This is a genomic window from Curtobacterium sp. APC 4022 (genome assembly GCF_030407555.1).
Classification (GTDB): domain Bacteria; phylum Actinomycetota; class Actinomycetes; order Actinomycetales; family Microbacteriaceae; genus Curtobacterium.
Genome location: NZ_JASDDD010000006.1, coordinates 1 through 54,924, shown reverse-complemented (window position 1 = coordinate 54,924; position 54,924 = coordinate 1). Strand labels below are relative to the sequence as shown.

Annotated in this window: 57 protein-coding genes and 1 tRNA gene (1 of these 58 only partly in view); 26 read left to right on the top strand and 32 right to left on the bottom strand. The window is 71.1% G+C overall.

The features are described from left to right. From QL987_RS03405 to QL987_RS03395, 3 genes are all read left to right on the top strand, one after another. Window positions 1-247, top strand: partial view of a hypothetical protein gene (locus tag QL987_RS03405; protein ID WP_290156266.1) — the 3' portion only. The gene continues 164 nt to the left of window position 1, outside the view; only the last 247 of its 411 coding nucleotides appear in the window; its start codon lies off the left edge, out of view; it ends in the stop codon at window positions 245-247. Then, complete coding sequence (gene mnhG, locus QL987_RS03400; RefSeq protein WP_111075178.1) at window positions 244-606, top strand: monovalent cation/H(+) antiporter subunit G; 363 nt, start codon at window positions 244-246, stop codon at window positions 604-606. The genes QL987_RS03405 and mnhG overlap by 4 nt, the downstream gene beginning before the upstream one ends. 73 nt (window positions 607-679) lie before the next feature. After that, window positions 680-1,897 (top strand): ATP-binding protein, encoded by a 1,218-nt coding sequence (locus tag QL987_RS03395; protein ID WP_290156263.1) that lies wholly within the window; start codon window positions 680-682, stop codon window positions 1,895-1,897. 12 nt (window positions 1,898-1,909) lie between these two features. Here QL987_RS03395 and QL987_RS03390 read toward each other — a convergent pair whose 3' ends face one another. Beyond that, the gene (locus QL987_RS03390; protein WP_290156262.1) at window positions 1,910-3,133 is read right to left on the bottom strand and encodes an MFS transporter; all 1,224 of its coding nucleotides are present in this window, start codon (window positions 3,131-3,133) and stop codon (window positions 1,910-1,912) included. A 167-nt stretch (window positions 3,134-3,300) separates the two neighbouring features. Next, window positions 3,301-4,344: an L-glyceraldehyde 3-phosphate reductase gene (mgrA, locus tag QL987_RS03385; RefSeq protein WP_290156261.1), complete on the bottom strand. Its 1,044-nt coding sequence runs from the start codon at window positions 4,342-4,344 to the stop codon at window positions 3,301-3,303. Window positions 4,345-4,398: 54 nt separating this feature from the next. Here mgrA and QL987_RS03380 point away from each other — a divergent pair, with 54 nt between their 5' ends. Continuing rightward, window positions 4,399-4,857 (top strand): DUF1801 domain-containing protein, encoded by a 459-nt coding sequence (locus QL987_RS03380; RefSeq protein WP_290156260.1) that lies wholly within the window; start codon window positions 4,399-4,401, stop codon window positions 4,855-4,857. On the opposite strand, the gene QL987_RS03375 is transcribed toward QL987_RS03380, so the two are convergent. The 7 genes from QL987_RS03375 to QL987_RS03345 all read right to left on the bottom strand — a co-directional run bounded on the left by QL987_RS03375 (window position 4,835) and on the right by QL987_RS03345 (window position 12,539). Further along, window positions 4,835-5,293 carry a MarR family winged helix-turn-helix transcriptional regulator gene (locus QL987_RS03375; protein WP_290156259.1) on the bottom strand — a complete coding sequence of 153 codons (459 nt, stop codon included), beginning with the start codon at window positions 5,291-5,293 and terminating at the stop codon, window positions 4,835-4,837. The two genes, QL987_RS03380 and QL987_RS03375, sit on opposite strands and share 23 nt — an antisense overlap. Window positions 5,294-5,356: 63 nt before the next feature. Further along, on the bottom strand, window positions 5,357-6,103 hold the full coding sequence (locus tag QL987_RS03370; RefSeq protein ID WP_290156258.1) for a phosphatase PAP2 family protein: 747 nt from the start codon (window positions 6,101-6,103) through the stop codon (window positions 5,357-5,359). An 82-nt stretch (window positions 6,104-6,185) separates the two neighbouring features. Then, window positions 6,186-7,103, bottom strand: coding sequence for an ROK family protein (locus tag QL987_RS03365; RefSeq protein WP_290156257.1), 918 nt, complete (start codon window positions 7,101-7,103; stop codon window positions 6,186-6,188). Further along, on the bottom strand, window positions 7,100-8,800 hold the full coding sequence (locus QL987_RS03360; RefSeq protein ID WP_290156256.1) for an ABC transporter ATP-binding protein: 1,701 nt from the start codon (window positions 8,798-8,800) through the stop codon (window positions 7,100-7,102). The genes QL987_RS03365 and QL987_RS03360 overlap by 4 nt, the downstream gene beginning before the upstream one ends. Next, a complete protein-coding gene (locus tag QL987_RS03355) occupies window positions 8,797-9,693 on the bottom strand; it encodes an ABC transporter permease (RefSeq protein ID WP_111075187.1) in 897 nt (298 codons plus the stop codon). The genes QL987_RS03360 and QL987_RS03355 overlap by 4 nt, the downstream gene beginning before the upstream one ends. After that, on the bottom strand, window positions 9,690-10,649 hold the full coding sequence (locus QL987_RS03350) for an ABC transporter permease (RefSeq protein WP_221849767.1): 960 nt from the start codon (window positions 10,647-10,649) through the stop codon (window positions 9,690-9,692). The genes QL987_RS03355 and QL987_RS03350 overlap by 4 nt, the downstream gene beginning before the upstream one ends. Window positions 10,650-10,742: 93 nt before the next feature. Beyond that, the gene (locus QL987_RS03345) at window positions 10,743-12,539 is read right to left on the bottom strand and encodes a peptide ABC transporter substrate-binding protein (protein WP_290156255.1); all 1,797 of its coding nucleotides are present in this window, start codon (window positions 12,537-12,539) and stop codon (window positions 10,743-10,745) included. A gap of 239 nt (window positions 12,540-12,778) precedes the next feature. Here QL987_RS03345 and QL987_RS03340 point away from each other — a divergent pair, with 239 nt between their 5' ends. From QL987_RS03340 to QL987_RS03330, 3 genes are read left to right on the top strand one after another with little or no spacing between them, the layout of a single operon-like run. Further along, the gene (locus QL987_RS03340; protein WP_111075190.1) at window positions 12,779-13,963 is read left to right on the top strand and encodes an ROK family protein; all 1,185 of its coding nucleotides are present in this window, start codon (window positions 12,779-12,781) and stop codon (window positions 13,961-13,963) included. Beyond that, window positions 13,956-15,494 (top strand): M81 family metallopeptidase, encoded by a 1,539-nt coding sequence (locus QL987_RS03335; RefSeq protein ID WP_290156253.1) that lies wholly within the window; start codon window positions 13,956-13,958, stop codon window positions 15,492-15,494. Before QL987_RS03340 ends, QL987_RS03335 begins: the two co-directional genes overlap by 8 nt. Beyond that, window positions 15,491-16,243, top strand: a complete 753-nt coding sequence (locus QL987_RS03330; protein ID WP_290156251.1) for a copper homeostasis protein CutC — start codon at window positions 15,491-15,493, stop codon at window positions 16,241-16,243. The genes QL987_RS03335 and QL987_RS03330 overlap by 4 nt, the downstream gene beginning before the upstream one ends. Window positions 16,244-16,319: 76 nt before the next feature. Here the strand turns inward: QL987_RS03330 and QL987_RS03325 are convergent, their stop codons facing one another. Next, window positions 16,320-17,276, bottom strand: a complete 957-nt coding sequence (locus QL987_RS03325) for an AraC family transcriptional regulator (protein WP_290156250.1) — start codon at window positions 17,274-17,276, stop codon at window positions 16,320-16,322. A gap of 126 nt (window positions 17,277-17,402) precedes the next feature. Here QL987_RS03325 and glgX point away from each other — a divergent pair, with 126 nt between their 5' ends. From glgX to QL987_RS03310, 3 genes are read left to right on the top strand one after another with little or no spacing between them, the layout of a single operon-like run. Beyond that, the gene (gene glgX, locus QL987_RS03320) at window positions 17,403-19,421 is read left to right on the top strand and encodes a glycogen debranching protein GlgX (RefSeq protein WP_290156249.1); all 2,019 of its coding nucleotides are present in this window, start codon (window positions 17,403-17,405) and stop codon (window positions 19,419-19,421) included. A gap of 40 nt (window positions 19,422-19,461) precedes the next feature. Continuing rightward, entirely contained in the window at window positions 19,462-20,349 is an 888-nt protein-coding gene (locus QL987_RS03315) for an SDR family oxidoreductase (protein ID WP_290156248.1), read from the top strand. A 40-nt stretch (window positions 20,350-20,389) separates the two neighbouring features. Next, window positions 20,390-20,572, top strand: a complete 183-nt coding sequence (locus tag QL987_RS03310) for a hypothetical protein (RefSeq protein ID WP_290156247.1) — start codon at window positions 20,390-20,392, stop codon at window positions 20,570-20,572. Between the two features lie 91 nt (window positions 20,573-20,663). Here QL987_RS03310 and QL987_RS03305 read toward each other — a convergent pair whose 3' ends face one another. The 3 genes from QL987_RS03305 to QL987_RS03295 are packed head-to-tail and all read right to left on the bottom strand — an operon-like array spanning window position 20,664 to window position 23,619. Continuing rightward, entirely contained in the window at window positions 20,664-21,152 is a 489-nt protein-coding gene (locus tag QL987_RS03305) for a DUF4396 domain-containing protein (RefSeq protein ID WP_253466256.1), read from the bottom strand. Then, window positions 21,149-23,386 (bottom strand): heavy metal translocating P-type ATPase, encoded by a 2,238-nt coding sequence (locus QL987_RS03300; protein WP_290156246.1) that lies wholly within the window; start codon window positions 23,384-23,386, stop codon window positions 21,149-21,151. Before QL987_RS03300 ends, QL987_RS03305 begins: the two co-directional genes overlap by 4 nt. A gap of 5 nt (window positions 23,387-23,391) precedes the next feature. Further along, window positions 23,392-23,619 carry a heavy-metal-associated domain-containing protein gene (locus QL987_RS03295; protein ID WP_111075197.1) on the bottom strand — a complete coding sequence of 76 codons (228 nt, stop codon included), beginning with the start codon at window positions 23,617-23,619 and terminating at the stop codon, window positions 23,392-23,394. A 96-nt stretch (window positions 23,620-23,715) separates the two neighbouring features. Between QL987_RS03295 and QL987_RS03290 the strand changes: the two genes are divergently transcribed. Together QL987_RS03290 and QL987_RS03285 are read left to right on the top strand one after the other, a co-directional pair. Next, window positions 23,716-24,042 (top strand): metal-sensitive transcriptional regulator, encoded by a 327-nt coding sequence (locus tag QL987_RS03290; protein WP_290156245.1) that lies wholly within the window; start codon window positions 23,716-23,718, stop codon window positions 24,040-24,042. Window positions 24,043-24,159: 117 nt separating this feature from the next. Beyond that, window positions 24,160-24,618, top strand: coding sequence for a DUF4383 domain-containing protein (locus QL987_RS03285; protein ID WP_111075199.1), 459 nt, complete (start codon window positions 24,160-24,162; stop codon window positions 24,616-24,618). A gap of 115 nt (window positions 24,619-24,733) precedes the next feature. Here the strand turns inward: QL987_RS03285 and QL987_RS03280 are convergent, their stop codons facing one another. Continuing rightward, window positions 24,734-25,090 (bottom strand): VOC family protein, encoded by a 357-nt coding sequence (locus QL987_RS03280; protein WP_110903888.1) that lies wholly within the window; start codon window positions 25,088-25,090, stop codon window positions 24,734-24,736. A gap of 153 nt (window positions 25,091-25,243) precedes the next feature. On the opposite strand from QL987_RS03280, the gene QL987_RS03275 reads away from it, so the two are divergent. After that, a complete protein-coding gene (locus QL987_RS03275) occupies window positions 25,244-25,543 on the top strand; it encodes a Dabb family protein (protein ID WP_111075201.1) in 300 nt (99 codons plus the stop codon). Between the two features lie 214 nt (window positions 25,544-25,757). After that, on the top strand, window positions 25,758-26,969 hold the full coding sequence (locus tag QL987_RS03270) for an NAD(P)/FAD-dependent oxidoreductase (RefSeq protein WP_290156244.1): 1,212 nt from the start codon (window positions 25,758-25,760) through the stop codon (window positions 26,967-26,969). 72 nt (window positions 26,970-27,041) lie between these two features. On the opposite strand, the gene QL987_RS03265 is transcribed toward QL987_RS03270, so the two are convergent. The 3 genes from QL987_RS03265 to QL987_RS03255 form a co-directional block, all read right to left on the bottom strand. Further along, window positions 27,042-27,503: a BLUF domain-containing protein gene (locus QL987_RS03265; RefSeq protein ID WP_290156243.1), complete on the bottom strand. Its 462-nt coding sequence runs from the start codon at window positions 27,501-27,503 to the stop codon at window positions 27,042-27,044. A gap of 124 nt (window positions 27,504-27,627) precedes the next feature. Continuing rightward, complete coding sequence (locus QL987_RS03260) at window positions 27,628-27,795, bottom strand: hypothetical protein (RefSeq protein WP_181439277.1); 168 nt, start codon at window positions 27,793-27,795, stop codon at window positions 27,628-27,630. Window positions 27,796-27,830: 35 nt separating this feature from the next. Beyond that, a complete protein-coding gene (locus tag QL987_RS03255) occupies window positions 27,831-29,558 on the bottom strand; it encodes an AMP-binding protein (RefSeq protein ID WP_290156242.1) in 1,728 nt (575 codons plus the stop codon). Window positions 29,559-29,714: 156 nt separating this feature from the next. Here QL987_RS03255 and QL987_RS03250 point away from each other — a divergent pair, with 156 nt between their 5' ends. Continuing rightward, window positions 29,715-30,707 carry a helix-turn-helix domain-containing protein gene (locus QL987_RS03250; RefSeq protein WP_290156241.1) on the top strand — a complete coding sequence of 331 codons (993 nt, stop codon included), beginning with the start codon at window positions 29,715-29,717 and terminating at the stop codon, window positions 30,705-30,707. A 9-nt stretch (window positions 30,708-30,716) separates the two neighbouring features. Here the strand turns inward: QL987_RS03250 and QL987_RS03245 are convergent, their stop codons facing one another. Beyond that, entirely contained in the window at window positions 30,717-31,055 is a 339-nt protein-coding gene (locus QL987_RS03245; RefSeq protein ID WP_290156240.1) for a hypothetical protein, read from the bottom strand. 130 nt (window positions 31,056-31,185) lie between these two features. On the opposite strand from QL987_RS03245, the gene msrA reads away from it, so the two are divergent. From msrA to QL987_RS03220, 5 genes are all read left to right on the top strand, one after another. Next, window positions 31,186-31,707 (top strand): peptide-methionine (S)-S-oxide reductase MsrA, encoded by a 522-nt coding sequence (msrA, locus tag QL987_RS03240; RefSeq protein WP_111075207.1) that lies wholly within the window; start codon window positions 31,186-31,188, stop codon window positions 31,705-31,707. A gap of 352 nt (window positions 31,708-32,059) precedes the next feature. Then, window positions 32,060-32,629, top strand: a complete 570-nt coding sequence (locus QL987_RS03235; protein ID WP_221849754.1) for an alternate-type signal peptide domain-containing protein — start codon at window positions 32,060-32,062, stop codon at window positions 32,627-32,629. A gap of 23 nt (window positions 32,630-32,652) precedes the next feature. Further along, window positions 32,653-33,201 (top strand): hypothetical protein, encoded by a 549-nt coding sequence (locus QL987_RS03230; protein WP_290156239.1) that lies wholly within the window; start codon window positions 32,653-32,655, stop codon window positions 33,199-33,201. Beyond that, complete coding sequence (locus QL987_RS03225) at window positions 33,198-34,487, top strand: RICIN domain-containing protein (RefSeq protein WP_290156237.1); 1,290 nt, start codon at window positions 33,198-33,200, stop codon at window positions 34,485-34,487. The genes QL987_RS03230 and QL987_RS03225 overlap by 4 nt, the downstream gene beginning before the upstream one ends. Next, entirely contained in the window at window positions 34,484-35,158 is a 675-nt protein-coding gene (locus tag QL987_RS03220) for a signal peptidase I (protein WP_290156236.1), read from the top strand. The genes QL987_RS03225 and QL987_RS03220 overlap by 4 nt, the downstream gene beginning before the upstream one ends. On the opposite strand, the gene QL987_RS03215 is transcribed toward QL987_RS03220, so the two are convergent. Beyond that, window positions 35,103-36,326, bottom strand: a complete 1,224-nt coding sequence (locus QL987_RS03215) for an acyl-CoA dehydrogenase family protein (protein WP_290156235.1) — start codon at window positions 36,324-36,326, stop codon at window positions 35,103-35,105. The two genes, QL987_RS03220 and QL987_RS03215, sit on opposite strands and share 56 nt — an antisense overlap. Before the next feature lie 32 nt (window positions 36,327-36,358). After that, the gene (locus tag QL987_RS03210) at window positions 36,359-37,036 is read right to left on the bottom strand and encodes an AmiS/UreI family transporter (protein WP_290156233.1); all 678 of its coding nucleotides are present in this window, start codon (window positions 37,034-37,036) and stop codon (window positions 36,359-36,361) included. Between the two features lie 122 nt (window positions 37,037-37,158). On the opposite strand from QL987_RS03210, the gene mtnN reads away from it, so the two are divergent. Continuing rightward, window positions 37,159-37,896 (top strand): 5'-methylthioadenosine/S-adenosylhomocysteine nucleosidase, encoded by a 738-nt coding sequence (mtnN, locus tag QL987_RS03205; RefSeq protein ID WP_290156231.1) that lies wholly within the window; start codon window positions 37,159-37,161, stop codon window positions 37,894-37,896. A gap of 131 nt (window positions 37,897-38,027) precedes the next feature. On the opposite strand, the gene QL987_RS03200 is transcribed toward mtnN, so the two are convergent. Next, window positions 38,028-39,869, bottom strand: a complete 1,842-nt coding sequence (locus QL987_RS03200; RefSeq protein WP_290156230.1) for a phosphatase PAP2 family protein — start codon at window positions 39,867-39,869, stop codon at window positions 38,028-38,030. A 198-nt stretch (window positions 39,870-40,067) separates the two neighbouring features. Then, window positions 40,068-40,157, bottom strand: a tRNA-Ser gene (locus QL987_RS03195). Between the two features lie 142 nt (window positions 40,158-40,299). Here QL987_RS03195 and QL987_RS03190 point away from each other — a divergent pair. Further along, complete coding sequence (locus QL987_RS03190; protein WP_290156229.1) at window positions 40,300-41,268, top strand: GDSL-type esterase/lipase family protein; 969 nt, start codon at window positions 40,300-40,302, stop codon at window positions 41,266-41,268. 9 nt (window positions 41,269-41,277) lie between these two features. Next, window positions 41,278-42,639 carry a DNA repair protein RadA gene (gene radA, locus QL987_RS03185; protein WP_204610204.1) on the top strand — a complete coding sequence of 454 codons (1,362 nt, stop codon included), beginning with the start codon at window positions 41,278-41,280 and terminating at the stop codon, window positions 42,637-42,639. Between the two features lie 113 nt (window positions 42,640-42,752). On the opposite strand, the gene QL987_RS03180 is transcribed toward radA, so the two are convergent. Both QL987_RS03180 and QL987_RS03175 read right to left on the bottom strand, forming a co-directional pair. Beyond that, a complete protein-coding gene (locus QL987_RS03180; RefSeq protein ID WP_253466217.1) occupies window positions 42,753-43,136 on the bottom strand; it encodes an SseB family protein in 384 nt (127 codons plus the stop codon). 71 nt (window positions 43,137-43,207) lie between these two features. Further along, a complete protein-coding gene (locus QL987_RS03175; RefSeq protein ID WP_111045024.1) occupies window positions 43,208-43,495 on the bottom strand; it encodes a hypothetical protein in 288 nt (95 codons plus the stop codon). 734 nt (window positions 43,496-44,229) lie between these two features. On the opposite strand from QL987_RS03175, the gene QL987_RS03170 reads away from it, so the two are divergent. After that, the gene (locus QL987_RS03170) at window positions 44,230-44,436 is read left to right on the top strand and encodes a cold-shock protein (RefSeq protein WP_065963953.1); all 207 of its coding nucleotides are present in this window, start codon (window positions 44,230-44,232) and stop codon (window positions 44,434-44,436) included. A gap of 231 nt (window positions 44,437-44,667) precedes the next feature. On the opposite strand, the gene QL987_RS03165 is transcribed toward QL987_RS03170, so the two are convergent. Continuing rightward, a complete protein-coding gene (locus tag QL987_RS03165; RefSeq protein WP_290156228.1) occupies window positions 44,668-45,357 on the bottom strand; it encodes a hypothetical protein in 690 nt (229 codons plus the stop codon). A gap of 64 nt (window positions 45,358-45,421) precedes the next feature. Then, entirely contained in the window at window positions 45,422-45,964 is a 543-nt protein-coding gene (locus tag QL987_RS03160; RefSeq protein ID WP_181439282.1) for an amino-acid N-acetyltransferase, read from the bottom strand. Between the two features lie 120 nt (window positions 45,965-46,084). Between QL987_RS03160 and QL987_RS03155 the strand changes: the two genes are divergently transcribed. Next, entirely contained in the window at window positions 46,085-46,537 is a 453-nt protein-coding gene (locus QL987_RS03155; protein WP_111075225.1) for an SRPBCC family protein, read from the top strand. 74 nt (window positions 46,538-46,611) lie between these two features. Here QL987_RS03155 and QL987_RS03150 read toward each other — a convergent pair whose 3' ends face one another. Continuing rightward, window positions 46,612-49,131 (bottom strand): ATP-dependent Clp protease ATP-binding subunit, encoded by a 2,520-nt coding sequence (locus QL987_RS03150; RefSeq protein WP_111075227.1) that lies wholly within the window; start codon window positions 49,129-49,131, stop codon window positions 46,612-46,614. 152 nt (window positions 49,132-49,283) lie between these two features. After that, the gene (locus QL987_RS03145) at window positions 49,284-49,757 is read right to left on the bottom strand and encodes a Clp protease N-terminal domain-containing protein (protein WP_290156227.1); all 474 of its coding nucleotides are present in this window, start codon (window positions 49,755-49,757) and stop codon (window positions 49,284-49,286) included. 87 nt (window positions 49,758-49,844) lie between these two features. Between QL987_RS03145 and QL987_RS03140 the strand changes: the two genes are divergently transcribed. Beyond that, a complete protein-coding gene (locus tag QL987_RS03140; protein ID WP_290156225.1) occupies window positions 49,845-50,777 on the top strand; it encodes an NAD(+)/NADH kinase in 933 nt (310 codons plus the stop codon). Between the two features lie 108 nt (window positions 50,778-50,885). On the opposite strand, the gene QL987_RS03135 is transcribed toward QL987_RS03140, so the two are convergent. The 4 genes from QL987_RS03135 to QL987_RS03120 form a co-directional block, all read right to left on the bottom strand. After that, window positions 50,886-51,938 (bottom strand): sigma-70 family RNA polymerase sigma factor, encoded by a 1,053-nt coding sequence (locus tag QL987_RS03135; protein WP_221849021.1) that lies wholly within the window; start codon window positions 51,936-51,938, stop codon window positions 50,886-50,888. 359 nt (window positions 51,939-52,297) lie between these two features. Then, the gene (locus QL987_RS03130; RefSeq protein WP_258366217.1) at window positions 52,298-52,429 is read right to left on the bottom strand and encodes a hypothetical protein; all 132 of its coding nucleotides are present in this window, start codon (window positions 52,427-52,429) and stop codon (window positions 52,298-52,300) included. Window positions 52,430-52,559: 130 nt separating this feature from the next. Further along, window positions 52,560-53,216 (bottom strand): GntR family transcriptional regulator, encoded by a 657-nt coding sequence (locus QL987_RS03125; protein ID WP_290156222.1) that lies wholly within the window; start codon window positions 53,214-53,216, stop codon window positions 52,560-52,562. Window positions 53,217-53,306: 90 nt separating this feature from the next. Then, window positions 53,307-54,896 carry an ABC transporter substrate-binding protein gene (locus QL987_RS03120; protein ID WP_290156221.1) on the bottom strand — a complete coding sequence of 530 codons (1,590 nt, stop codon included), beginning with the start codon at window positions 54,894-54,896 and terminating at the stop codon, window positions 53,307-53,309. Window positions 54,897-54,924: the final 28 nt, after the last annotated feature.

Here is a 54,924-nt window from a genome sequence, read left to right as displayed (position 1 = left end):
CGCCGCGATCGTCGTACGGCAGGACCCGAGCGCCGTGCCGGTCCTGGTCGTGATCGCCGCCACGAGCGTCTTCGCGACCGTCGCCGTCGCCCGTGCCGTCACCCCCTCGACCGACCCCGAGGACGAGGGCATGGACGCCACCACCCCCGAGCACGCCGCCGAGGCCGCCGACGAGGCCACGGTCGCCGGGCAGGCGGACGACGCGCACGCCACCGACGACGGCCACACCGCAGGAGGCCAGCGATGACCGAGATGACCGACATGCTGCAGGCGTTCCTCGACGACGCCGGCATCCGGGCGTGGATCGCGCTCGGCCTGCTGCTCGTCGGCGCCGGGCTGTCACTCGGTGCGGCGATCGGCATCGTCCGCTTCCCCGACCCGCTGGTCCGACTGCACGCGATGTCGAAGCCGCAGGTGCTCGGGCTGGCCTGCTGCCTGGCGGCCGTCGTCGTCGCGGTGTGGACCTGGTCCGTGCTGTGGATGGTGATCCCGGCGATGGTGTTCCAGCTCGCACTCGTGCCGGTGTCCACGCACATGATCGCCCGCGCCGGCCTGCGCTCGGGCGACTACCGGCATGAGGACCTGCTGGTCGACGACACCGAGTGACGCCGGTTTTGGCAGTTGTGATTGTTTTATGAGCCATAGATAAAGCGCTCTAAAGTCACTAACCTGGGTCGCGATGGACAGCATCAGGAACCCGTACACGCCGAACGCGGGAGCGACACCCGAGATCATCGCGGGACGAGCAGAGCAGACGAGGTCCTTCACCGTCCTCCTCGAGCGCCTCGCGCGCGGACGGACGGAACAGTCGATGATCATGACCGGCCTCCGAGGGGTCGGCAAGACAGTCCTGTTGAACGAGTTCGCAGACCTCGCCCGTCAGGCTCGTTGGGAAGTCGTGGAGATCGAAGCGAGCAAGCGGGATGACGATCGCTTCCGTCAGATGATCGCCTCCTCCCTGCGGTCGGCGCTTCTCCAGATCTCGCCGCGCAAGAGGTGGGGGGAACGAGCGCAGCGGGCAGCCGAGGTACTCACCGCGTTCTCCGTCAACGTCACGAACGAGGGGTCCTGGGCTCTGACGTGGGACGTCGAGGCTGCTGAGGGTCTCGGCGACCACGGGGACCTCGCACTCGACCTGACCGACGTGCTCGTCGCAGTCGGAGAAGCGGCCAGGGAGAAGGAACGAGGGGTCGCGATCCTCATCGACGAGGTCCAGTTCCTCAACCAGGCGCAGCTCGAGGCGCTCATCCAGGCCATGCACAAGACCGTGCAGCGCAAGCTCCCGGTGACGTTCGTCGGTGCAGGGCTCCCACAGATCGCCGAACTCGCAGGCGATGCGAAGTCCTACGCGGAACGGTTGTTCCGGTTCCCCATGATCGATTCCCTCGGCGACGACGACGCACGCGAGGCACTGATCGCCCCAGCCGAACGTGAAGGCGTGGCATTCGAACCGGCCGCTGTCGCCGAGGCGCTCGCCATCACGAAGGGCTACCCCTACTTCATCCAGGAGCTCGGATACCAGGCGTGGGAGATCGCGGAAGGCGGGAGCATCACCGCAGATGACGTCTCAACCGCCAAGGAGGCGTACCTGGCGAAGCTCGACTCGTCGTTCTTCCGCGTCCGCCTCGACCGAGCGACGCCACTGCAGACCGCTTACATGCGCGCAATGGCGGAGCTGGGTCCGGAGGCCCAGAAAGCATCTGAAGTCGCGCGCGTCATGCTCCGCGAGTCGACGCAGTTGGGCCCCACCCGGGCCGAACTGATCGACATGGGCCTGCTGTTCACACCGGAGCACGGGTACGCGGCCTTCACCGTCCCGGATTTCGACCAGTTCATGCTCCGCGCCATCCCGGATCTGATCGTTCCTGAGGTCCGTCGCCGCCCTCGGCCGAGCTGAACGAACCTCCCGTCAGCGCAGCGCGTCGCGACGGGACAGCACCAGGTTGACCGCACCCGCCAGCACGACGACGGCGGCCGAGAACGCCGGGAACGCCATCGCGGCCGGGGTGCCGGCACGCTCGGCGACCTCGCCGACGACCGCACTGGCGATCGACTGTCCGACGATGACCGCCGAACCGAGGATGGTCATCGTGGTCGCCGAGCGGCCCACCGGCGACCGGTCGGACCCCAGGCTGTACTGGGTGACGAGGGTGGGGCCGATGCCGATCCCCATCACGGCGAGGACGATCCCGACCGCCAGCACGGAGCTCGCGCTGGCGAAGACGATCGCCGACCCGAGCAGCACGACGCCGAAGAGCAGCCACCGCCAGCCGAGCCGGAAGGCCCGGGGGAACGCCGCCGAACCGAGCGCGAGCCCGGCCGAGCCGATGCCCATCAGGCCGTAGAGCAGCCCGGCCCGCGAGGACCCGCCGTGGTCCGCCATGAACGCGGTCAGCGCGGTCAGCGTCGAGCCGAAGAAGAACCCGATGCCGAGGATGCCCACGACCACGACGACCAGCCGGGGCCGCAGCAGCTGCCGGGCCGGCGCCGGACGCGGGTCGGACGCGTGCCCGAGGGCGAGCCGACCGGTCGGGTGCAGGGCGAACGCCGTGACGAAGACGAACGTCAGGACCGAGGCACCGGCGACCGCGACCCACGGCGCGATCGCGCTCGCCAGGACGCCGACCAGGAACGGTCCGACGATGAAGACGGTCTCGTCGGCGGCGGACTCGTACGCCATCGTGCCGCTGAGCACACGCTCGTGCCGCTTCGGTTCCATCCGGTTCCGGATGATGGCGACGAGCCGGGTCCGGGACATCGGTGCGACCTGCGGGGCACTCGCCCCGATGAGGAACGACATCGCCAGGACGGCCAGGTCGGGGGCGCTGCCCTGCCCGACGAACGGCAGCGCACCGAGCAGCACCGCGTTGGCCAGGCCGACGGGCACGAGCACGGCGCGCTGCCCGTACTTGTCCGCGGCGGCACCGACGAGCGGCCCGAACAGCGCGGAGCCGATGCCGACCGAGGCCGAGTTGATGCCACCGAGGGCGACCGAGTCACGTGCGGCGACGACGAGCGTCAGCACGCCGACGACCATCATCGCGAACGGCAGTCGCGCCACGAAGGCGATGGGGAAGTAGGACCGCCCGGCGAGGGCGATCAGGGAAGCGCCGGAGGAACGCGCCTGGAGCATGGTGGGGGTGTGCCTTCTCGGCCCACTCGTGTGGAGCGGACCCATCGGGTGCCGCCGCTGTCCGCCGGGGTGCCGGCGTCCGGTAGATACACGGTTGTTGCTGGATTGCGTGTCCAGGGTACCCGCCGGACGCACGGCGCATCCAGGGACCGGCGCCGGGCCTCCCGTCAGGAGACCTCGCCGGAGCGGGCACCCGCCCAGAGGTCGACGTCGGTGATCCCGATGCTGTGCTCGTCGATGGTGCGGAGCTCGTCGTCCGAGAACGACGTGTTCGCGAGCGCGGCGACGTTGTCCTCGAGCTGCTCCACCCGGGAGGCGCCGATCACCAGGGACGTGACGCGCTCGTCCCGCAGGGCCCACGCCAGGGCGAGCTGCGCCATCGTCTGTCCGCGGGACTCGGCGACGGCGTTGAGTGCGCGCAGGTGCTCGACGACCTCGGGGGTGATCGAGGACGGGTCGAGCGACTTCCCGGCCGCGGCGCGGGAACCCTCGGGCACGCCGTCCAGGTACTTGCCGGTGAGCAGGCCCTGCGCCAGGGCGGTGAACCCGATCACGCCGAAGCCCAGTTCGCCCGCCGCGTCGAGCAGCCCCTCGGTCTCGATCCAGCGGTTCAGCATCGAGTAGGACGGCTGGTGGATGAGGAGCGGTGTGCCGAGGTCGCGGAGGATCGCGGCGGCCTGGCGGGTGCGCTCGGCGTCGTAGGACGAGATCCCGACGTACAGCGCTTTGCCCTGCTGGACGGCGGTGTGCAGGGCGCCCATCGTCTCCTCGAGCGGGGTGGAGGAGTCGAGCCGGTGCGAGTAGAACACGTCGACGTAGTCCAGGCCGGTGCGGCGCAGCGACTGGTCGAGCGAGGCGAGGACGTACTTGCGGGAGCCGCCGCCCTGGCCGTAGGGGCCGGGCCACATGTCCCAGCCGGCCTTCGTCGAGACGATCATCTCGTCGCGGTAGGGCGCGAAGTCCTCGCGCATGAGCTTGCCGAAGTTCAGCTCGGCGGCACCGTAGGGCGGGCCGTAGTTGTTCGCCAGGTCGTGGTGGGTGATGCCGAGGTCGAACGCGCGGCGGCTCACCGCACGCTGGGTCTCGAACGGGACGTCGTCGCCGAAGTTGTGCCAGTAGCCGAGGGAGAGCAGCGGTAGGTCGAGGCCCGAGAGCCCGGTCCGCCGGTAGGTCATCGAGTCGTAGCGGTCGTCGGCCGCGGTGTAGGTCATGGACCCGAGCCTGCCACGGCGCTACCGTGGGTCGCACCGACGAGGGAGCCCACCATGGCAGCACGCGACGACGCGTCCGAGACCACGTTCACCGCCGAGGAGCGCGCCGCGATGCGCGAGCACGCGGCCGAGGTGAAGGCGAGCCGGAAGCGTGGGACGACGAAGGCCGAGAAGGCCGCGCTCGACGCCCAGGCCGTGGTCGACAAGATCGCCGCGATGCCCGAACCCGACCGGGGCCTGGCGGAGCGCATCCACCGCATCGCGCTCGAGGCCGCACCCGACCTGGCACCGAAGCTCTGGTACGGCATGCCCGCGTACGCGAAGGACGGCGCGGTCGTGTTCTTCTTCCAGGACGCCGCCAAGTTCAAGGCGCGCTACTCCACGCTCGGGTTCCAGGACCCGGCGACGCTGGACGACGGGTCGTTCTGGCCGACCTCGTTCGCGGTGACGCCGGAGTTCTCGGACACCGACGAGCAGACGGTCGCCGAGCTCATCCGTCGCGCGACGGCCTGAGCCCCTCCTCCAGCCGCTCGAGCAGGCCGACGGCGGACACCACGCCCGCAGCGTCGATGCCCTGCGCGTCGAGGGCGGTCCTGAGCGTCTCCGCCCACCGGGCCCGCAGCAGAGCGATGCTCTCGGCCGCGAGTGCCGTCGGGTACAGCTGTGCGGTCCGGGCGTCGTCCGGGTGCGCCCGTCGTTCGACCATGCCCTTCGCGACGAGCGATCCGAGCGCGACGCTGAGGTTGCTCCGCCGGAGTGCGGTCGCGTCCGCCGTGGCGCTCGGTGTCGTCCCCGGGTTCGTCTCGACCCAGCGCATCACCAGGACCTCGGTGCCGGTGAGGGGAACCACGTCGACGGCCCGCGGTCCGGTCGGGTCGAGCTCCCGCGCGACGCTGAGGACGGCGTCCGCCAGTCGGGCCAGCGCGTCGTCGGAGGTCGGAGAGGTCATCCCCGCACCGTAACCCCCGCTGGCGGGCAGCCCGCTCGGCCGGGCCGGGTCAGTGCTGCACCGTCAGTGCCGTGCGGTGCGCCGTGCGGTCAGTGCCGGGCGGCGCAGGACGGGGATGCGCGGCATCGCCCAGTCCACCCAGACCAGCCGGGCGGCCGGGGCGACCGCGAGCGCCCACACCACGGACGCGACGGTGTCGGTCGGGTAGTGCACGGCGTCGATGGTGAGCGAGAGCACGACCACCACGACGACCACGGTGCCGAGCGTCACCGCGAGGGTGTGCCACCGGGTGTCGCGGAGCACCCACGTCAGCGCGATGACGATGGCGACGATGAACACGGTGTGCCCGCTCGGGTACGACGGGTCGGGCTGTGTCGCGAACGGGTGCGGCAGCAGCGCGGTGTCCGGTCGGGGGCGCTGGACGAGTTCCTTGACGAGGTCCGAGGGCACCCAGGTGATCGCGACCGTCCCGGCGAACGCGGCGGCCGGGCGGATGTCACGGTGCACGGCCCAGAGCACCCCGGTGACGACGACGGTGATGCCGATCGCCGGCGCCGGGCTGATGACGTGGTAGACCGCCGTGGTGACCGCGCCGAGCGCCCCGGTGTGCAGGGAGTTCAGCGCGTGTGCGAGACCGAAGTCGACGTCGCCGAGGACGAACCCGACGATCGTGATGACGATCACGGTGCCGAGGGCGATCGCGATGGTCGCGAGCGGGTAGGGCGTCCGGACGAGGATGCCGGTCGGCGTGCGCTCCCGGCGGGCAGGCGACTCCCGGCGGGCAGGCGTCGGGGCGGGCGCGTCGGTCATCCGATGATCCTCTCAGGCTGTGTGCTGCTGGCGTGCCGGGAGTGCTGCCCGGCAGATCAGAGAGCGTTCAGCAGCGCGGGGCTCACACCGGGACGACGAGCCGCCGCACCTGCGCCGCCGCGCCGAGCGCCACGGCGTCCGGCCCGAGCGTGGAGGGTTCGACACGGATCGCCGCTCCGCTGACCGGCGGCTCGTCCGCGAGTGCCGACGCGATGGCCGGCGCGAGCAGGTCCCACGACCGGGCGACCCCGCCGCCGATGACGACCGTCGTCACGTCGAGGATCCCCGCGGTGAGCAGGACGGCCCGGGCGACGCCCCAGCCGGCGGTCGTGAACACGGCCTGGGCGTCCGGGTCGCCGGCACGTGCGGCCTCGGCGACCTGGTGGGTGCCCAGGTGTCGGCCGGTGCGCGCGGCGTAGCGGTCGGCCATCCCGCGGGCGCCGGCGACGGTCTCGAGGTGGCCGCGTTGCCCGCAGGTGCAGGGGGTGTCGCCGAACCCGGGGACGTGGCCGATCTCGCCGGCGGCACCGTGCGGGCCGCCGAACAGGGTGCCGCCGAGGACGAGCGCCCCGCCGACACCGGTGCCGAGGGTCATGCCGAGCACGTCGGACTCCCCCGCGACGGCGCCGGCCGCGACCTCGCCGAGGAGGAACGCGTTGACGTCGTTGTCGAGCGTCGCCGGGACCCCGAGCCGTGCGGTGACGGCGTCGGTGACGCCGTAGCCGGCCCAGCCGGTGAACGAGTTCGCGGTGACGAGCACCGTGCCCGTGGTCGGGTCGACGACACCGGCAGCGCCCACCCCGACACCCGCCAGGGAGGCCCGGTGCCGGTCGAGCAGGGAGCGCACCGCCGCCTCGGCCGCGTCGAGGATCGCGTCGCCGCCGTCGTGTGCGGGTGTCGGCAGGTCGATCCGGTCGAGGACCTCGAGGTCGGTGGTGGCGACGAGGACCTTCGTGTTCGTGCCCCCGACGTCGATGCCGGCGAGGACCTCCGCACTCACGGGGTCACCGCGGCGAGGGAGGCCAGGCGTTCCGTCCGACGCTGCCGTTGCACCACCGGGTCGGGCACGGGGACGGCGGCGAGCAGGCGTCGGGTGTAGTCGGTCGTCGGGTGCAGCAGGGTCTCGCCGGTCGGCCCCTGCTCCTCGACCGCACCGGCGCGCATGACGACGACCCGTTCGGCGAACTGCTGCACGACGGCGAGGTCGTGCGAGACGAACAGGCACGCGAAGCCCAGGTCGGCCTGCAGGTCGGTGAGGACCTCGAGGACGGCTTCCTGCACGCTGACGTCGAGGGCACTGGTCGGTTCGTCGGCGACGAGCAGCCGCGGGTCGAGCACGAGCGCCCGGGCCAGGCTGACGCGCTGCCGCTGCCCGCCGGAGAGCTCCCGGGGGGCGCGGGTGGCCAGGGCGCGGGGCAGGCGGACGGCGTCCAGGACCTCGTCCACCCGGCGACGACGGTCGGCGGCCGAGGTCCGTCGACGGTGGATGGCGAGCGGTTCGGCGATGCACTCGCCGACGGACATCCGCGGGTCGAGCGAGGCCACCGGGTCCTGCAGGACGACGCCGATGCCGGAGCGGAGGGCCAGGCGGTCCCGTCCCCGGGTGCGGCGGAGGTCGGAGCCGAACAGCCGGACGCTGCCGGCGGTGGGGCGGACCAGGCCGAGGGCGACGCGGGCGGCGGTGGACTTGCCGGAGCCGGACTCACCGACCAGGCCGACGGTCTCTCCGGCGTGCACGACGACGTCGATGCCCCGCAGGGCGTGCACCGCGCGGGCGCCGCGGCCGAAGGTGACCGACACGTCACGCAGGTCGACCACCGGGGTGGAGGCGGGCCTCCCGTCCGGTTCGTCGGCGGACGTCGGTCGGTCCGTCACCACGGGCCGCTCCGCCGGCGATGCGGCGGTCTGGAGGCGCGGCACCGCGGCCAGCAAGCGCTCGGTGTACTCGTGCTGCGGCCGGAGCAGGACGTCCTCGACGCCGCCGGTCTCGACGATCGAGCCCTGCAGCATCACGGCGACCCGGTCGGCGAAGTCCGCGACGACGCCCATGTTGTGGGTGACGAGCAGCACGCCGGTGCCGGTGTCGGCGGCGAGCGCCCGGAGCAGCTCGAGGATCTCGGCCTGCACCGTGACGTCGAGCGCGGTCGTCGGCTCGTCGGCGATGAGGAGCGCCGGCTCGTTGGCGATCGCCATCGCGATGACGACGCGCTGCCGCTGCCCGCCGGACAGCTGGAACGGGAAGGCCTTCGCGCGGTCCTCGGGCGACGGGATGCCGACGCGGCGGAGGAGCTCGACGGCCTCGGCGGCGGCGGCTGCGGCGGACACCGGCCGGTGGTTCCGGATGACCTCGGCGATCTGCTTCCCGACCCGGGTGAGCGGGTCGAGGGCGGTGGCGGGTTCCTGGAACACCATCGAGACGGTCCGGCCGCGGAGGGCACGGAGGGACGGTTCCGAGGCACCGACGACCTGGTGTCCGTCGACGACGGCGCTGCCGGTGACGGTGGCGTTGGCGGAGAGCAACCCCATCGCGGCGAGCGCCACGGTGGACTTGCCGGAGCCGGACTCCCCGACGAGCGCGAGGGTCTCGCCCGGTGCGACGGTCAGCGAGACGCCCTGGACGGCGTGCACGTCGCCGGACTCGGTGCTGAAGTGCACGCCGAGGTCGTCGACGGCGAGGATCGGTTCGGTGGCGGTCATCCGCGGCCCTTCACGTCGAATGCGTCCCGGAGCCCGTCGCCGACGGCGTTGAGCGCGCAGACGACGAGGATCACGGCGAGTCCCGGCGGCACGATCAGCCACCAGCGACCGGAGTAGGCGGCGGTGAGACCCGCCGAGAGCATGCCGCCCCAGTCAGTCGCCGGCGGCTGCACGCCGAGGCCCAGGTAGGAGACGTAGGCGACCAGGAGGATCGCGTCGGCCACCTGGAACGTCGCGGCGACGACGATGGTCGACACCGAGTTCGGCAGCAGGTGCCGGCCGATGGCGCGGGCGTGCGAGCCACCGATGGCGCGGAGGGTGAGCACGAAGTCGCGGTTCTTCAGCGTCAGGGTCTCGGCGCGGATGAGCCGGGAGGGCACCAGCCACGACACGAACCCGAGGATCACGATGAGCCCCCAGACGCCCGGGGTGGTGATCGCCGAGATGACGAGCAGGATGAACAGCGCCGGGATCGCGATGCCGGCGTCGACGATGCGCATCATCACCGCGTCGACCCAGCCGCCGACGTACCCGGCGACCGAGCCCCAGAGCGTGCCGACGACGGTCGCCAGGATCCCGGCGGCGATGCCGACCATGAGCGACACCTTGCCGCCGTACATCAGCCGGCCGAGGACGTCGTGGCCGACGGCGTCGGTGCCGAGCAGGTGGGCGCCGCCGGGGCTCTGGTTCGCCTGCTGGAGCATGGTGTGCGTCTGGTCGGTCGGGTACAGGAACGGGCCGACGAAGCAGAACAGCACGATGACGACGAGCACGACCAGGCCGATGACGGCGAGGGTGTTGTGCCGGAAGCGGCGGGCGGCCAGCCGGAAGCCGGTGGCGGCGACCGTGACCGGTGCGCCGGGCGTCTCGGGGGCGAGTTGGACGGTGGTCATGCGCGGCCTGCCTTCACTCGCGGGTCGATCAGGGACTGTGCCACGTCGGCGAGGAGCGTGCCGACGACGGTGGCGACGGAGATGACGAGCACGCAGCCGAGGAGCGTCGGGTAGTCCGACGTCTGCGCCGCGTTCCAGAAGAGCAGCCCCATGCCGGGGTAGTTGAACAGCTGCTCGGTGACGAGCGCACCGCCGAACAGCACCGGCAGGTAGTAGCCGAGCATCGCGACGACGGGCGTCAGCGAGTTCCGGAACACGTGCCGGCGGAGGATCGTCGCCGTCGACGAGCCCCCGGCGCGGGCGGTGCGGACGTAGTCCTCCTGGAGGTTCTCCAGCGTCGCCGCGCGCATGTACCGGCTGAAGACGGCGATCATCGCGAGGGCGCCGGTGAGCACCGGCAGGACGAGGCCGGCCGGCTGCTGGAACACCTCGGCGAGGGTGGTGCCGCTCGGTGCCTGCGACGGCAGCCACGGCAGCTGCTGGCTGAAGACGATGATGAGCACGAGGCCGAGGAAGAACGCGGGCGTCGAGTAGAAGACGAACGCCAGGGCGGTGGCGGCGTAGTCGATCGCGCCGTTGCGTCGCGCTGCCTGCCACATGCCGACCGGGATCGCGATGACGATCCCGAGCACGGCGGAGAGTCCGGTGAGGACGAGGGTCTTCGGGATGCGCTCCTGGATGAGCTGCGAGACGGGTTCGTTGAGCGTGTACGAGGTGCCGAGGTCGCCGGTGAGCAGCCGTCCGAGGAACCGCAGGTACTGCACAGGCAGCGCCTGGTCGAGGCCCTGCGCCTGGTTGAACGCGGCGATCTGGGCGGGGGTCGCGGAGACGCCGAGCACGCCGCGGGCGGGTCCGCCGGGCAGTGCGTGCAGCAGGCAGAACACGACGATCGTCACGATGAGGATCACCGCGAGCGCCTGCAGGACGCGGCGGGTGAGGTAGAGGGCAGTGGTCATGCTGCTTCCGATGGTCGGGTCCGGGACGTTGGGCGGACGGGAGGCGCGGTGCGCGTCGGACGCGCACCGCGCCTGCCGTCCGTGGTCACGGTGCTACTTGCTCCACTTCCACTGGGCGGGGTGGAAGTTCGCGAGCGAGTCCTGGTCGAACCCGGTCAGGCCGCTCTTCTTGACGGAGATCTGGTAGTCCGGGCTGGGCAGCCAGATCACGGGCAGGTCCTTCGCGACCGCGGCGCTGTAGTCCTGCACGGCGCTCGCGTCGGTGGAGGTGGTCGTCGCGTCGATGAGCGAGTCGACCTGCTTGTTCGAGTAGCTGCCGAAGTTCGCCGAACCACCGGTGGAGAACAGCGACTCACCGGTCGGGTAGGCCGGGAAGTACCAGCTGCCGGCGGTGCCGAAGAAGGACAGGTCCCAGTCGCAGCTGGACTCGTCGGCGGTGCAGGTCGGGGTCTGCGACAGGACACTCGACACCGGGGCCGTCTTGATCGAGAAGCCGATGCCGGTCTTCTCGAGCGACGACTGGATGGCGCTCATCATGTTGTCGGTGACGGTCGAGCCGGACTGCGAGAGCACCTTCATGGCGAACTTCGTGCCCGCCGCGACGCCCTCGCCGCACTGGCTGGACGAGGTGCCCGGGTCGGTGCAGACCATGGTGCCGCCCTGCTTCGTCCAACCGTGGCTCGTCAGCAGTGCCGCGGCCTTCTCCGTGCTGAACGGGTACGGGTTGTCCTTCTGCACGTCGGAGACGTAGTCGGACTCCTGCGCCTGCGGGATCGGGCCGTAAGTGGAGGTGGCGGTGCCGTTGAAGACGACCTTCGACAGCGACTTCTGGTCGATCGACATCTGCACGGCCTGGCGGGCGTACAGCTGCTTGAAGACGGCGCCCATGTCCGGGTTGTTGAAGTTGTACGGCATGTACGTGATCGCCCAGCCGGTCCAGGGGTCGACCTCGTAGCCCTTCGACGTGAAGGAGTCCTTCTGGTCGAGGTCGGTGGCGTTGATGTAGCCGTAGTCGACCGCACCGGAGCGCAGGGCGTTCGTCTCGGCGTCCGCGGTGGTGAAGGGCAGCAGGTTGACGGTCTTGATCGACGCCTTCTCACCGCCGTCGTACTTCGGGTTCGCGGTCAGCTGGACCTTGCCGGCGGTCGTGAACGACGACAGGCCGTAGGGGCCGGAGATCGTCTTCCACAGGTCGTCCGAGTCGTAGTCGGCGATCTTGCCCGCGGCGGTGTTGAGGTACTTCCAGACCTGCTTCGCCCCGGTCGTGGTGCGGTCGGCGTCGCTCACCTGGCCGGAGGCGCTGGTCTTGTCCCAGGCGTGCTGCGGCAGCGGGATGATGTAGCTCAGCTGGTTCGCGAGCATCCAGTCCTTGTTGTACGCCTTGTCGAACGTGATCGTGAAGTGCGTGTCGTCGACCGTCTTGAAGGACGTCCAGTTGTCCGGCGCCTTGCCCGCCGAGTACGAGCCCCAGTCCTTCGCGTTCGCCTTGATCAGGTTGAACCAGAACTCGACGTCACGGCTGGTGATCGGCTTGCCGTCGGACCAGTGCCGGTCGCCGAGCGTGATCGTGACGCTCTTGCTGTCGGACGCGAAGTCGGCCGCGGTGGCGACGGAGCCGGGCTTGTCCCACGCGATCTTGCCGGTCGACCCGTCGTAGGCGATGAGGCGCTCGTACAGCGACTGCGCGATCGAGCCGTTGTTGGTGTTGAGGTGCGCGGCGGTGCCGATCGGCAGGATCCAGTTCGGCGTGAAGTTCGCCGGCAGCGCGTAGTTGATCTCGTCGGACGACGAGCCGGTGGTGGCGGAACCGCCCCCGGAACAGCCGGCGAGCAGGGCGCTCACCGCGAGCGCGGCTCCGGTGAGGAGGGCCCAGCGACGGGGCTTGGTCATGCGTGACTCCTTGCGCGAGGACGCCATCGTCGGCGTGGTGGAGGGACGGGAGTGTGACCGGGACCAGGCCCCGGTGGCACGTGCACAGTCAATGGCCGAAGTCGTTGGAAAAACAAACGTTCTCGTGTAAATAGTCTGTTTCTGCGGAACGGCGGAAAGCGCGGACCGGTCCTTCTGCCCCGTAGGCTCGGTGACATCGGGCGGTCACCGCGCCCGGTTGACGCCGATTGGAGAAAGTCGTGCCGGACCTCAGTGCGCGCGTGCTCGAACTCATCGCCAGTGGCCAGGCCTCGAGCCGGACCGAGATCGCCCAGCTCCTCGGCGCCGCGCCGTCGACGGTGTCGCACGTCGTCGGACAGCTCCTCGGCCACGGCATCCTGGCCGAGGAGGGCACCGACGTCTCCACCGGCGGCCGGCCCCGCAAGGTCCTGCGGATCGGCGGCTCGGACGAGTACGCGGTCGCCGCGGACGTCGGTGGCGGTCACGTCCGGATCGGCATCGTCCTGCCGGGAGGCGCGCTCGAGTCCGTCTCGACCGTCCCGTTCGCGCTCGCCGACGGTCCGACGGCCGGCCTCGCCGCCCTGGCGGAGCTCCTCGACGCCCTGGTGACCGAACGCGGACGCGACGGTCTGCGCGGGGTCGGGTTGAGCCTCCCGGGTCCCGTCGACGTCGAGGCGGGCGTCGTCGACCTGCCGAGCCGGATGCCCGGCTGGAACGGGTTCCCGGTCGCCGCGTGGCTCACCGAGCACTTCGGGGTGCCGGCCGCGATCGACAACGACGCGAACTGCATGGCCGCGGGCGAGCAGACCGTGCAGCCGTCCACCCGACGCCAGGCGATCACGGTGAAGGCCGGATCGGCGATCGGTGCGGGCATCATCATCGACGGTCACCTGTACCGCGGGTCGACCGGAGCCGCCGGGGACATCACGCACGTGCGCATCGACGCGGCCGGCGACACCCCGTGCTCGTGCGGCAACACCGGCTGCCTCGAGACCGTGGCGTCCGGGGCGGCGCTCGTCCGGATCCTCCGCGAGGCCGGCGTCGACGTCAGCACCACCCAGGACGTGGTCCGGCTGGCGCTCGAAGCGCACCCGGAGACCACCCGCGCGGTCCGCCTGGCCGGGCGGTACCTCGGCGAGGTCCTGGCCGCCAACGTGAACTTCTTCAACCCGGACGCCGTCTCCCTCGGCGGCATCCTGTCCACCCTCGAGCCGTTCGTCGCCGCCGTGCGGAGCCAGCTCTACGAGAGCTGCCACCCGCTCGTGACGCAGCACCTCGTCATCGAGCGGGCCTCGCTCGGCGCCGACGCCGGACTGGTCGGAGCCGGCCAGTTCGCCCTGCAGCGCGGCCTGGCGGCATCGCTCGAGGAGCTGTCCACCCCCGTCCCGCTGCGCACCACCAGGAACAGGAGCACCCGTGTCTGACACCGGAACCACCGCCGAGGCCCGCCGCCCGGTCATCGCCATCGCCGGACTGGCCATCGAGACGTCGACGTTCACGCCGACCCGCACTCCGGCCGCCGCCTTCCACCCGGACCGTGGCGACGAGGTCGTCGCCCGGTACGACTTCCTCGGACCGCTCGCCGAGCGCGCCGACTTCCGGGGCGCCCTGATCGGCCACGCACTGCCCGGCGGGGTCGTCCTGCGCGAGGCCTTCGAGGAGCTCAGCGCCGAGATCACCGACCGGCTGTCCGCGATCGCCGCCGACACCACGATCGACGGGCTGTGGTTCGACATCCACGGCGCGATGGTGGTCGAGGGACTCGACGACGCCGAGACCACGCTGCTCGAACGCATCCGCGCGGTCATCGGCCCGGACGTCGTCGTCTCGGCGTCGATGGACCTGCACGGCAACGTCTCGCGCGGCCTCGCCCACCAGTGCGACCTCATCACCTGCTACCGGCTGGCCCCGCACGAGGACGCCCTCGAGACGAAGGAGCGCGCCGTCCGCAACCTGGTCGACGTGCTCACCACCCGACCGGTCGGGGCACAGCGCCCGGTGAAGGCCTGGATCCCGGTGCCGGTCCTGCTGCCCGGCGAGAAGACCTCGACCCGCATCGAGCCAGCCGCGTCCGTGTACGGGCAGGTCGCCGAGGTCGAGTCGACCGACGGCGTGCTCGACGCCGCGATCTGGGTCGGCTACGCCTGGGCCGACCAGCCGCGGAACCGCGCCGTCACGGTCGTCACCGGCTGGGACGAGGACGCGGTCCGTGCCGGTGCCGAACGCCTGGCCCGGTCGTTCTGGGAGGCCCGCGAGGACTTCGCCTTCGTCGCCCCGGCCGGCTCGTTCGACGAGTGCCTGGCCGCCGCCCTCGCCCCGGGTGCCGCACGCCCCTACTTCGTCTCGGACTCGGGCGACAACCCGACCGCCGGCGGCTCGGGTGACATGACCTGGGGCCTGACGCAGCTGCTCGCGCGCGACGAGTTCCGGAGCGCCGACGGCCCGGTCGTCCTCTACGCCAGCGTCCCCGGCCCCGCCGCGATCGCCGCGTGCGTCGCGGCCGGCGTCGGCGCGACCGTCACCGTGACCGCGGGTGCCGAGGTCGACGACCTGCACGCCGGACCGCTCACCATGACCGGACGCGTGCACGCGGTGAAGACCGGCGACCGCGACGCCCGGACCGAGGTCGTGCTGCAGGTCGGCAGCGTCTTCGCGATCCTCACCGAGCTGCGGAAGCCGTACCACCACGAGCACGACTTCACCGACCTGGACCTCGACCCGCGCAGCGCCGACCTGGTCGTCGTGAAGATCGGGTACCTCGAACCGGAGCTCTACGACATGGCCGCCGACTGGATGCTCGCGCTGACCCCGGGCGGCGTCGACCAGGACCTCGAACGCCTCGGCCACCACCGGATCGAACGGCCGGTGTACCCCTTCGACCGGACCTTCCCCGAGCCCGACCTGACAGCCCGGATCATCCCGGCGTCCGACCGACCCCTCGGAGCCCACGCATGACCGGAAGCAGCACCTCGCCGTCGCTCGAGGTCGCCGTCACCTCGGCGACCGGAGCCGCGACCGCCCTGGCCGGGGGCGCCGACCGCGTGGAACTCTGCAGCGCGCTCGAGCTCGGCGGCCTCACCCCGTCGCAGGGGCTCGTCGAGGCCGCCGTCGCCACCGGGCTGCCCGTGCACGTCCTGGTCCGCTGCCGTCCGGGCGGCTTCGTGCACGACCGGGACGAACTCGACCTGATGGAACGCGAGCTCGTCGCCGTGCTGCGCTCCGGGGCGACCGGTGTCGTGGTCGGAGCCCTCCGCCCCGACCGCACGCTCGACACCGACGCCCTGACCCGCTTCGTGGCCGCCGCCCGCACCGAGCGGTCCGACGCCGAGGTCACCCTGCACCGGGCGATCGACCACGCCGCCGACCCCGTCGCCGCCGCCGCCACGCTCGCCGACCTCGGGTTCACCCGCGTCCTGACCTCGGGCGGCGCCCCGACCGCCCTCGCCGGCGCCGACACCATCGCACGGATGGTCGCGGCCTCGGGGTCCGTCCAGGTGATGGCCGGCGCCGGCGTCACCCCCGCGGACGTGCCCGTGCTGCTCGGGACCGGGGCCGCCGCCGTGCACCTCTCGGCGAAGCGGCTGGCGGACACCGCGCACGGGGGCGTGCCGATGGGCGCCGGGGACTCCGGCACCGGGCACTTCGAGACCGACGCCGAGGTGGTGCGGGCAGCGCGGGCTGCGGTGGACGCGCACCGCGACTGACGGAGGCGGCGGGGCGGGGGTGATCCGGGCCTCCCGGCCGCGCCCTGCCGCACCCTGCCGCGCAGCGAGCCCGCGGTCAGTCCGCGTGCACGCCGCTCCGCAGCGTCGCGCTCGGCAGCTCGCCGAACCGCGTCCGGTACGCGCCGGAGAACCGGCCGAGGTGGGCGAAGCCCCACTCCCGGGCGACCTCGGCCACCGCGGCGGTCGACGGGTCGGCGGACCGGAGTGCCTCGTGCACGGCGTCGAGCCGGACGTTCCGCAGGTGCGCCAGCGGGGAGACCCCGACCGACCGGTTGAACGACTGCTGCAGCCCGCGCGGGCTCATCCCGGCGGCGGCGGCGATGTCCGCGAGCGTGACCACCCCGTGTGCGTGCTCCTGGATGTACGTCAGCGCGACCCGCAGTCGCTCGCTGCTCGTCGTCGCGGGGGCGTCCACCGGGAACGTGGCGACCACGGTCCGGGCGACGCGGGCGTTCAGTTCGGCGCGCTCGCGGCCGACGACCGACTCGTCCGTGATCGCTGCACCGAGCTCCTGCAGGACGGACCGCAGCGCGGCGAGGTCGGCGTCGGACTCGGTCCGGCGGAACCGCAGGGGGCCGGCGACCTGGATGCCCTCGGCGGCGAGCGCCGACCGCAGGAGCCGGTCCGACAGGTGCAGCATCGACACACGGCCGGTGGCGGCCTCGAACTCGTAGCGGAACGCGGCGGCGATGAGGAACGGCTGGCCGGGGCGGACCGTGGTGCGGACACCGTCCTGGTCGGTGATGACCGCGCTGCCGTCACCGATCCAGAAGACGATGTGGTCGGCGCGGGGCTCCATCGTGCCGGTCCGGCGGCCCTCGACCGCGGATCCGCGGAGGGACAGGTCGGCGTCACCGGCGCCGGTGTACCGGAACGCCGAGCGCTCGTCGCCGATGCCGCCGCCGGTACCGTACGTGTCGCTGAGACTCGCGGGTCGGGTCGCACTCGTCCCCGCCAACCGGACGGCACGGAAGCCGTCGGGGGTCCCCGAGCTCGGGCGCAGATGGGTCACGCCCTGATGTTCCCATGTCTGTCCGTCGTGCGCGAGCACCCGGTGCGTCGCGTCGGGCGGCACCCGGGGCGACCCCGGGGTACGCCGATCGGTGCCGGGCACAGTCGCCGACCGGTAGAAGGAGTCATGACCTCCTCCACGCGGAACCCCCTCGGCGTCACCCTCGTCGACGGCGGCGCCAACGTCGCCGTCTTCTCCAGCACCGCCGAGCGCATCGAGTTCTGCCGGTTCGACGACGACGGCACCGAGCACCGGACCGAGCTGACGAACCGCACCGGCTACACCTTCCACGACGTCGTGCCGGACGTCACCGTCGGCACCCGTTACGGCTTCCGCGTGCACGGCGGCTGGGACCCGGCGAACGGCCTGCGCCACAACCCGGCGAAGCTCCTGCTCGACCCCTACGCCACCGCGATCGACGGCGGGTACCAGTGGGGCCAGGAGCTGTTCGGCCACGACATGGACGAGCCGGAGCAGATGGACGAGTCCGACTCGGCCGCCGCCATGCCCCGCTCGGTCGTCGCCGACCGCTCGTTCGACTGGGACGGCGACACCCGCCTCGAGACCCCGCTGGCCGACACCGTCGTCTACGAGGTCCACGTGAAGGGCTTCACCAAGCAGCACCCCGACGTGCCCGAGGAGATCCGCGGCACCTACGCGGGCCTGGCGCACCCGGCCGCGATCAAGCACCTCACCGACCTCGGCATCACCGCGGTCGAGCTGCTGCCGATCCACCAGTTCGTGCAGGACTCCACGCTCGAGGACAAGGGCCTCCGCAACTACTGGGGCTACAACAGCATCGGCTTCTTCGCCCCGCACAACGAGTACGCAGCCTCGGGCACCGCCGGCCAGCAGGTCGCGGAGTTCAAGGAGATGGTCAAGGCGCTGCACGCCGCGGGCCTCGAGGTCATCCTGGACGTCGTCTACAACCACACCGCCGAGGGCAACCACATGGGCCCGACGCTGTCCTTCAAGGGCCTCGACAACCAGTCGTACTACCGGCTGGTCGAGGGCGACGAGGCGAACTACTTCGACACCACCGGCACGGGCAACAGCCTCAACGTGTCGCACCCGACGGCGCTCGGCCTCATCACGGACTCGCTCCGCTACTGGGTCGAGGAGATGCACGTCGACGGCTTCCGCTTCGACCTCGCCACGACCCTGACCCGTCAGGACGGCGAGGCCGAGAAGCACTCCGCGTTCCTCGACATCATCCACCAGGACCCGGTGCTCCGCGACGTCAAGATGATCGCCGAGCCCTGGGACACCGCCGGCTACCAGGTGGGTGGCTTCCCGGCCGACTGGTCCGAGTGGAACGGCAAGTACCGCGACGACCTCCGCTCGTTCTGGCGCGGTGACGAGGGCACCCTCGGTGACGCCGTGCAGCGCGTCCTCGGCTCCCCCGACGTCTACGAGGGCTCCCGCCGCTCGCCGCTCTGCTCGGTCGACTTCGTCACCGCGCACGACGGCTTCACGCTGGCCGACCTCACCATGTACGCCGAGAAGCACAACGAGGCGAACGGCGAGGACAACAACGACGGCGAGAGCAACAACACCTCGTTCAACGGCGGCATCGAGGGCCCGACCGACGACGGCGCGGTGAACGACTACCGCGACCGCCAGCGCCGGAACTTCCTCGGCACGCTGCTGCTGTCGGCCGGTGTCCCGATGATCCTCGGTGGTGACGAGATCGCCCGCTCGCAGGGCGGCAACAACAACGCCTACTGCCAGGACGACGAGATCTCGTGGTTCGACTGGGCCGCGGCGGACCAGGACCTGCTCGCCTTCACGACCGCGGCGATCGCGTTCCGCCAGCAGCACGTCGCGCTGCGCCCGGAGTGGTACCGCACCGCTCCCGGCGACTCGCCGTCGACCGTGTCGGTGCTCCGCGCCGACGCGAACGGCTTCGAGGACGGCGACTGGACCGACGGCGGCAACCGTGCCGTGATCCTGGTGCTCGCGCAGGGCGACGACAGCATCGCGCTGCTCCTCAACGCCTCCGAGACGACCGTCGAGTTCACGCTGCCGGAGCGTCCGGGCGGCGGTACCTGGTCCCTCGGCCTGTCGAGCGACCCGGACCAGGCCGTGGACGGCGACGCGACGACGCTGCTCGTCCGCGACGCCTCCTTCACGGCCCTGCAGTAGCCCGAGAGGCCTCCAGTCAGCCCGAGAGGACAGTGAGAGCATGAGCCAGTACGAGAAGCACGATCCGACCACGCTGTACCCGGTCCCGCCGTTCCCGAAGCAGGAGCAGTCGCTGCCCGGGGCCGCGTGGAAGATGGACCCGAAGCCGGACCACGGCGAGGAGAGCTACGTCGGCAAGGCCCGGCTGGAGGGGTTCCGCGGCATCGTCACGGGCGCCGACTCCGGCATCGGCCGGGCCGCCGCCATCGGTCTCGCCCGGGAGGGCGCCGACCTGGTGCTGTCCTACCTGCCCGACGAGCAGCAGGACGCGGAGGAGGTCCGCGACCTGCTCGCGGGCGAGGGCCGGAAGATCGTGCTGTTCCCCGGTGACATCTCGGACGAGCAGTACTGCATCGACCTGGTGCAGAAGGGCGTCGACGAGCTCGGCGGCCTGGACACCCTGGTGATGGTCGCCGGCCGGATGGACAGCAACGACGACATCCTGACCCTCGACACGTCGATGTTCGACTCCACGTTCAAGACGAACATCTACTCGCTGTTCTGGCTGACGAAGGCCGCGGTCCCGCACCTGGAGCCCGGCTCGACGATCGTCACGACGGGCTCGATCCAGGCGTCCACCCCGTCGCCGGACAAGATCGACTACGCCGTCTCGAAGGGTGCGATCAAGCTCTTCACCGAGGCGGTCGCCCAGCAGCTCGCGCCGAAGGGCATCCGCGTCAACTCGGTCGCCCCGGGTCCGGTGTGGACGCCGCTGCAGCCGGGTTCGGACGACGCCGAGACGGTGTCGACCTTCGGACAGCAGGCACCGTACGGCCGTCCGGGTCAGCCGGCCGAGCTGGCCGCGGCGTACGTCCACCTGGTCAGTCCAGAATCGAGCTACCAGTCCGGTTCCACGATCACGGTCGCCGGCGGCACGCCCGCCTTCTGAGCCCGATCCGAGTCCGGCCAGCACTGCGAAGGAGCACACGATGAGCAACGACACCACGGCGCACGACCCCGAGGGCACGCCGAAGCCGGACGGACTCGGCGACGACGGGACCGTCCCCAACGAGCCCGGCGGTGTGGCGGCCGGGTTCACCGGTGACGACTCGCACTTCAACCCGGAAGAGGACGCCGCCGACGGCGACACCGACGGCGACTCCGACGCCTGACCGGACGGCGCACACGCGCGGACCGCATGACGGGAGGCCCGGTACCAGCTGGTACCGGGCCTCCCGTCATGTCATCGGTGCGGTGGTGCGGTCAGTGGTGCCCGTGCACCTTCGCGTGCCCGAGCCCTCGGCGCATCAATGCGCGGTTGACCGGGGTCGTGACGACGAAGGCCAGGGCGAGGGACAGCGCGAGCGAGCCCCAGAACAACCACTGGTCGAGCTGCGCGTCGAGGGCGCCCGGGATCGCGACCACGACCGTGTTGTCGATGACCTCCATCACCGCGATCGACACGGTGTCGGCGGCGAGCGCGACCCGCAGTGCGGCGCCGAGCGACAGGCCGGAGCGGAGCACCCCGCGCATGGTCAGGGCGTAGCCGAAGACGAACGCCAGCACGATCGACAGCACCACGGTGCCGACGTTGTGCAGCCCGGTCGCGGTGCCGATCACCATGCCGAGGACCTCGCCGATCGCGCACCCGGTCAGGCAGTGCAGGGTGGCCTGGGCTGCCATCGACCACGTGGTGGTGCCGTGGCCGCTCATGTCGCCGTGGCCGCTCATGTCGTCGCTGTGCCCGCTCACCGGGCGCTCCCGTCGACGGAACGGAACCGGCGGAGGCGCAGGCTGTTGGTCAGCACGAAGACCGACGACAGCGCCATGGCGGCCCCGGCGATGACGGGGTTCATCAGCCCGGCCATGGCGAGCGGGATCGCGGCGACGTTGTAGGCGAAGGCCCAGAACAGGTTCGTCCGGATGGTGCGGAGGGTCCGGCGCGACAGCCGGACGGCATCCACCGCGGCCCTCAGGTCGGCACGCACCAGGGTGATGTCGGCGGCCTCGACGGCGGCGTCCGTCCCGGTGCCCATCGCGATGCCGAGGTCCGCGGCGGCGAGTGCGGCGGCGTCGTTCACGCCGTCGCCCACCATCGCGACGGTCCGGCCGGCGGCCTGCAGCTCGGTGACGATCCGGTACTTGTCCTCGGGTCGGACGCCGGCGGTGACCCGGTCGATGCCGACCTCGGCGGCGACGCGCTCCGCGACCCCGGCGGCGTCCCCGGTGAGGAGCATGGTGTCGAGGCCGAGCTCGTGCAGCCGACGGACGGCTTCGGCGGCTCCGGGCGCGACGGTGTCCTCGACGACGACGAGCCCGCGGACCCGGCCGTCCCAGGCGACGGCGACGGTGGTCCGTCCGGCGGTCTCGGCTTCGGTCGCCGCGGTGGACAGGGACTCGGGCATGGTGACCGACCAGGCGTCGCGGAGCCAGGACGGGCGGCCGACCAGGACCAGCATGCCGTCCACGAGCGCCTGGACACCGAGTCCGGCGGTGGATGCGAAGGACTCGGGACGGGCCTCGGAGCCATGGCGGTCGGTGCCCGCGGCGCCTGCGGTGACGACCGCGCGGGCGATCGGGTGCTCGGACCCGGATTCGGCGGCGGCCGCGGCACGGAGGACGGCGTCGGCGTCCTCGCCCGTGGCGGGCAGGACCTCGGTCACGCGCATGGTGCCGGTGGTGACCGTGCCGGTCTTGTCGAGCAGGACGGTGTCGATCCGGCGGGTGGCCTCGAGGACCTGCGGCCCGCGGATCAGGATGCCGAGCTGCGACCCACGACCGGTGCCGACCAGCAGCGCGGTCGGTGTCGCGAGCCCGAGCGCGCAGGGGCAGGCGATGACGAGGGTCGCAACCGCGGCGGTCATGGCGGCCTCGACGTCACCCGTGAGCACGAGCCACCCGACCAGGGTCAGGGCGGCGAGTCCGAGCACGACGGGGACGAAGACGCCGGAGACCCGGTCGGCAAGGCGCTGGACGTCGGCCTTGCCGGTCTGCGCCTGGGTCACGAGGGTGCCGATCCGGGCGAGCTCGGTGTCCGCGCCGACCCGGACGGCCTCGACGGTGAGCAGGCCGCCGACGTTGACGGTCGCACCGGTCACCGCGGTGCCCGGGCCGACCTCGACGGGGACGCTCTCCCCCGTCATGACGCTGGTGTCGACCGCGCTCGTGCCGTCGACGACCGTGCCGTCGGTGGCGATGCGCTCACCGGGGCGGACGACGAACCGCTCGCCGACGCGGAGGGACGCGGCCGGGACCTCGACCTCGCGGCCGTCACGGAGCACCCGGGCCGTGCTGGCACCGAGGGCGAGCAGGGCGCGGAGGGCGGCGCTCGACCGGGTCTTCGCGCGGCCCTCGGCGTACCGGCCGGCGAGCAGGAACACCGTCACGGCGGCCGCGACCTCGAGGTACGGCTCCGGGGCGGCACCGCGGGGGGCGGTGAACGCGAAGGTCATGTGCATGTCGGGTCCGCCGGCACCGCCGAACACCAGCGCCCAGAGGGACCAGAGCCCGGCGGCCACGATGCCCAGGCTGACGAGGGTGTCCATCGTCGCGGATCCGTGCCGGGCGTTCAGGGCGGCGGCGCGGTGGAAGGGCCAGGCCCCCCAGGTCGCCACCGGGGCGGCGAGCACGAGCGCGAGCCACTGCCACCACGGGAACTGGAACGCCGGCACCATCGACAGCGCGACGACCGGGACCGCCAGGACGGTGGAGACCACCAGGCGTCGGCGGAGCGGGGCGAGGGCGTCCACGTCGGGCTGCTCGGGCTCGGGGCGGCGGGCGCCGTAGCCGGCCTGCTCGACGGTGGCGATGGCGTCGTCGACCGCGGTGCCGTCGGGCAGCGAGACCGTCGCGGTCTCGGTGGCGTAGTTCACGGTCGCGGAGACGCCCGGCATCCGGTTGAGCTTGCGCTCGATGCGGTTCGCGCACGAGGCGCACGTCATGCCCTCGATCGCGAGCTCGACCGGAGCCGGGGTCGTCGTCGCCACCGGGCTCAGCGCTCCGCCAGGGTGTAGCCGGCCTCGTCCACCGCGGCGTCCACGGCGGTGTCGTCCAGCGGCTCGGTGCTCGTCACGGTCGCGGTGGAACGGCCGCCGGCGACCAGGTCGACCCGCACGTCGGTGACGCCCGGCAGCTCCCGGAAGGCTTCGTCGATGCTCATGACGCAGTGCTCGCACGTCATGCCGTCGATGCCGTAGGTCGCGGTCTGCTGGTCGGTCATCCGGTCCTCCTCGTCTCACCCGTCGGACGGGTACGCTGCTCGCATACCCTCAGGGGGTACCCCTACCGTAACGCCGACGAGGAGGATCTGTTCCCGATGAGCGAAGAGACAGCGCAGACCGAGCACCACGAGCCCGCGCACCACCACGGCTACATCTCCGCGAAGGACGACTACCGCAAGCGCCTGCGCCGGATCGAGGGCCAGGCGCGCGGACTGCAGCGCATGGTGGAGGACGAGGAGTACTGCATCGACATCCTCACCCAGGTGTCCGCGATGACGAAGGCGCTGCAGGCGGTGTCGATGGGGCTGCTCGAGGACCACCTGCGCCACTGCGTCACCGACGCGGTCGCCCGGGGCGGCGACGAGGCCGAGGCGAAGATCCAGGAAGCCACATTGGCCATCAAGCGCCTGGTCCGGTCCTGACACCCCTTCCTCGTGTACTGCTGGGTTCTCCCACCAAACCGACTGCTGGTCCACTCCGAATGTCCTGCGAGGCGCATGGCAACCGACCGCGTCGACTCCTGACGAAGGGTTCCCCTGATGACCACCAACGCATCCGCACGCTCCGGCTACGGCACCACGCTCACCCAGAAGGGCGCGCTGCTCTTCGGTGTCGTCTTCATCATCGTCGGCATCGCCGGCTTCATCCCCGGCCTGACGATGGACATGGGCACCATGTCGGTCGGCGGCAACGACTCGATGGCCAAGCTGCTCGGCATCTTCCAGGTGTCCGTCCTGCACAACATCGTCCACCTGCTGTTCGGCATCGTCGGCCTGCTCGCCGCCCGCTCGCACGGCTTCGCCCGCCAGTACCTGCTCATCGGCGGCATCGTCTACGCCGTGCTCTTCATCTACGGCCTGTTCACCGCCGGCATGGCCAGCGCCGCGAACTTCGTGCCGCTGAACGTCGCCGACAACGTGCTGCACCTGGTCCTCGCCGTCGCGATGATCCTGCTCGGCATCGTCCTGCCCCGCGCCGGAGCCCGCACCGCCCGCTGAGTGCGGTGACGGTCCGCGCACCGCGCTGACCACATGACGGGAGGCCCGTGACCAGCTGGTCACGGGCCTCCCGTCATGCGGTCCGACCGTGCGACGTCGCACGGCCGGTCCGTCGTCAGCCCTGCGGCGGCGAGTACAGCTGCAGGTCGTTGCCCTCGCTGTCCTTGAAGGGGATGATCTTGCCCCACGGGTGCTCGCTGATCTCGCCCTGGATGTCCGCGCCGCGCTCCTTGAGCGAGGCCACCTCGTCCTCGATGCTGCCGTCCGGCTGGAACGAGACGACCGCGCCGCCGTCACTCGACTGGCTGGCGGACTCGCGTCCGTTGAGGCCGATCATCAGCCCGCCGGCGTCGATCTCGCTCCAGTCGTCGGACTGATCCTTGACCGTGAGACCGAGCGTGTCGCGGTAGAACGCGACGGCGCGCTCCATGTCGCTGACCGGGACCCAGACTGCTGCGACTCCACTTGCCATGGTGTTTCCTCTCGTCGTGGTGTGCCCTGGACGCTAGGCCGCCGGGTGTCCGCGACGACCCAGCCCCGCACCGGTTCGGGGTACGCCCAGCACGGCGGCGGAGGCTCGGGGTGATCGCCGCCGTCGGTGCGCGACCCCGACGGGAGGACGACCATGACCGAGATCGTGCACGTGGTGCTCGTGGACTGGGACGGCGAGGACGGCACCGCGCCGGAACGCGCGAGCGCCCTGGTCGCCGAACACCTGCCGACCATCGACGGCGTCGTGTCCGTCACCTCGGGGCCGAGCGTCAGCCCCGAGGGGCTCGAGGGCGGGTTCGACTGGGCCCTCGTCGTCCGGTTCCGCGACGCCGCCGCCCGGGACGCCTACCTGCCCCACCCGGCGCACCAGCCGGTGGCGGACCACATCGGGGCGCGGAGTGCGCGGGTGGTCGTGTTCGACGTCGCGGGCTGACCAGGCAGACGGACAGGAGGCCCGTGGGGCGGTGTCGCCACGGGCCTCCCGTCTGACTGCCCGGCTTCTCAGTGCGGCTGGTCCCGCTTCGCCGTACGATCGTCTTGCCGGAACGTCCGCGTCACGCATCGAGCAGGTCGTGTGCAGGCCGCAGCGAGACGACGCGATCACGGCTGATCGACTGGTCCCTCACCGACACGAACGGGTTCACGGCATGCATGCAGTCATCGTCGGGGGCGGGATCGCCGGCTTCGCCGCCGCCATCGCCCTGCATCGAGCCGGGGCCGACCCGACCGTCCTGGAACGCACCGCCGGGTTCGCGGACGATGTCGGATCGTGGCTGCAGGTCGCCAGCAACGGAGTGGCAGCGTTGCGCGAACTCGGTCTCGGAGCAGCCGTGTCGGCGATCGGGGTCCCGACGCCGCGACTGCAGACGTTCGACCCGCGAGGGCGTCTGACCGCGGACCTCCCGCTCGGGCTGCAGGACGACGGAGTGACGACGCGTTCGCTGGACCGAGCCGATCTCTACCGACTGCTCCGCACGGAGGCGCAACGACGAGGCATCACGGTCATCACCGGAGCACGTGTGCTGAGCGCCGTCGACGAGGGGAACCGGGCGAGCGTGCTCACCGAGACGTCCGAGCGCTTCACGGCGGACGTCGTCATCGGTGCGGACGGTGTCGGCTCTGCCGTCCGACGCACCTTCGGAGGCCACGGGCCCGGGACGGACGACGCGACGTCGCGGGAGGTCCTGGCCCCGGTCGTCAGCATCGGGGGCCGGTACTCCGGCAGCGGACTCACCGAGAGCGAAGCCGGGACCACCGGAACGCTGCAGTTCCGGTTCGGCAGGGAGTGTTTCGTCAGCACGCTGCGGGTCGACGTGTCGACCGTCATGTGGTTCGCGAACCCACGCCTCAGCACGGTGGCCGGGGGCGTGCGCGTCGCCGTGGGCAGGAGCGGCCCGGAGTGGGTCGCGGAGCTCCCGCGTCTCGTCGGGCGGGACGTCCTGCCGCTCGCGGCACTGTCGGCGGGGTCTCGGAGCGTCGACGTGTGGGCGTCCCGGACCACCCCGCGTCCGGTGCGGTGGGGGCGCGGACGGGTGGTCCTGATCGGGGACGCGGCGCACGCGATCCCACCGACCGCCGGGCAAGGTGCTTCCCTGGCGCTCGAGGACGCCGTCGTCCTCGGTTCACTGGTCGCCGGTGGGACCCCGGCGACGACCCTCGCGGTCCGGATGCAGGAGCTGCGGAGTCGCCGCGTCGACGCCATCACACGGCAGGGGGAGCTGCTGGACAAGAGCAAGACACTCGGCGTGGTGGGGTCGGCGCTCCGCGATCGGCTGGTCCTGCCCGGCGCTGCGTTGGCGGCACGCCGAGCGCGCGTGGGACCGGCGGCGTGGATGTACCGGTTCGACCCAGCGACCTGACCCAGGACGCGGACGACTGACGGGAGGCCCGTGGCGGTGTCGCCACGGGCCTCCCGTCCGTCCGTGGCCGGGTCAGCCGGCGGTGCGGAACCGGTCCGGTCGCGCCTGGAACCACCGGATCAGCTCACGGAGTGCCGGTGAGGCGTTCGAGGGTACTGCGTCCGGGGCGGGGGTCTCGGCGGAGATCGACTCGACGTCGTCGAACGTGGAGCGGTAGCCGGGCACGTCCTGCAGGTCGGTCTCGGAGGTCGGCGCGAACGCCATCGTCCACTGCGGGAACTGCCGCTCCTCGATGACGTCCTCGAGCAGCATCGTCACCTTCGTGTGCCGCGGGTCGGTCTTGATCGTGGCCATCTTGGCGCGCACGGCTGCATCCGGGCCCTCGAGCAGCTGCAGGAAGTAGCCGTTGCGGAACAGCAGCATGCCGGTCACGTCGTTCTGCTCGTTGGCGGTGCGGCTCTGCGAGAGCAGGCCGGCGAGGTCGGCGTCGTCGAACGAGTCCGTCGCGACGCTGGAGTAGATCAGCGACAGCATCAGAGGGCACCGCTTCCGGTCGGGGAGGCCCGACACACCCGCGGAGGACGGGTGAGGAACCGGATGCCAGCGAACTCCGGCGCGGCTGGGAGCCGGGCGTCGCTGTCCGCTGAGCGGCGGCGGGTCAGCTCTGCTCGGGCTCCGCCGGCTCGCCGCCGGAGTCCACGTCGCTGTCCTGCTGGGGGTCCTCGGTGGCGTTGCCCGAGGCGGACCCGTCGGGGAGCTCCTCCGTGCGTCGTGCGTCTTCTTCGCTCACGCCGTCCGGGCCGGTTCCACTCAGTGCATCACTCATGACGGGGACGCTACGCCGACCCGGTGGACGCCCGGTCAGTCCTCGCGTCGGCCGGTGCGCAGGCCGTCGAACTGGTCGTCGCGCCACTCCCCCGCGACCGGCGGACCACCGGCGGCCTCCTGCTCGCGGGCGCGGAGCTCGACGCGGCGGATCTTGCCCGACACCGTCTTCGGCAGCGCGCCGAACTCCAGCCGGCGGACGCGCTGCCAGGCGGGCATCGCGGTGCGGGCATGGGCCAGGATGCTCCGCGCGGTCTCGGCCGTCGGTTCCCACCCGGCCGCGAGCGTGACGTACGCCTTGACGACGTTGAGCCGGGACTCGTGCGGAGCCGGGACGACCGCGGACTCGGCGACCGCGGGGTGCTGGAGCAGAGCGCTCTCCACCTCGAACGGCGACACCTTGTAGTCGGAGGACTTGAAGACGTCGTCGGTCCGGCCGACGAAGGTCAGCGAGCCGTCCTCGTGCCGGGTCGCGACGTCACCGGTGTGGAAGTACCCACCCCGCAGGGCGTCGTCGGTCCGCTCCGGGGCGCCGAGGTACCCGGCCATCAGGTTGACGGGGCGGGTCGTCAGGTCGAGGCAGACCTCGCCCTCGGTGACGCCGGCCTCGCCCGTGACCGGGTCGAGGAGCTCGATCGCGATGCCGGGCAGGCCGTGGCCCATCGCCCCCGGACGGACGGTGTCGCCCGGGGCGTTGCCCACGATCGCGGTGGTCTCGGTCTGCCCGTAGCCGTCACGGATGGTCCGACCCCAGGCCTCCTCGACCAGGCGGATCACCTCGGGGTTCAGGGGCTCGCCGGCGGAGACGACCTCACGGAGCGCACGCGGACGGGCGCCGAGGTCGGCCTGGATGAGCAGGCGCCACACGGTCGGCGGGGCACAGAACGAGGTGACCTCGGCCCGCTCCAGCTGGTGCAGCAGGGCGGCCGGGTCGAAGCGCTCCTGGTTGTGCACGAAGACGGTGGCCTCGGCGATCCACGGGGCGAAGAAGCAGCTCCACGCGTGCTTGCCCCAGCCGGGCGAACTGATCGCCAGGTGTACGTCGCCGGGCTGCAGACCGATCCAGTACATCGTCGTGAGGTGCCCGACCGGGTACGAGGTCTGCGTGTGCACGACCATCTTCGGCTTGTCGGTCGTCCCCGACGTGAAGTACACCAGGCAGGGGTCGTCGGACGCGGTGACGACCTCCGGACGCCATTCGTCAGCCGGTGCCGGTTCGCCGAGGTCGTCCGGGTAGGTCGTCCAGCCGTCCGCGCTGCCGCCGACGACGATGCGCGTGAAGTCGCCCGTGACGTCGGCGTACTTCGGGGTCTCGCGGAGCGTGGTCACCACGTGGGCCACCTGACCGCGGTCGACGCGGTCCTGCAGGTCCGCGGCGCCGAGCATGGTCGAGGTCGGCAGGATCACGGCGCCGACCTTCATCACGGCGAGCATCGACTCCCAGAGCTCGAGCTGGTTGTCGAGCATGAGCAGGACGTGGTCGCCCTTGCCGACGCCCAGGTCGTGCAACCGAGCCGCCAGCCGGTCCGATCGGGCGGACATCTCGGCGTAGGTGGTGTGCGACTCGCGGCCGTCCTCCTCGACGATCACGAGTGCCTCGCTGTCGTTGCCCTGCGCGATGACGTCGAACCAGTCGATCGCCCAGTTGAACGTCTCGCCGACGTCGGGCCAGCGGAAGTCACGCCGCGCGGCCGCACTGTCGGAGCGGGCGTGCAGCAGGACGTCTCGGGCGGCGCGGAAGGCGGAGGCGGGTTCGGTGCGCATCCTCTGACCTTGCCCCATCCCGCTCGTGATGCACAGCAGGACACCTCGGATAGCGCATCGGGACGTCGTGAGTCAACCCCTCGCGGACAGACCGTCGCCATCCGTACGGTCTCCGATGGCGTGCTCCGTCTGCACGCCCGGACGGAGAGGAAGCGGATGACCACGATCGACGACACCGCGCCCGACCGTGCGGCGGACGACGACCGCAGCACCGTCCGGCTCGAGGCCGCCGGCGGGTCCCCGGCCGCGGCCGTCGTGGACCTCAGCGGCTTGTACGCCGGGCGACACTGGGCAGCGCGCAGCACCGGCCGGCCCTTCTCGTACCGCTACACCGCCGTCGGCGACGCGGACGTCACGTTGCGGCGGTCGCAGATCTCCGGCTCGATCCGCGGCCTGATCCCGGTGTCCGACGACTACGTCGTGCAGTGGCTGACGGCCGGCAACGGGATCCCCGACGTCGTCCACGACCGCGTGCCGATGGTCGACGACGTCCCGATGCTCTTCCCGACCGCCCGCGAGTTCGTGTTCGCGTACGAGGACTACGACCAGCGTCTGGTGCACATGTCCCGCCGCCTGGTGCACGAGGTCGCCGACGAGCTCTTCCACACCGGTCCGGTCCCCGATCTCGGCATCGACCACCTGCGCACCCTCGACCCAGCCGCCGTGACGCGGTGGCGGAACAGTCTGTCGCTGCTCTCGCGTGAGTTGCGTGTCGGCGGTGTGGAGAGCCTCCTGTGGCACACGCTCACCCGTGAGACCGCCGCGGCGTTCCTCCGGATGTACCCGCCGACCGTGACCGCCCTGCCGCCGGCCGTGCTCCTGCCGAGGCGGGCGCGCCTCCGGGCCGCCGTCGAGCACGTGCACGCGCACGCGGCCGAACCCCTCACCGTCGCCGACGTCGCCGGGGCCGCGGGGCTCAGCGTCCGCGCCACCCAGGAGGCGTTCCAGCGCCACATCGGGATGACCCCGCTCCGCTACCTGCAGCACGTCCGTCTCGAGCGGGTCCGCCAGGAGCTGCTGCAGGCCGACCCGACCACCGTGTCCGTGCAGGCGATCGCACGGGCGTGGGGGTTCGCGCACCTCGGTCGGTTCTCGGCGGCCTACCGGAACGCGTACGGCGAGTACCCGCGGAACACCCTGCGCCGCTGACGAGCCGTCTCAGTCGAAGCCGTCGAGCCCCTCGGCCTGCAGGTCCGGGTCCTCGTGCACCGGCCGGACGGGTCCGGCCAGCACCGCCAGACGCCGTACCTGCGCGATGAAGCCCGCGTCGTCGACTCCCGCGTCGCGGTCGTCGTCGGTCGCCGGCCCGACGGTGATCAGGCTGGCCGGACCGAGCAGCAGCGTCTCGACGACGGGCCGGCCCTCGTCGTCGAAGGTCGGCACGTCGATGGTGTCGGTCTTCCCGTTCCCGCCCAGCACGGCGGCGTACCGGATGACGGCGTCGGCAGCACCGTCGGTGGTCCGGATCGCCCGGCCGGCGTAGTGGATGTCCTTCACCGGCCCAGTGAACGCAGCACCGGATGCGCTCGGTCCCAGACTCGGGCCGACCCATCGTGGAACACGCAGGGGTTCCTCGGTGTTGCACCCGGTACTGTCGCAGCCAGCGTCACGAACCACGGAGGTACCGATGACCACCACCGAGACCGCGATCCTCGCCGGCGGATGTTTCTGGGGAGCACAGCAGCTGCTCCGCCGACGCCCGGGCGTCATCAGCACACGCGTCGGCTACTCCGGCGGCGACGTCCCCAACGCCACCTACCGCAACCACGGCACGCACGCCGAGGCCGTCGAGATCGTCTTCGACCCCTCGGTGATCTCGTACCGCGAGCTGCTGGAGTTCTTCTTCCAGATCCACGACCCGTCCACCAAGGACCGGCAGGGCAACGACGTGGGCGTCAGCTACCGTTCGGCGATCTTCTTCGCCTCGGACGAGCAGCGTGACGTCGCCCTCGACACCATCGCCGACGTCGACGCCTCGGGCATCTGGCCCGGCAAGGTCGTCACCGAGGTCGCTCCGGTCGGCCCGTTCTGGGAGGCCGAGGAAGAGCACCAGGACTACCTCGAGAAGGACCCCTACGGGTACACGTGCCACTTCGTGCGCCCGAACTGGGTGCTCCCGAAGCGCAGCGAGACGGCCGCCACGGCCTGACGCCCAGCGCGAGCACGGACGAGACGGGAGGCCCGGTACCAGCTGGTACCGGGCCTCCCGTCCGTCGTCCTGCTCAGGGTGAAGCTGGCAGAGTGCCTGGCTGGCGGATGCAGTCCGCACAGAGGCGATTCCCATGTCATACTCAGCGAAGCAGCCCGATCGGCCGTCCGGCCGACCACTGCTCGCAGGGATTCGTCTCCTGCACTTGCCGCTCCCAGCAGGTCGAGCACCACGTCCACCGGTCGATGCGCCGGTCCCGCAACCACGGGACCAGGCTGCCGTCAGCTCCTCGAGCTGTCAGACACGGACGCGGTCGACGCAGATCGACGTTCGACGTCGTAGAGGGCACACCATGAAGAAGATCATCACCGCCACCGTCATCGGCGCCGCCGGCGTCGCACTCCTCCTGGGCGGCGCGGGCACCTTCGCGCTCTGGAACTCCAGCGCCGAGACCGCCGGGGGCACGATCGTCGCCGGTGCCCTCGCCATCAAGCCCACCGCCCAGGCGGCGTCGTGGACAGTGAACGGCGGCTCCCCGCTGTCGACGCTCGACGGGTACCCGATCGTCCCCGGCGACGTCGTCACCTACTCGCAGGACATGATCGTGTCGGCGAACGGCAAGGGGCTGACCGCGAAGCTCGCCGTCGACCCGGCCTCGGTCGAGGCGACCTCCACGAGCGCACCCGCCGACGTCGCCCTGGCGAAGTACCTGTCGACGAACGCCGTCCTCACGGCGACCGGTGACGGCGTCTCCGGGACGTCGGCGCCCTACACGGTGACCGGACAGACCGGCCACGAGCAGGACGTCCGCGTCGGCGTCACCATCACCTTCCCGAAGAGCGACACCGCCGGGGTCGAGGACGGCACCCAGAACGGTTCCGTCGACCTCGACGCCATCGCCGTCACCCTGACCCAGGCGTGAAGCGCGGGTGCCGAGGTGCCGCGATGACCAGCTGGCCGGTGGCGACCCTGCTCGCCGCCGGCGTGGTCGGGATCGCGGCCCTGGTCGCGGTCGCGAGCGACGGTGGGACCTTCGCACTCCTCAGCGCCCAGGCCTCGACCGATCCGGTGACCATCACCGCCGGGTCGGCCGACCTGTCCCTGAGCGACATCGCGCTGCCGACCACGGCGCTCTGGCCCGGCGACACCGAGTTCGGGGTGCTGACCGCGCGCAACACCGGGGACGTGCCGCTCGACCTGGGCATCGCGACCGCTCGCGGGACCGCGCCGGCGAGCGCGACCGCTGTGGCCGACCTGCGGGTCGCGATCGGGACGTCCACCTCGGCAGCCGCCTGCCGCTCCGGCGTCATGCACACCACGTGGACCGGCACCCTCGACTCGAACACCGCGACGACGGCGGGCATCTCCGTCCGCCCGGGCGCCGCCGTGGTCCTCTGCATCGGGCTCACGATGCCGTCGAGTGCTCCCGCATCCCAGCAGGGCCTCGGCACCGACTTCACCGCGACGATCACCGGGACGCAGGCGAGCTCATGACCGCACGCAGACACCGTGCCCCCACCGACCGTCGACGCCTGGTGCTCCTCGGCTCGACCGCCGTCGCGCTCCTCGCCCTCGGGATCGGCACCGCCGGCACCGCCCGGGCGTCGTGGACCGCTCCCGCCCAGACCGTCGGTGCGCACGCGTCGACCGGTTCGGTCGCCGTCACGATCACCGGCGTCCAGGACCTCGCGAGCACCTACACGTCGAGCGCCCTGGCCCACGCCGCGACGGTGACGATCGTCAACTCCGGGACGGTCCCCGCCGACGTCCGTCTCGCCCTGACCGCCTCCGTCGGCGCGTCCCTGTCCACCGCACAGCGCGTCGACGTGTGGCAGCCGACGGCCGGCAACCCCTGCACCGGCACCCCCTCCAGCACCGCCCGCTCGGGCTCCGGCTCGTCGATCCCCGACGTCACCGCGAGCCTGGCCGCCGGTGCGAGCACGACCTCCTGCGTCCGGACGTCCGTCACCCAGGGGCAGCGCTTCGACCTGTCGGGAGGCGCGACCACCCTCGACGCGCTCGTCACCGCGCGCCAGGGGTCCTGGACCGGCACCGCGCACGCCCAGGCGACCCAGGCCGTCGCCGCCACCGTGACACCGGGCATGCCCACGAAGACCAGCGAGACCGACAGCAGCATCGCGCTCACGTGGAACGCCCCCGCGGACACCAGCGGCATCGGCTCGTACGTGGTCACCCGCGACGGCGTCACGATCGCCACGCTGCCCGCGTCGACCCGCTCGTTCACCGACACCGGCCTGCAGGTCTCCACCTACTACGCGTACGCCGTCCGGGCCGTGCCGACCGGCCCCGCCGGACACTCCTCCCCCGTCTCGACGACCGTCCAGCACGCCACCGGCTGGTTCACCACCACCGGCCGCTACGCGCTGCGGAACCCCGCCACCGGGACGTGCGTGACGGCCGGCGGCACGACCTCCGGCAGCCCGATCACGACCGCCGGGTGCACCACGAGCACCGCGCAGACCTGGCAGTTCAGCGTCGACGGCGACTGGCTGCGCGTCACGTCGCCGGCGGCTCCGCAGCTCTACTGGGACGCACCGAGCGACCGCTCCGCGGTGCTGCGGACGCTCAACGACATCAGCGCGCAGAAGTGGTCCGCCGAGGCCGTCGGTGCCGGTTCCGGCCTGTTCCGACTGCACAACAAGAACGACCTGTGCCTGACGGCGGCAGCGTCGTCGTCCGCGTCCGCGAGCACCGCGATGAGCGTGGCCGACTGCAGCTCGTCCACGCTGCAGCTGTTCACCCTGCGGGCGACCTCGTGACGAAGGCGAGCACGGCCCCAGCCCACACGCGTGCCTCGGCGGTCGCCCGCCTGCTGGGGCAGACCGCCGCCGTCCTGGTGCTGCTCGCCGTGATCGCCGTCGCCGCGCTGGCGATCGTCGTCCCGAGGCTCACCGGGTCCGTCCCGCTGACCGTGCTCACCAGCTCGATGGAGCCCGGGATGCCGCCCGGCACCCTGGCCGTCGTCCGCCCGATCGACCCCGACGACATCGGCGTCGGCGACATCGTCACCTACCAGATCCGCGTCGACCGGCCGGGCGTCATCTCGCACCGCGTCATCGGGATCGCGGTCGGTGCCGACGGCCGACGCCTCTTCACCTTCAAGGGCGACAACAACACGGACGCCGATCCGGACCGTGTGGTCGCGGCACAGATCATGGGGCGCGTCTGGTACTCGATCCCCGGGCTCGGCTTCGTCAACACCTCCGTCGCGGGGCACGCGAAGACGTGGCTCGTGCCGACGCTGGGCATCGCCATGATCGGGTACGCCCTGCTGCTCGTGGTCCGTGCGCTGATCGGCGCGCGACGTGCGCGCGCGACGGACGGGAGGCACGGCACCAGCCGGCACCGCGCCTCCCGTCCGTCACCGGTCGCGTCTACCGCGTCCGCGTCGCCCCGATCGCCCACACACGTGGCGGCTGCGCGCCGTTGACGGCGTGGTCCCCGACGATCCGCGCCTTGAACACCCACGGGTTGTGACTGCCCGCGGTCCGGGCGTTCCGCCAATGCCGGTCCAGGTTCTTCGTCGTGCTGACGCCGGAGGCGGCGAGCGCGTCGAACAGGTGCGAGGTCGCCTGGGTCGCCAGTGACGTCAGCGCGACCTGCGCCTGCGCGGTCGCGAGTTCGGCCCGGTCGTTGCGGCGTTCGTCCTCGGCCTCGTCGAGGGCGGCCCCCTCGTACGCGGCCTGCAGCGCCTCGGCTGCCCGGTCGACGATCGCGGTGGCGGCGAAGCCGGCGGACGAGACCTCGCCGACGACCTGCAGGATCTGCGGATCGGCGGCGAAGGTGTCGGCGTTGCCGTGCGAGAAGACGCGGTTGCGGGTGCGGACGGCGAGCGCGACCTCCCGTTCGGCGGCCAGGACCGAGCCGGCCAGGACCGCCAGCAGCACCCCCTGGTAGAACGCGGTCTGGTACTTGAACCGGTCGTCGAACAGTGTCACCGCGTCCGCCTCGACGCGCGCGTCGACGAAGGTGCTCGTGCCGGAGCCGGTGGTCTGCTGGCCGAAGCCGTCCCAGTCGTCACCGTGCGTGACGCCGTCCTGGTGGGCGTCGACGATCGCGATCACCCGCTCGCCGGTGTCGGTGCGCTCGGCGTAGGTGTCGATCCAGTCCGCGAAGACGCTGCCCGTCGAGTAGTACTTCTGCCCGCTGATCCGGAACGTGCCGTCGGGCTGCGGGGTGACCTTCGTGATGACGTCACCGATCTGCACGGCGCCGACCTCGGTCCACGAGTTGCCGGCGATCTCGCCGCGGCCGAAGCGGTCGAGCCAGCGCGTCCGCTCCCCCGACCGGCCGACCAGGCGGTCCTCGACCAGGGCGAAGTGGCCGCGGAGGGCCTGCGGGATGTTGCTGTCGGCGGCGGCGAGCTCGGTCAGCAGCCGGAACAGCTGCGGCAGGGTCGCGCCGGCGCCGCCGTGCTCGACCGGCACCCGCAGGGCCCCGAAGCCGGCGTCGGCGAGTTCGCGGATCTCGGCGGCGGGGAGGGTGTGGGTGCGCTCACGCTCGGAGGCGCCGGCGGCGATCCGGTCGAAGAGCGGGCGGAAGCGGGCGGCGAGGGTCTCGTAGTCCGGTGCGGTGTGCGTGGCGGTGTTCGTCGTCATGGTGCGTCCGTTCTCGTGTGGCGGGCGGTCGGTCAGGAGGCTGTGGTCGCGGCGGGCGCGGGAGCGGCGGTGGGCGAGGTGGCTGCGGCGGGCGCGGGAGCGGCCGCGGGCGAGGTGGCCGGGTTCCGGCTGCTGCGGCGGGTCAGGGCGGCTGCGCCGCCGAACACGACCACCTCACCCAGCACCGCGATGGCGGCCGCGACCGGCCCGGTCGGCCAGTGGCCGGTGAGGGCGAGCAGCGCCGGCACGAGGGCGGTCAGCGGACTCGCCAGCACGAGCGCCCAGCCGGTGTAGGTGGCGATCGAGGTCCGACCGAGGGCCAGGAGGACGAAGAACAGCGACCAGAGCACCGCCCACCCGACCCACAGCACGGCGAGCACCGGGTCGTCCGCGACGTACACCCCGGCGAACACCACCGCGGTGACGGCGACCAGGCCGCAGAACCAGCCGAGACCGGCCGAACCCAGGCCGGCGAGCGCGTCCACCCCGACGGAGAGGTACGTCAGGCCGAACAGGAACGTCCCGGTGATCGCGAACAGCGCCGGCAGGGACCCGTCGGCCGAGATCGCGACGGCGGTGCAGAGCAGCAGTTGCAGCCCGCCGATGAGGACGTTGGAGACCCCGCTGTCACGTCCGGGGACGCGTCCGAGCAGGGTGAGGCCGTTGAGGAGCAGCGCGGCCGCGGACAGGATCAAGCAGATGGAGGCCATGCCGAGAAGGTGCCACGCAGCGTCGACGTGATGGGGAAGATGACCGCCCCTTACGGAATGCTGCGCTCCGTGACGGCGGACGGGACGCAGGATCCTGCACGCCACTGTGCGAAGATCGTCCGGTGGATGCCCCCCGACGACCCGTAGCCGTCGTCATCGCCGCCATGAGCGAAGAGGTCGCGGCGTTCACCGACCTGCTCGGTGGCGAGCCGGTCCTCGACGGGCCGACCGGCGGTCACGACGAGCACCATCTGCTCGACGTCGGTGGCTCCACGGTCGCCGTCCGCCGCAGCGGCATCGGCTTCACGAACGCCACCGCTGCCGTCGCCCACGCCTTCCACGACTTCGGCTCCGGCATCCCCGTCATCAGCGTCGGGACCGCGGGCGGACTCGCCCGGCACATCCAGCTCGGCGACGTCGTCATCGGCGACTGGTACGTCAACCTCAACGCCGACGCCACCGCCTTCGGCTACGCGCTCGGCCAGGTGCCGGGCATGCCCGCCGGGTTCACCGGTGACGTCGACCTGGTCCGCCGTGCGCAGGCGGTCCCGACCCTCGACGTGATCCGGCTCGAGCCGATCGGCTCGAGCGAGGTCTTCGTGACCGAGGGACGCGCCCGCGACTTCCGTCAGGCCTTCCCGACCGTCGCGGCGGTCGACATGGAGTCGGCGGCGATCGCCCAGTTCGCGCACGTGCACGCGATGCCGTTCGTGTCGGTCCGGGGCATCAGCGACCTGTGCGCGCCGGACGGGGACGAGTTCCGGCAGCACCTCGACGACGCGGCCGCTCGTGCTGCCCGGGTCGTGCACGGGCTCGTCGTGGGGTTGGCGACGGGGGCTGGTTCGCTGCCCGCTGCGTGAGCGGCTACTGCCGCTGCATCCGGGCACGGGTGCGGCGTCAGGACGGGTGGGCGGACCCGTTCACGTCCGTGCTGGTGTCTCGGCAAGCGGAACGCGGTTCGGCGAGCAGCACGTGACCGACCGCTCGTGCCTCAGGCGCCGTGGCCCCGGTGGTGCCCACGTCCCGTCGCGTCGGCGTTGACCAGGTGCAGTTCGTTGCCGTGGCGCTGGAGCACGGGCTTGTACCCGGCGGGCAGGCCGTCGACACGGACGGTGCGGAAGTCCGTCCCCTTGGCGATGCGGTCGGCCTTGATCAGGACGACGTCGTTCGCCAGCGCCGTGCCCTCGGTGACGTGCACCTGCAGCGTCCCGCCGAACGACGCGGTGCCGGCGACGCGCAGGGCTGGTTGCCGCCCGTCGACGCTCAGCGACAACGTGGCATGCGAGCGCTGCGTCAGGTCGCCGCCGATGCGGACCGTCCTCGTGCTCGCGTCGGCGAGTGTGCCGGAGACGGTCGTCACCGATCCCTTGCCGAGGGCGGCAGCGGAGTCAGCCGTCAGCGTTCCGTCGCGCACGGTGGTGCCACCGGTGAAGCGGTTCGTGCCGGCGAGCGCGAGGACGCCGGCGCCGCGCTTGGTCAGCGACCCGGTGCCGCCGATGTCGTTGCGCCAGGTGTCGGCGGCGTCCAGGCCCTTGTCAGCGGCATCCATCGAGACCGTCACCGGGCCGTCGAACGCTCCGTAGCCGGAAGCTGCCGAGAAGAGGTCGAGTCGCCCCCACCCTTCCGCGTCGTCCAGGAGCGGGTAGCCCGACGGCAGCGCGGTCGTCCGGAGCACCTCTCGGATCTGGTCGTCGCTGAGGTACGGCAGGCGGGTACGGAGGAGCGCCTCGGCGCCCTTCGGCACCGTGGCGGGGACGGTCTTCCCGCCGGACCGCGTGAACCCGTACGTCAACCGCTTGCGGTACTCCGCCTTGTCCGCCGCGTAGTCGGCGTGATCGACCGCGGTCGAGGCGGCGGCGAGCACCTTCTCGGCCTGCTGGTGGGCCTGCTGCTCGAGCTGCGTGTTGGCCGGGTCGTTCAGGACCGCTGCCGCCAGCGCGGTCGCGAGGACCCGCCCTCCCATGACGTCGAGGGGCGAGTGCATCCCCGCGACGATCCGGCTGTTGCCGATCTCCGAGCCCTCGGTGAGGAGCTCGGCGTACTTCTGCGGGTACGCGTACGCGAAGGCCAGGGACGACAGGTAGCCGGCGTTGGTGTGCCCGCTGGGGAATCCGCCGTCGGTCGCCGGGGTCGGCGACTCTTCCGGGACGAGCTGCGGGAGGACCTGCACATCGCCGCTCTGCCGGTACGGCCGCGCGTACTGGTAGTACTTCTTCGCGTTGCTCGCCGAGGAGTAGTCGCCGCGCAGCGTGTTCACCAGCTGCACGACGTCGCCGAGGTCCGAATCGGTGTCCGCCCACGCGCCGTTCGCGTTGCCCTGGTCGACGTACTGCTTCGTCGTGGCGTCCGCCGGGATCTCATCGGGGATCGTGGTGCCGGCGTTCGTCGCGGCCTTCACCCTGTCGGACAGGTCACCGAAACCCGCGATGGCCGAGTAGCTCTGGTTCCGTCGGTCGATCAGGTACGCCTCGTGCCCCTGCGCCTCCGTGCGGGTCCGCGTGGTCTTCGCTGCCTGCGCGATGTTCGAGTCCAGGATCCGCTGGGCTGCGGCATCGACGGCGACCCCGTTGTCCCACGACGATCCAGGGCGCCACAGTTTGCCGAACTGCGACAGCACGCCGATCGCGGCATTCCCCTCCGGTGTGGTGGCAGCCGGGGTGTTCGTCTTGTAGGTGTCGACGAAGTACCCGTAGGCGCCGGGCCGCGGCGCGGTCCGCGACGGCGCCGCCGACGCTCCCGCGGGAGCGATCAAGGACACGGCGCAGGCCACGGCCAGGACGCCCAGCACCGTGCGGGCTCGACGTCTCGGGACAGCGATCAGGAACGGGCGCATGGGTACCTCTCCGCTCGGAGCGTGGTCACACGGACCGGTGACACAGAGAGGAAGGGTTGCGGAGGCTCGTGAACCGGAGGTGGCACGGACGTGAACCGCTGCCGTACGCCCTACTGCGGGTCTCTCAGCCGAGACTTGCCCCAGGAAGCGGAAGAGCCCCGAATCCCTGCGTTTGCAGGGATCCGGGGCTCTTCGTCCTGGCGGTACCGGTGGGATTTGAACCCACGGTGGAGTTGCCCCCACACATGTTTTCGAGACATGATCCTTCGGCCGCTCGGACACGGTACCGGGAAAGAGTTTACACGATCCGGGAGGCCCCCGGCGACACCCAGCACACCTCCCCCTCCACAGGTGCGGACGTCCGGCGCTCCGTCCACAGAACGCCACGCGGGTGACCTCGATCCGAGGGTCCGCGCGTACCGTCTCCGGCATGAGAACGCGCACCCTCGTCGCCCTGCTGTCCTCCCTCGCCGGCGCCGCCGTCGTCAGCGGAGCAGCGGGCTTCGGCGCGCGGGCAGGGATCCGGGGTCAGCGGGCCGCGTCGCAACGGGTGGTCGACATGCTCCCGGTGCACGCCGACTGGTGGCGCGAGCGGCTGCACCACGAGGGCCAGCTCACGTACGTGGCGATCGGCGACTCGGCCGCGCAGGGTGTCGGCGCGACGGCTCCAGGGCGAGGGTACGTGGGGCTGCTCGCGCGTCGGATTCGACACCGCTCCCGGATGACCGTGCGGGTCGTGAACCTCAGCGTCTCCGGATCGACGACGTGGGGTGCGAAGAAGGACCAGCTGCCGAAGCTGCAGCACTTCACGCCGGACATCTGCACGGTGTCGATCGGGGCGAACGACATCGCCGACTTCCACCCGGACAAGTTCGAGCGGAACATCCGGGCGATCTACGGCGCGGTGCCCTCCCACGCGGTGGTCGCCGAGCTGCCGTGCATGTTCGTGCCCGACCGCGAGCGCAAGGTCGCCGTCGCGAACGAGATCGTGCACCGGGTCGCCGCCGAACTCGGGCTGACCGTGGCTCCGCTGCACGAGATCACGAAGCGCGTCGGGATCCGGCGGACCTTCTTCAACACGTACGGCGACCTCTTCCACCCGAACGACCGCGGGTACGAGATCTGGGCGAGCGCGTTCGAGCCGGCGGTCGACAACCGCGTGGACACCGTCGCCGCGATCCGGCGCTACCTCTCTGCGCGGGAAGCCGAGGACCTCGGACGCCAGGCCGGTGACGTCGCCCACGCCCGGGCAGAGCAGGACACCGAGGGTGCCGAGACGATCGACACCGCGAACCGCCCGAGCTCGCTCGACCGCCTGCGCCAGCGCGTCACCGGGTCGCTCCCGCTGCCCGGTCGGACCGACGACGGCGAGCCGACCGATGTCGGCGGAGCGGCCTAACCTCGTCCCATGGCCCGCCCCCAGTCGTCCTACCGCTGCTCCGAGTGCGGTTGGACCAGCATCAAGTGGGTCGGCCGCTGCGGTGAGTGCCAGTCCTGGGGAACGGTGGAGGACGCCTCCGCTGCGACGGCGAGCACCCGTGGCACCGCATCGATCGCCGTCACCGGCAACCGCATCGCCCGTCCGATCACCGAAGCCCGCAGCGGCTCCTTCCAGCGCTGGCAGACCGGAATCGGTGAGTTCGACCGTGTCCTCGGCGGCGGCATCGTCCCCGGCGCGGCCGTGCTGCTGAGCGGTGAGCCCGGGGTCGGCAAGTCCACCCTGTTGCTCGAGGTGGCCTCGCGGGCAGCCGCGATGGGCAAGCGGGTCCTCTACGTCAGCGCCGAAGAGTCGGTCGACCAGGTCCGGCTCCGCGCCGAGCGCACCGGGGCCATGCACGACGACCTGTACCTGGCGAGCGAGGTCGACCTCGGCGTCATCCTCGGCCAGATCGAGCAGGTGCAGCCGGACCTGCTCATCGCCGACTCGGTGCAGACCATCTCCTCCGCCTCGGTCGACGGCATCGCGGGCGGTACGTCACAGGTGCGCGAGGTCGCCTCGACGCTGATCCGGGTCGCCAAGCAGGCGGCACTGCCGGTCCTCATCGTCGGACACGTCACGAAGGACGGCACCATCGCCGGCCCACGCCTGCTCGAGCACCTGGTCGATGTCGTCTGTCACTTCGAGGGCGACCGGCAGACCGCCCTCCGCTTCGTCCGCGCCCTGAAGAACCGGTTCGGTCCCACCGATGAAGTCGGCTGCTTCGACATGGCCGGCGACGGCATCCACGAGGTCCCCGACCCCAGCGGCCTGTTCATGTCCCGCAACGGGGCGCCGGTGTCGGGCACCTGCATCACCGTGGCGATGGAGGGCCGCCGAGCCCTACCGGTGGAGATCCAGGCTCTCGTCGTCCCGAGCTCGGCACCGCAGCCGCGCCGGGTCGTCAACGGGGTCGACGCGTCGCGGGTGGCGATGCTCCTCGCGGTGCTGGAACGCCGTGCCGGCATCAAGCTGTCCGACGCCGACGTCTACGTGTCGACGGTCGGCGGCATGAAGCTCACCGAACCGGGCGCCGACCTGGCGATCGTGCTCGCCCTCGCCAGTGCCGCACGAGACCGGCCGTACCCGCACACCCTCGCCGCGATCGGGGAGATCAGTCTGGCGGGCGAGATCCGTGCGGCGACCGGGGCGAAGCAGCGGGCCAACGAAGCCGGACGTCTGGGGTTCACGACTGTCCTCGGCGCCGACGCCGAGCACCTGCGTGAAGCGCTGCGGGTCGCGTTCTCGATGACGAGGTCACCACGAGAGCGCGAGCTCGACGCCGCCTTCTGACGGAGGCACCGACACCCGGAGAACCGGACACAGCCTCCAGGCCGGTCAGCGCCGGTCAGCGCCGGTCAGTGTCCGCCAACGCCGGTCAGTGCCCGCCAGACCGTCCGTGCCGGTCAGGCGCGCAGCGCAGCCAGCAGGTCCGCCGGCTCCGACTGCATGGTGTGCGGCCCGGCGATGTCGAAGAACACACCCTCGAGCGAGTCCAGGTGCGCGGACAGGAACTCCTCCAGCCGCGCGGCGTCGTAGACCATCACCTGCCGGAGCTTCTCGCCCGGCACCATCGCCGTGTACGCGTCCGCCGACGAGAACAGCAGCAGGATGCGCTTGTCCGAGCCCTCACGGCCGAACACCCGGACCTGCATGTCCTTCTTCCCGGTGACGAGCCGCGGGACGATCACGATGTCGTTGCGCAGCGCGTAGGCCACTGCAGCGACGTCCTGCTTCGCGAGGGCTTCCTCGAGCTGCTCGCTCCGGAAGCGCTGTTCCTTGTCTGCCATCGCCCCTAGTCAAGCAGCACGCGCGTGCGTGCGGCTCCGGTCAGGTGACGAGACGGGAGGCACGGTGCCGGTCAGTGGACCCGGCCGGCCTGGACGGCGTGGGTGCGGATGCGGAGGTCGGCGGCGAACTGGGTGGTCTCCGGACCGAGCTCGTCGTCCGGAGCGGACTGCACCAGGACGCCGATCGCCGGGGCGAGGATGAAGCTCGACGTCGCGGCCATGCCGTAGTCGTCGACCGAGGGGACGTCCACGCGGTCAGCGAGTCCGGACTGTGCCAGTGCCGTTGCGTAGTCGAGCACGGCGTAGGCCGCTTCGTCGCTCGTCATGACCGAGGCGACCCCGTAGATGAGGTACTTCATGGCCCAGCCTTCCGTCGATGTCCGTGACGCTACGCCGCGGTCGCCGTGCCGGAGTCGCATGTCGTCCTGTAGACGCACTCAGCGGGCGCACCTCTGAGCGATGTCCCAGACAACGTCACCAGGGGTGACCGCGTGTGCGATCCGGTCGGTGCCGAGGGCCTCCGCGGGCTGCTCCACCGTCGCCGCCATGCCTCTGGGGCCGCGGTTCTGCCTTCCGCCCGGGCCGGACGGCGGCCGCGCCCGGCCCGTCCGGAGGCCCATCCGCACCCGCCGAAGCGGGGATTCCGAGCGTCATCGAGGGGGTCGAGACGGATTCGCCCTCGCGTCAGGGCCGATCTTCGCGTAGCATCGCTGGTGGCGTGTGGGTGGACCACCTGCTGGGCGGTCTCGACCACCAGGCAGATCTCCACCTGTTCCCGAGCATGGCGTGGCCAATCCTGCGTTGTGCGAAGGCCCTCGTGTGTGAGCATTGCGAACAACACGGGGTCCCGTACACGAAGACTCCAATCTTCCGCACCGACGGGATCGTCGCCTGGTTTCACAGCCGGGTCGATCTCGTAGCCTGCGACCCGTTCACCTGCCCGATGGTGAGTGCACTTCCGATTGCACTGAACCTCTGATCTCCGTCGCCCCGCTCGATGCCGGGTGCCGCACAAAGCTCGATGGCCATGCCGTCGAAACCCGCGGTGGTGGAATTCTCTCGCCGCGCACGTAAGAAAGTAAGGAACGCCGAAATGGCAACTGGGACTGTCAAGTGGTTCAACAACGAAAAGGGCTTCGGCTTCATTGCGCCGGACGACGGCAGCGCTGACGTCTTCGCCCACTTCTCCGCGATCGGTGGCAACGGCTACAAGTCGCTCGAGGAGAACCAGAAGGTCGAATTCGAGATCACCGAGGGCCGCAAGGGCCCGCAGGCGGAGAACATCACCGTCATCGGCTAACACCGGTCTTCGCGAGCGCCGGGTCTGAGGAGCAATCCTCGGCCCCGGCGCTTCGTCGTTCTTGCAGCAGCGGATGGCTGGTGGCTCAAGGTCCACCCCTGAGGCGCAGCACCACGGGTCGTAACGGTCGCCGAAAGCGAAGACCCCCGGACGAAGCCAGGGGTCGGACGCCGATCGGGCTTTCCCAATCCACTTGCGTCGATTTTATCCCGACGGCAGCACCGCCGTCCCTCAGCTCAGGACGAACTGTACCGACTCCGCCGACGTGATCTCCCCCACCGCGACCTGCAGGTGGTAGCTCGCGCCCCCAGCCGTCACCGAGGCGCGTGCGGCGTCGCACGTCGTCGCGGAGGACCGGGTGCGGTCCCAGGCGATGGCGGGCGTGGTGAGCTGCTGCCCGGCCTTCAGCGTGACGTCCTGGTCGGTGCCGCCGGTCTGGCAGTCCTTCGACGACCAGTACTGCTCCTTGCCGGACGTGATGGTCAGCACCTGCTGGGCGGACCCGAGGTCCATGTGGCAGGAGTTCGATCCGGTGTTCTTGATCGACATCGCGATCTTCGGGTCCTCGCCGGCGGCGTAGACGCGCTTGTCGAGGACCGGGGTCAGTGCGATCTGGTCCGCGGCGCAGGCCGCGCCGTCCTTGCGTGCGGCGGCCGACGGTGTGGGTGAGCTCGACGGCGCGCCCGAGGCAGACCCCGACGCGCCGGAGCTCGCAGACCCCGAACCAGCACCGGCATCGGCAGCTGCCGACGACGCCCCACCACCGGGAGTCGGACCGGCCGCAGGGGCGCCGTTGCCCCGTCCGACGACGATGAGCACGACGACGACCACGACGAGCAGGACCACCCCGAGCACCAGGGCTCGGCGGCGCCAGTAGGTCCTCGGACGCTCGGGGCCGACGGGATGGCGGAACGACGACATGCGCACAGGGTAGACACCCGCGCGGGACCGGCCGAGGTCCCTCGCCGGGCGGCCGGGCAACCCGTCAGAGGATCTTCAGCATGCGGGTGTTGCCGAGGGTGTTCGGCTTGACCCGGGCGAGGTCGAGGAACTCCGCGACCCCTTCGTCCGACGACCGCACAAGTTCGGCGTACACCTCGGGCGGGACGACGGTCTCCCCGATCTCGAGGTACCCGTGCTTGGCGAAGAAGTCGACCTCGAACGTCAGGCAGAAGATCCGGGCGACGCCGAGTTCGCGGGCGTCGTGCTCGAGGGCTTCGAGCATCCGGTGCCCGACGCGCTTGTGGATCCAGTCCTGGTCGAGTGCCAGGGTCCGGACCTCGGCGATGTCGTCCCAGAACACGGCGAGGGCGCCACAGCCGATCGGCGTCCCGTCCGGTCCTTCGGCGATCCGGAACTGCTGGATCGACCCGTACAGGACGACGTTCTCCTTGCCGAGCAAGATCCGCCGGTCGACGTACGGGGCGATGAGCCGCTGGATGTGCGGCACATCGGACGCCAGCGCCGGGCGCACCAGGATCCCGTGGTCGTCCCGTTCCGAGAAGGCGTGCCGTCCGTGCTCAGTCATCCGACCCAGCCTACGTCGCCACCGTCACACGGCGTCACGGGGGACATCAGCCAGGACACTGCACAGGCGCACCGGCCTACCGTCCGAGACACACCAGCACGACGAGCAGGAGGAGCAACCATGCCCCAGATCATCGAGACCGTCGACGTCAGCGTCCCCGTCCGCGCCGCCTACGACCAGTGGACTCGCTTCGAGGAGTTCCCCACGTTCCTCGACGAGGTCGAGAAGATCGTCCAGGTCGACGACACCACGACCGACTGGACCGTGAAGGTCGCCGGCCAGGAGCGTTCGTTCCGTGCCCTCATCACCGAGCAGCACCCGGACGAGCGTGTCGCGTGGACCGTCAAGGACGGCGACACCGAGCACGCCGGCGTGGTCACGTTCCACAAGCTCGCTGACGCGGAGACCCGTGTCACCGTGCAGATCGACTGGGAGCCCTCCGGCTTCCTCGAGAAGCTCGGTTCCGCGGTGGGCGTCGGCGGTCACGCGGTCAAGAAGGACCTGCAGAACTACAAGGAGCGCGTCGAGGCGGCCCCCACGGCCGACGGTTGGCGCGGTGACGTCCAGGCCTGATCCGCCTGAGCACACAGACGGGAGGCCCGGTACCAGCTGGTACCGGGCCTCCCGTCTGTGGTGTGGCTGGCTGACTAGCCCTCGATCTCGCCGGTGGGCGCCTCGGGCGCCTTCTCGAGCGAGGGAGCGCCGGTGAGGACCTCTTCGCGGCCCGGCTGACGCCCGGTCTCGAAGGTGAACGCACCGTCCACGAAGTCGACCTTCACGTGGTCGCCCGCGGTGAGCTCACCCTGCAGGATGTGCTCGGACAGCTGGTCTTCGACCTCGTGCTGCATCGCGCGGCGCAGCGGTCGAGCACCGAGGGACGGGTCGAACCCGACCTTGATGAGCTGCTCCTTGGCCGGCAGCGAAAGCTCGACGGTCATGTCGCGGTCGAGCAGACGGTCGGCCAGACGCTTCACGAACAGGTCCACGATCTGCAGCAGCTCGGGCTGCGACAGCTGCGGGAACACGATCGTGTCGTCGACGCGGTTCAGGAACTCGGGCTTGAAGTGCTTCTTCAGCTCCTCGTTGACCTTGCCGCGCATGCGGTCGTAGCCGACGGCCGAGTTGCCCTCGACCTGGAAGCCCACCGGGCCACCCGCGATGCCCTGCGAACCGAGGTTCGTGGTCATGATGATGACGGTGTTCTTGAAGTCGACCACGCGGCCCTGACCATCGGTCAGACGACCCTCTTCGAGGACCTGCAGCAGCGAGTTGAAGATGTCCGGGTGGGCCTTCTCGATCTCGTCGAACAGGACCACGGAGAACGGCTTGCGGCGCACCTTCTCGGTGAGCTGGCCGCCCTCTTCGAACCCGACGAACCCGGGAGGGGCACCGAACAGGCGCGAGACGGTGTGCTTCTCGCCGAACTCCGACATGTCGAGGGAGATCAGTGCGCCCTCGTCGTCGAACAGGAACTCGGCCAGGGCCTTGGCGAGCTCGGTCTTCCCGACGCCCGTGGGGCCGGCGAAGATGAACGAGCCGGAGGGACGGTTCGGGTCCTTCAGGCCGGCACGGGTGCGTCGGATGGTCTTGGAGAGGGCCGAGATGGCCTCTTCCTGACCGATGACGCGCTGGTGCAGCGCCTTCTCCATGAAGACGAGACGCGAGGTCTCCTCTTCGGTGAGCTTGAACACCGGGATGCCCGTGGCCTGGGCCAGGACCTCGGCGATGATGCCCTCGTCGACGGTGCCGGACGCGGCGACGTCACCGGCACGCCACTGCTTCTCGAGTCGGAGACGCTCGCCGAGGAGCTTCTTCTCCTCGTCGCGCAGGCTGGCGGCCTTCTCGAAGTCCTGCTCCTCGATGGCGGCTTCCTTCGACCCGCGAACGGTCGAGATCTTCTCGTCGAACTCGCGGAGCTCCGGCGGAGCGGACAGGATCGACAGACGCAGGCGGGCGCCGGCCTCGTCGATCAGGTCGATGGCCTTGTCGGGCAGGAAGCGGTCCTGCACGTAGCGGTCCGCCAGGTTCGCCGCGGAGACGATCGCCCCGTCGGTGATGGACACCTTGTGGAACGCCTCGTACTTGTCGCGGAGGCCCTTGAGGATGTTGATCGTGTGCGGCAGCGACGGCTCGTTGACCTGCACCGACTGGAAGCGACGCTCGAGGGCTGCGTCCTTCTCGAAGTGCTTGCGGTACTCGTCGAGCGTGGTGGCACCGATGGTCTGGAGCTCACCGCGGGCGAGGAGCGGCTTGAGGATCGAGGCCGCGTCGATCGCACCCTCGGCAGCGCCGGCACCGACGAGCGTGTGGATCTCGTCGATGAAGACGATGATGTCGCCGCGGGTGCGGATCTCCTTCGTGACCTTCTTGAGGCGCTCCTCGAAGTCACCGCGGTAGCGGGACCCGGCGATGAGCGACCCGAGGTCGAGGGAGTAGAGCTGCTTGTCCTTCAGCGTCTCGGGCACGTCGCCCTTGACGATCGCCTGGGCGAGGCCCTCGACGACGGCGGTCTTGCCGACGCCGGGCTCACCGATCAGGACGGGGTTGTTCTTGGAGCGACGGGAGAGGATCTGCATGACCCGCTCCATCTCCTTCTCGCGCCCGATGACGGGGTCGAGCTTGCCGTCGCGCGCTGCCTGGGTGAGGTTCCGACCGAACTGGTCGAGGACCTGCGAACCCTGCTGCGCGTTCTGCTGCTGCTCGCCGCCGACGGCGACCGCTTCCTTGCCCTGGTAGCCGGACAGGAGCTGGATGACCTGCTGGCGGACCCGGTTGAGGTCGGCGCCGAGCTTCACGAGGACCTGGGCTGCGACACCCTCGCCCTCGCGGATGAGGCCGAGCAGGATGTGCTCGGTCCCGATGTAGTTGTGGCCGAGCTGCAGCGCTTCGCGCAGGGACAGCTCGAGGACCTTCTTGGCGCGCGGCGTGAACGGGATGTGCCCGGTCGGCTGCTGCTGGCCCTGCCCGATGATGTCCTGCACCTGCTCGCGGACGGCATCGAGGGAGATACCGAGCGACTCCAGCGCCTTGGCGGCGACGCCCTCGCCCTCGTGGATGAGGCCGAGGAGGATGTGCTCCGTACCGATGTAGTTGTGGTTGAGCATCTTCGCTTCTTCTTGAGCGAGGACGACAACACGACGGGCCCGGTCGGTGAATCTCTCGAACATGTGCTCTCCCTTGGCCCCGAACGAACGGGGGCCGACAGCCGGACTCGTGTGAGTCCGGTCACGTACATCGAGACTAACCAGCGCTCCCCGTCAGGGCTGCCCCTGTTCGCCGTGGGCGTGACCTCGGGTCGTCCGGCGCACTGCGCGGATCGTCACGCCCGTCGCCCGGCCCGGCGGAGGGCTCGCCGGAGGCGGCGCGGGTCGGCTCCGACCGCCTCGAGCACCTCGTGGGCACCACCGAGCAGCGGGTCGTCGACACCGTCCAGGACGGCGAGCAGGACGTGGTGCGGTCGGACCCGTTCGTGGGGTCCGGCGATCTGGGCGGCGTGCGCGAGGATCCGGGCGACGGCGGGCGTGCAGCTGATCCGGTCCTCGTGACGGTCGCCCGGCGGCGGCCCGACGATCGCGCGTGCGGCACAGCGCACCGCGTCGACGGACAGCCCGTGGTCGGCCAGCACCGTGCCGAACCGCGGCATGCCGGCACACAGGGCGACGGCGGCGAGGAGCAGGTGCTCGGCGTCGACGAAGCCGTACCCGATGGCGCGGGCTTCGTGCTCGGCCAGCAGGGCGATCTCCCGTCCGCGTCGGAGTTCGGGCACGGCGACGGAGAGCACGGCAGTCTGCATCCATGCAGAATACGAGATATGAGTACGGAACGGAAGGGCGGCGGGGACATCCGCCGACGCCGAGGGGCCACCGGTACGATCCGGTGCATGGAGCAGCCCGTCGTCGGCCTCGTCGTCCACCCGTCGAAGAACGTGCAGGAGTCCGTCGAGGTCCTGGACCGTTGGAACGCGTCCGGTGCCGGCCGTCTGGTGGCCCGGCGGATCGATGCAGCACGCCTGGGCAGCGCGATCGACGCCGTGGACGACGACGAGTTCACCGACTCCGTCGACCTGGTCGTGGCGCTCGGCGGCGACGGCACGATGCTCGGCGCCATGCGACTCGTGGCCCGCCGCCCGGTGCCGGTGCTGGGGGTCAACTACGGCAACGTCGGCTTCCTGGTCGAGATCGAACCGCCCGAGCTCGAGTCCGCGCTCGAACGGCTCTCCGCCGGCGAGTACCAGCTCGAACCGCACCACGCACTGGAGGCCCGGCTCTCGTGGGGCGGGTCCCGCACGGACTACCTGGCCTTCAACGACATCACGATCGTCCGGCGCCCGGGTGCCGGGCAGGTCTCCGCCGACCTCAGCGTCGGCGGGTTCGGCTACGGCTACTACCGCGCGGACGCCATCGTCGCCTCGACCCCGGCGGGCTCCACCGCGTACAACTACGCCGCCGGCGGCCCGGTGCTCTCCCCCGCACTCTCCGGCTCGGTCGTGACCCCGGTCGCGCCGATGGCCGGGATCGACCGCTCCGTGGTCCTCGCCGCCCGGGAGCGCTACCGCTTCGACATCGCCGAGGGCACCCGCAGCGCTGCCCTCGAGGTCGACGGACTCGTCGTCGGCGAGGTCGCCACCGGCGCGCAGCTCGAGGTCCGGCTCCGGAAGGACGCCGGCAGCGTGGTCCGTCTCGACGCCGAACGCCACGGCCGGACCGGCCGCCTCAAGCTCGGCCTCCTGGACCTGCCGCTCCGTCCGGACCAGCTCATCGAGCTGATCCCGCACGACCTGCGGCAGAAGCTGCACCGCGAGACCGAGGACTGACGCGATCCGCGCCTCCCGTCCGACGCGTCGCGCGCACCGCCGGACGGGAGGCCCGTGGAACGACGGAAGGCCCGCCCGGTTCACACCGGACGGGCCCTCACATGTGACCTACTCGGTCAGGTACAGCTGCATGTCCTGCGAGACGGCCTTCGCGAACAGGCGGAGCTTCGCACGCGACTCGACGCGGCTGACGGCCTGACGCGTGGTGTGCACGATCTTCGAGATCTCGTCGAGCGTCATCGGCTTGTCGTCATCCAGGCCGTAGCGCATGCGGATCACGTTGGCTTCGTCGCTCGGCAGCTCGGCGACGATGGAGCGGATGTCGCGGTGCAGCAGCGTCGTCTCGGTGAGCTCGTTGGGGCTCGCGGCGTCCTCGTCCTCGATGAAGTCACCGAGTTCGCTGTCGTCCGAGTCGCCCACGACCGTGTGGATCGAGACCGGCTCGTGCGAGCGGCCCTTGAGGTCGACGAGTTCCTCGACGCTCATGCTCAGCTCGGCGGCCACTTCCTCCGGCATCGGCGCACGGCCGAGGTCGACGGTGAGGTCACGCTCGGTGCGCGAGATCTTGTTGATCAGCTCGACGGTGTGCACCGGGATGCGGATCGTGCGTGCCTTGTCCGCGAGACCACGCGAGATCGCCTGGCGGATCCACCAGGTGGCGTAGGTCGAGAACTTGTAGCCCTGGGTGAAGTCGAACTTCTCGACCGCACGGACCAGACCGAGGTTGCCCTCCTGGATGACGTCCATGAACGGCAGGCCGCGCTGGGAGTAGCGCTTGGCGATGCTCACGACCAAGCGGAGGTTCGAGGTGATCATGCGCTCCTTGGCACGCTCACCGTCGCGGACGAGCCAGCGGAGTTCGCGCTCGAGCGACTTCTCGAGGCCGGTCTCGGTGTGGAGCTTCTCCTCGGCGAACAGCCCGACCTCGATGCGGCGGGCGATGTCGGCCTCTTCCTCAGCCGTGAGGAGGGCGAGCCGGCCGATGTGACGGAGGTAGTCGCCGACCTGGTCGACGGACGCACCGCGGACACCGGCGAGCTGCTCGTCGGCCTCGACCTCGGCGACGGCGTCGAGCGTGGTGGCCTCGGCGGAGGTGGTCTTGGGCGCTGCCTTCTTGGTGCGGCGCGAGGTGGTGCTGGGTGCGGCCGTTGCGATCGCCATGGTGACTCTCCCTGCCTGTGACGGTGTTGTCCTTCGTGGGCTGAGACCGAGTTTGGCGGGCCGGGGGTGTACCCCACAAACCACCACGATCGATTCTCAGGCTTCTCCGTGCTTCGTCATCGGGGGACATCGGTGCGGGGTACAGCTCGCCCCGGCCGCTCTCGTGGTCGATCCGCGCTGTGCTGCCGATCGGCGAGGAATCACAACGGTGTGACTCCTGCTCGGTACCGAGGGGGACACGTGTACCCCGGGGTGCAACGCGTTCCGGACAACGAAAAAGGGGTACGTCGCACCGGATCCGATGATCCAGCTGACGTACCCCGAAGGAGTACCCGTGCGGGGGGGTCATGACCCCGCTGTCACCACGACGGCTCGAGCCATCCGTCGCGGTTCTTCGAGACCTCGAGGTCCGGGTCGCGGTCGAACTCGTCGTACTCGCTCTCGATGTCACCGACGAGGCTGCGGGACGCGGTGGGATGCAGGATGGACATGCCGATGATGGTCACACCGTCGGGCGTCGGCGGGGTGAACACGGGCTGTCGGCTCGGTGTCGGCCCCAACCGGGTCGGCCCCACGCGGGACGGCCCCGCGCGCGACGGCGTCGGCCGGCAGCCCGGTCCGTCAGGCCGGCGGGTGCAGCACCGCGAAGGACGGGGTGCGGTCGCGCTCGATGTGCGAGTAGGCCAGCGCCTCGGCCATCCGCTCGTCCCCCCGGGCGATCGCGGCGGCGAGCTCGACGTGGTCGTGGAAGGCATCGTGCACGTCGAGCGCGCTGGTCAGGTAGAACAGCCACTGGACCCGGCCGGACACGGAGCGCATCGAGGCCTGCAGCAGGCTGTTCCCCGTCATCGCGACGATCGCCTCGTGGAACCGGGTGCTCGCCTCGGCGATGCGGTACGGGTCCCCGTCCTCGACGACGCTCTGCGACCAGGCGAGCGCTGCCTCCAGTTCGTCCGTCGAGACCCCACGACCGACCGCACGGGCGGCGTGCCCGGCGGCCCCGACCTCGAGGACCTCACGCAGGTCGAACAGCTCGTGGATGAGCCGGGAGTTCCAGGTCGACACCACGGCCCCCCGACGCGGTGTGCTGGTGACGAACCCCTCGACCTCGAGCATCGGGACGGCTTCGCGCAGGGGGACGCGGGACACCGCGAGCTCCTCGGCGATCCGCGTCTCGGCGAGCTTGTGTCCCTGGGGGTACTCGCCGCGGATGATCGCTTCGCGGAGGCGCGCGTGGATCTGCCGCGGCAGCGACAGTGCGGGCTCGGTGGTGGTCATCGGGTCAACCTTCGCAGACTCGGGCGGCGGTCCACCGGGGTTCACGGGGACCGGACGGGGCACCGGGGCTGCTCCCCGGTGCCCCGCGTGTCACTTCTGGAGTCCGAGCTTGCTGAAGTCGAGTTCGTTGGCGCCGATGTTGTGCGCTGCCGCGACGCCGGTCAGCCACTTCTGCGAGACGACCCAGTCCTTGTTGTAGGACAGGTTGTAGTAGCAGCCGGTCGCGGCGTACTGCTGCGCTGCCTTGCCGTAGAGCGACTCGTCGCCGGTCTGCAGCGCCTGGTCCAGGGTCTTGTCGACCGCGGGCACGTCGCACCCGAAGTAGTTGATGCCGCCGGACTTGTCCCAGAACACGTGCCCCCACATGTACGGGGAGCCGCCGTCCGGGCCGTTGTTGCCGTCGAAGAACGCGTCTGGTCCGCTCGTCGGGTCGTTGATCCACCCGAAGACCTGCGAGGTCGGGTACGACTTCGCGGTGGCCTTGATCCCGAGACCCTGCAGTGCCGCCGCCTGGATGTTCGCCATCTGCTGCGCGTTGGTGTTGCCGCTGGCGTAGCCGATCGTCATCGTGGTGCCGGCGGGCAGCCCCTTGGCGTAGGCCTTCATCGCCCCGGGCTCGTACGTGGTCTCCTGCTTGTCCGAGCCGTCGGAGAGCATGCCCTTGGCGTACAGGGTGGTCGCCGGCTCGGAGCGGCTGCCGAGGACCTGCTGCACCATCTTCTTCTGGTCGATGCTCTGCAGGAACGCGATCCGGGCCTCCTTCGTGGCGAAGAACGACTTCGTCGGGTTCACCGTGACCAGCGCGGACTGGAGCGTCGGCAGCATCGCGCTCGAGAACTGCTTGCTGTCCTGGTACTTCGACAGGCTCGACGACGGCAGCGCCGCGACGATCGTCGACACGTCGCCGCGGTCGAAGGCGAGCTGCAGCGCGGACACGTCCGAGTAGATCGGCAGCTTGATGGTGGTGAACGGCGACTTGGTGCCCCAGTAGCCGTCGTACCGCTTCATCGTCCACGAGCTGCCGGGGTCGGCGGCGCTGATCTCGTAGGGACCGGTGCCGGCGTCGTGGGTCTGCAGCCAGGTCTGGGCGTCGTCGGAGCCGGCGTGTGCACGGAGCGCGGTCGGCGACTCCATCTTCGGGCCGAACGGTGACGCCAGGTAGTCCAGGAAGGCCGAGTTCGGGCTCTTCAGGGTGACGACCGCGGTCTGCGCGTCCGGCGTCGCGACGCTCTTGACGCCCTCGACCATGTAGGCCGCGCCGCCCTTGACGGCGATGCGGCGGTCGAACGCCGTCTGCACGGCCGCCGAGGTGAACGGGGTCCCGTCGTGGAAGGTGACGCCCTTCCGCAGGTGGAACGTGTACTCGGTGTTGTCGTCGCTGACCTGCCACGAGGTCGCAAGCCGCGGTGCGATCTGCACCTTCTCCGTGTCGTTCGCGTACTGCACGAGTCCCTCGTACGCGTTGAGCACGATGGCCAGGCCGTTGTTCGCGTAGTAGATGTCGGGGTCCGGCGGCTGACCGATGTCGCCGAGCAGGCCGACGGTCAGGGTGCCGTCGGTCGGGGCGGCGTTCGGGGCCGCGGCACCGGCACCGGAGCAGGCGGTGAGGACGAGCAACGACACGGCGGCCGCGGCGACCAGGGCGGCGCGGGTGCGACGCCGGAGGGTGGTGAGCTGCACGGGGGATCTCCTTCAGGGCGGTGGGGCA

Bases quoted from the DNA above. Each gene is read 5' to 3' on its own strand.
- QL987_RS03285 (WP_111075199.1), top strand. From the start codon at position 24,160: ATGACCACCAACGCATCCGCACGCTCCGGCTACGGCACCACGCTCACC.
- QL987_RS03395 (WP_290156263.1), top strand. From the start codon at position 680: ATGGACAGCATCAGGAACCCGTACACGCCGAACGCGGGAGCGACACCC.
- QL987_RS03215 (WP_290156235.1), bottom strand. From the start codon at position 36,326: ATGACGACGAACACCGCCACGCACACCGCACCGGACTACGAGACCCTC.
- QL987_RS03315 (WP_290156248.1), top strand. From the start codon at position 19,462: ATGAGCCAGTACGAGAAGCACGATCCGACCACGCTGTACCCGGTCCCG.
- QL987_RS03145 (WP_290156227.1), bottom strand. From the start codon at position 49,757: ATGCAGACTGCCGTGCTCTCCGTCGCCGTGCCCGAACTCCGACGCGGA.
- QL987_RS03260 (WP_181439277.1), bottom strand. From the start codon at position 27,795: ATGAGTGATGCACTGAGTGGAACCGGCCCGGACGGCGTGAGCGAAGAA.
- QL987_RS03230 (WP_290156239.1), top strand. From the start codon at position 32,653: ATGACCAGCTGGCCGGTGGCGACCCTGCTCGCCGCCGGCGTGGTCGGG.
- QL987_RS03265 (WP_290156243.1), bottom strand. From the start codon at position 27,503: ATGCTGTCGCTGATCTACTCCAGCGTCGCGACGGACTCGTTCGACGAC.
- QL987_RS03170 (WP_065963953.1), top strand. From the start codon at position 44,230: ATGGCAACTGGGACTGTCAAGTGGTTCAACAACGAAAAGGGCTTCGGC.
- QL987_RS03360 (WP_290156256.1), bottom strand. From the start codon at position 8,800: ATGACCGCCACCGAACCGATCCTCGCCGTCGACGACCTCGGCGTGCAC.
- QL987_RS03165 (WP_290156228.1), bottom strand. From the start codon at position 45,357: ATGTCGTCGTTCCGCCATCCCGTCGGCCCCGAGCGTCCGAGGACCTAC.
- QL987_RS03290 (WP_290156245.1), top strand. From the start codon at position 23,716: ATGAGCGAAGAGACAGCGCAGACCGAGCACCACGAGCCCGCGCACCAC.
- QL987_RS03210 (WP_290156233.1), bottom strand. From the start codon at position 37,036: ATGGCCTCCATCTGCTTGATCCTGTCCGCGGCCGCGCTGCTCCTCAAC.
- QL987_RS03380 (WP_290156260.1), top strand. From the start codon at position 4,399: ATGGCAGCACGCGACGACGCGTCCGAGACCACGTTCACCGCCGAGGAG.
- QL987_RS03310 (WP_290156247.1), top strand. From the start codon at position 20,390: ATGAGCAACGACACCACGGCGCACGACCCCGAGGGCACGCCGAAGCCG.
- QL987_RS03375 (WP_290156259.1), bottom strand. From the start codon at position 5,293: ATGACCTCTCCGACCTCCGACGACGCGCTGGCCCGACTGGCGGACGCC.
- QL987_RS03180 (WP_253466217.1), bottom strand. From the start codon at position 43,136: ATGGCAGACAAGGAACAGCGCTTCCGGAGCGAGCAGCTCGAGGAAGCC.
- QL987_RS03125 (WP_290156222.1), bottom strand. From the start codon at position 53,216: ATGACCACCACCGAGCCCGCACTGTCGCTGCCGCGGCAGATCCACGCG.
- glgX (WP_290156249.1), top strand. From the start codon at position 17,403: ATGACCTCCTCCACGCGGAACCCCCTCGGCGTCACCCTCGTCGACGGC.
- QL987_RS03295 (WP_111075197.1), bottom strand. From the start codon at position 23,619: ATGACCGACCAGCAGACCGCGACCTACGGCATCGACGGCATGACGTGC.
- QL987_RS03270 (WP_290156244.1), top strand. From the start codon at position 25,758: ATGCATGCAGTCATCGTCGGGGGCGGGATCGCCGGCTTCGCCGCCGCC.
- msrA (WP_111075207.1), top strand. From the start codon at position 31,186: ATGACCACCACCGAGACCGCGATCCTCGCCGGCGGATGTTTCTGGGGA.
- radA (WP_204610204.1), top strand. From the start codon at position 41,278: ATGGCCCGCCCCCAGTCGTCCTACCGCTGCTCCGAGTGCGGTTGGACC.
- mnhG (WP_111075178.1), top strand. From the start codon at position 244: ATGACCGAGATGACCGACATGCTGCAGGCGTTCCTCGACGACGCCGGC.
- QL987_RS03235 (WP_221849754.1), top strand. From the start codon at position 32,060: ATGAAGAAGATCATCACCGCCACCGTCATCGGCGCCGCCGGCGTCGCA.
- QL987_RS03175 (WP_111045024.1), bottom strand. From the start codon at position 43,495: ATGAAGTACCTCATCTACGGGGTCGCCTCGGTCATGACGAGCGACGAA.
- QL987_RS03280 (WP_110903888.1), bottom strand. From the start codon at position 25,090: ATGGCAAGTGGAGTCGCAGCAGTCTGGGTCCCGGTCAGCGACATGGAG.
- QL987_RS03190 (WP_290156229.1), top strand. From the start codon at position 40,300: ATGAGAACGCGCACCCTCGTCGCCCTGCTGTCCTCCCTCGCCGGCGCC.
- QL987_RS03155 (WP_111075225.1), top strand. From the start codon at position 46,085: ATGCCCCAGATCATCGAGACCGTCGACGTCAGCGTCCCCGTCCGCGCC.
- QL987_RS03200 (WP_290156230.1), bottom strand. From the start codon at position 39,869: ATGCGCCCGTTCCTGATCGCTGTCCCGAGACGTCGAGCCCGCACGGTG.
- QL987_RS03150 (WP_111075227.1), bottom strand. From the start codon at position 49,131: ATGTTCGAGAGATTCACCGACCGGGCCCGTCGTGTTGTCGTCCTCGCT.
- QL987_RS03390 (WP_290156262.1), bottom strand. From the start codon at position 3,133: ATGCTCCAGGCGCGTTCCTCCGGCGCTTCCCTGATCGCCCTCGCCGGG.
- QL987_RS03255 (WP_290156242.1), bottom strand. From the start codon at position 29,558: ATGCGCACCGAACCCGCCTCCGCCTTCCGCGCCGCCCGAGACGTCCTG.
- QL987_RS03160 (WP_181439282.1), bottom strand. From the start codon at position 45,964: ATGACTGAGCACGGACGGCACGCCTTCTCGGAACGGGACGACCACGGG.
- QL987_RS03130 (WP_258366217.1), bottom strand. From the start codon at position 52,429: ATGTCCATCCTGCATCCCACCGCGTCCCGCAGCCTCGTCGGTGACATC.
- QL987_RS03135 (WP_221849021.1), bottom strand. From the start codon at position 51,938: ATGGCGATCGCAACGGCCGCACCCAGCACCACCTCGCGCCGCACCAAG.
- QL987_RS03250 (WP_290156241.1), top strand. From the start codon at position 29,715: ATGACCACGATCGACGACACCGCGCCCGACCGTGCGGCGGACGACGAC.
- QL987_RS03275 (WP_111075201.1), top strand. From the start codon at position 25,244: ATGACCGAGATCGTGCACGTGGTGCTCGTGGACTGGGACGGCGAGGAC.
- QL987_RS03225 (WP_290156237.1), top strand. From the start codon at position 33,198: ATGACCGCACGCAGACACCGTGCCCCCACCGACCGTCGACGCCTGGTG.
- QL987_RS03330 (WP_290156251.1), top strand. From the start codon at position 15,491: ATGACCGGAAGCAGCACCTCGCCGTCGCTCGAGGTCGCCGTCACCTCG.
- QL987_RS03355 (WP_111075187.1), bottom strand. From the start codon at position 9,693: ATGACCACCGTCCAACTCGCCCCCGAGACGCCCGGCGCACCGGTCACG.
- mgrA (WP_290156261.1), bottom strand. From the start codon at position 4,344: ATGACCTACACCGCGGCCGACGACCGCTACGACTCGATGACCTACCGG.
- QL987_RS03140 (WP_290156225.1), top strand. From the start codon at position 49,845: ATGGAGCAGCCCGTCGTCGGCCTCGTCGTCCACCCGTCGAAGAACGTG.
- QL987_RS03345 (WP_290156255.1), bottom strand. From the start codon at position 12,539: ATGACCAAGCCCCGTCGCTGGGCCCTCCTCACCGGAGCCGCGCTCGCG.
- QL987_RS03370 (WP_290156258.1), bottom strand. From the start codon at position 6,103: ATGACCGACGCGCCCGCCCCGACGCCTGCCCGCCGGGAGTCGCCTGCC.
- QL987_RS03350 (WP_221849767.1), bottom strand. From the start codon at position 10,649: ATGACCACTGCCCTCTACCTCACCCGCCGCGTCCTGCAGGCGCTCGCG.